This window comes from Lampropedia aestuarii (assembly GCF_004803635.1).
GTDB classification, from domain to species: domain Bacteria; phylum Pseudomonadota; class Gammaproteobacteria; order Burkholderiales; family Burkholderiaceae_C; genus Lampropedia; species Lampropedia aestuarii.
The window spans coordinates 1-57,671 of record NZ_SSWX01000003.1 but is presented as its reverse complement, the minus strand read 5'-3'; the positions used below and the strand labels follow the sequence as shown (position 1 = coordinate 57,671).

Sequence of the window (57,671 nt, the reverse complement as noted above, 5' to 3'; positions counted from 1 at the left end):
TAATCGAAAGTACCTGGATTGCGCAGCCCACTGGGCTGGCGCAAGCGCAGGCTCAAACGCCAGCGATCCCCAGCGCGCACCGGCTCGGCCGCGGCACCAGAGCGGCCATCGTCGCCCTCACCAAGATGGGCCACAGCGGTTGCGGCAGGATCCAGGGCTTGCGCTGATTTGCTGTTTGACGCATACCAAGCGACATCCATCAGCTGCTGCAGGTCAATCGCTTGCCCGCCCTGCACCGCCATTGCAGCCTCAGGTTCAAAGCGAAAGCGCACCACCCCCTCTTGCAGCCGCGGCAAACTGGCTACCACGCCAGTCACCTGCACATCCAGGCCATGCCATTGGGCAGGCAAAGCCGATGCGTTAAACCATGCCGCACGCCAGCCAGCCCATGCAAACGCCATACAGGCAATCAGCAATAGCACCACACCCTGCGATGCCGCCGCAGGCACAGCCCAACTTGGCTGGCGCGCGCGCCAGACCAACACCGCCAAGCCTGCCAAAGCTGACAACAACAAACCCGAATAAACAGCTTGAGGCCACAATTGCGGCTGCTGCAACTGCAAGGCAAAACCAGTCGCAAGCGCCAACACACACCAACGTGCACTCAGTGGCAGCCGCCGCCACAAGCTTGGCTCAGCGGCCTTGTGCACTGAAACTTCTGCCATCTTGCTCATGCATGCACCCCTCATGCCTACAAGCCCCAAGCGCTATGCGCCTGACATCACCACACCATCAATCAACACACGCACCATGGCTGCCTTGTCGTATGATGGCCCTGACGGCGCGGCGGCTTCAACGGCTAGGCTGCGCTTGTGTTCTTCACCCCGTCCACCCTGCAGACCGGCTGCCTATTGCAGCCAGACTGCAGCAACACAACCTGAGCCAGAGAATCTCACCATGGGAATTTACGAAAAACTCCAAGCCCTGAACATTGAATTGCCTCCTGCAGCCAAGCCAGTAGCCGCGTATTCGATGTACAGCCAGACTGGCAATTTGATTTTCCTCAGTGGCCATATTGCTAAAAAAGACGGCGCCGCATGGGTTGGCCAACTCGGCAAAGACCTGACCACCGGCGAAGGCAAACTGGCCGCACGCGCCGTAGGCATTGACCTGCTGGCCACACTGCAATCGGCTGCAGGCGGCGACCTCGAGCGCATCAAACGCATTGTTAAAGTGCTCAGCCTGGTCAACTCAACCCCCAACTACACCGAGCACCACCTGGTCACCAATGGCGTCAGTGAGTTTTTGGTTGAGGTCATGGGCGACAAGGGCGTGCATGCCCGCAGCGCTTTTGGTGTGGCCCAACTGCCCATGGGCGCTTGCGTTGAGATCGAGTTGATTGCCGAGTTGAGCGACTAAGAAACAGCACTCGCAGAATGTACTGAAGTGCTATTGGCACATTGACAACAATGTCTGTCATGCACTCAGTACAGACTGGATTTAATAAAAATCTTTCAAAAGCTTGCGCTGCGTGCGATAATCTGCTGTTTTCTGCGCTAAGTGCTTGAGCAATGGGTGTTCAATGTGGCTGGCGCGAGGTTCTTGCCCTTGTCCCCAATTAGCAAGAGAAAAGTCTAAGAGATACGCCATGAAAGAAGGCATTCACCCTAATTACCGCGAAGTGTTGTTCGTTGACCTGTCTAACGGCTTCAAATTCGTAACTCGCTCTTGCGTTCCAACCAAAGAAACTGGCACGACTGACGACGGCCGCGAGCTGCCGTTGTTCAAGCTGGATACTTCCAGCGAATCGCACCCTTTCTACACTGGTACACAAAAATCGGTGGACAACATGGGCGGCCGCGTCGAGAAATTCCGCAACCGCTTCGGCAAGATTGGCGCCACCAAATAAGCTGGCCTCCAGTTTATTGGCCCTGCCAATACAAGCAGCGCAGCGCAAGCTACGCTGCTTTTTTTATGCGCAATGGCAGCACGGGCTTTGTCTCTGCCGTAGGCGCACTGTTTGTATTTACTAACAGGCACTGCTTAGCCTGGCTATTATTGCGGCACAATCTGCCTTTCATCGTGCGCGAGCCAGCAGCCAGCCCATGGCATGCAACAGATTTGGGCATCTGGGGCATCCCCAGCAGCATGGCCGAGTTCAAGCGCACAGCCCCATTTCGATTTCCTTCACACCTCGCGTGAATACCAAGCTCCCTACTCCAGCCATCGTGACCCAGGCCGCCGTCCGCACGCTTCCGCGCATGTGGTTATGGCTGCTGTGCCTGGTCTACACATGCGCCGGCTTTGTTGGCCGCCATCCCTGGAAAAATGAAGACATGGCGGCATATGGCTATATGCAAGCGCTGGCCCAAGGGCATACCCCATGGCTCAAACCCGTCTTGGTTGGCCTGCCGCTGGAGCCTGCCGCGCAATTACTGCCCGTCTGGCTGGGCGCGATCGCCTTGCACATGAGTCCGTCATGGATTGACCCTGAAATGGCAGTGCGCCTGCCGTTCATGCTGCTGCTCTTGCTGTGTTTTGCCTGCGTCTGGCGTGCCACTTATTACCTGGCACAACGCAACGAAGCCCAGCCCGTGCCATTTGCCTTTGGCGGCGAGGCGCGCCCCATTGCATACGCACGTGCGATCGCAGATGGCAGTGTGCTGGCCCTGATCGCCTGCTTCGGACTGGTGCAGTTCTCACATGAAACCAGCGCAACGCTGGTGCAGCTGTTTGGTGCCAGCTTGCTGTTTTTGGCCTTTGCTCAACCACCTGGCCACGCGCTGCGCACTTGGCTGTTGACGGCGCTGGCATTTTTCGTCTTGATATTCAGTGGCGCATTTGCTTGGGGCTATGTGGTCTGGGCGTTGACGATTGTGGGTCTGGCGCGCTCGATGCTGACACACAAAAAACCACTGCTGGGCACGATTGCGGTCTATGCCAGCGCAGGCCTGCTGGTCAGTGTGATCGCACGCGGGTTGCTGGATCAACCATTCTGGCAATGGCCCTACCAATGGGAGCTGCACCAAGCTTCACAGTGGCTGAGTTTTTTCAAGCTGCTGATCTGGTTTGGCTGGCCCGCCTGGCCGCTGGCCTGCTGGGCGATCTACCGTTGGCGTGCCCATATTTTCAAGCGCCAACCCAGCTACCACGTCTTCTTGCCGCTGTGCTTTATTGTCGTGACCGTGGTGCTGGCCGCAAGCTCCGGAGGCTCTGGGCGAGATCGCACACTGTTTCTGAGCTTGCCCATGGCTGCGACCTTGGCTGCATTTGCGCTGCCGACCATGCGCCGCAGCGTCTCGTCGCTGATCGACTGGTTCACGATGTTGTTCTTCACCATCTCGGGAGTGGCGATTTGGGTCATCTGGACTGCCACACAAACGGGGTTTCCAGCCAAACCTGCAGCCAATGTCGCCAAGCTTGCGCCCGACTATGTGCCGGTATTTTCCTTGCTCAGCCTGGTGTTGGCCTTGCTGGCCACGCTGGTCTGGTTGGCTGTGGTGGTCTGGCGCACAGGCCGCCACCAGGCCGCTTTATGGAAGAGCCTGGTGCTACCAGCCGGTGGCGCGACCTGGTGCGTGATACTGGCCATGACCCTGTGGCTGCCCATGCTCGATTACGGTCGCAGCTTTGCACCACAGATTGAGAAAATCCGCCCGCATATTCCCGCCGACGTCCAGTGCATTTGGGCCTACGGCCTCAATGCCGCGCAGCGCGCGGCTTTCTCGACACAAGCACAATGGCCACTGCAGGCGCCTAGCGAAGGCAGCAACTGCGAGCTCAGCATGGTCGACGCCGTGCAACTCAAACATTACGAGCCACTACTCAAAGCGGCCGGCTGGACCCAGCTCAAACGCATCGAACGCCCCACCAGTGACGAAGCGATTGTGCTGTTCACTTATCGCCATGGCGCAAACAGCGGCCCGGCGCTGATGGACGTCAGCCACCTGCGAGGGCGCAGCCGCCACTGACGTGGCCCCAGCACTAGCAACTGCGCCAATCAGCAGGTCTGGCGCCAGGCAAGCACAGCGCCACCAGCACACCACTGGTGGCGTTTCTTTTGCTGCACAGTATTGCCAACAACGCGCATCCAGCCTGCCTGGCTGCCAGGTGGATGGCTGGATGGCTGGATGGCTGGCATTACGCACACACAAATCCCTGCACTATTGGCACAAGCCACTATTGGCAAATACGCGACGCGCCAATAGACTCATTTGGCGCACAATGGATTGCACGCGCTATGCATGGCATTTCCCGCCGCGCATGGGCCTGTCACCATCACCCAGCTGATACGGCCATGCGCATGCGATGCCTCCGATCTATTCGGCAAGCAGCGTGTGTAGCAGCAGACTTGGCAATGGGTCGCTATTGGCCATCACAATCAAAAAACGAAGGAAGACATATGTTAGGTTTAATGCAGCATCAGCCACTTCTGATTTCTGCCATGATTGAACATGCAGCACGCCATCACCACGATGGCGAAATCGTCTCGCGCAGGGTTGAAGGCGACATCCACCGCTACACCTATACCGAGCTGGCTGAACGCTCACGCCAAGTAGCCAATGCGCTGGATGCCTCCAGCATCGCGCAAGGCGACCGTGTGGCCACGTTGGCCTGGAATGGTTACCGCCACATGGAGCTGTATTTTGGTGTGAGCGGCTCTGGCCGCGTGCTGCACACGATCAACCCACGCCTGCACCCTGAGCAAATCGCCTGGATCATCAACCACGCCGAGGATGTAGTGCTATGTTTTGACACAAGCTTCTTGCCACTCATCGAAGCGGTGCACGCCAAGTGCCCTGGCGTCAAACATTGGGTGGCGCTGTGCGATGCAGACAAGCTGCCGGCTGACACCAGCATCCCCAATCTGCTCAGCTACGAAGCCTGGATTGGCCCACATTCGACCCAATACCAGTGGCCTGTTCTGGATGAAAACACCGCCTCCAGCATGTGCTATACCAGTGGCACAACCGGCAACCCGAAGGCGGCACTCTACAGCCACCGCTCAACCGCCTTGCATGCCTACGGCGCAGCCATGCCCGATGTGATGTGCTTGTCGGCCACCGATGCGGTACTGCCGGTGGTGCCCATGTTCCACGTGAACGCTTGGGGCCTGCCCTATGCCGCCGCGATTACCGGCGCCAAAGTTGTATTCCCAGGCCCAGCCATGGATGGCAAATCGATTTATGAGCTGGTTGAAGCCGAAGGCGTGACCATGGCTGCAGGTGTGCCCACCATTTGGCAAATGCTGCTGGGCTATATGCTGCCCAATAACCTGCGCTTTAGCACCCTGAACCGCACGGTCATTGGTGGTGCGGCCTGCCCACCGGCGATGATCAAAACCTTTGAAGACGTGCTCAAGGTCAAGGTGCTGCATGCCTGGGGCATGACCGAGATGAGCCCGCTGGGCACCTTGGGCAAACTCAAGAACAAACAACTCAAACTCAGTGAGGCTGAGCAGCAGAAAATCCTCGAAAAACAAGGCCGTACCGTCTATGGCGTGGACATGAAAATTGTCGACGAGCAAGGCAAGGAACTGCCCTGGGATGGCAAAACCTATGGTGATTTGCTGGTGCATGGTCCCTGGACCATTGCCAAATACTACAAACAAGAAGGCAAGGATCCGCTGGTCTACGACGCGCAAGGCATTGGCTGGTTCCCAACGGGTGATGTCGCCACCATCGACAGCGATGGCTTCATGCAAATCACCGATCGCAGTAAGGATGTGATCAAGTCCGGCGGCGAATGGATCAGCTCGATTGACATCGAAAACATCGCCATGGCCCATCCATCAGTGGCCTTGGCTGCCTCGATTGGGGTGCCGCATCCAAAATGGGATGAACGCCCGATTGTGGTGGTGGCACTCAAGCCAGAGCAGCTCCTAACACGTGAAGAGCTGCTTGCCTTCTATGAAGGCAAACTGGCGAAATGGCAAATCCCCGATGACGTGGTGTTTGTTGACAGCATTCCACTGGGCGCGACAGGCAAGCTGCTCAAAACCAGAGTGCGCGAAATGCTCAGCGATTACAAGCTGCCAACAGCCTAAGCGATGCACCAACAGCGCTAGCCGCACACCGGCAAGCACGGCTTTGATTGGTGCAACCACCATTCAAAGCCATCAAAAAAACACCAGGCTTGTCGCTTGGTGTTTTTTTCGCTCAGCGGCAAAGCCGTGTAGCCATGGCTTTGCCTTGCACCACTGCTGCCGTGGCAGCTTACTCTGCGGCTAAGCCCTCTTCTTCGGTCAGCAGGCGCACATCCACCCGCTCGATACGGCGCTCTTCTACGGCCGTGATCTCAAAGCGCAGACCGTGGTAGATCAGGACCTGGCCGACTTCGGGCAATTGCTGCAGCTGATGCAAGATCAGGCCAGCGACAGTGTTGTACTCCTCGTCTTCATCAGCCAAATCTTCTATGCCAATGGCATGCTCCAACGCATGCAGGTCAATCAGGCCTTCGACGCTCCAATGGCCTTCACCCAGAGGCTGCACCGACAACTGCTCGCCCACATCCGGGAACTCACCGGCAATCGCCTCCAAAATATCCATTGGGGTGACGATGCCCAAAATCGTGCCGTACTCGTCGCCCACAAAGGCAATTTGGCGGCGCGAGTGGCGCAGCATTTCCGTCAGGCGAATCACCGTGATCGACTCCGGCACGATCAACGGCGCACGCAAACTTTTCTCTTGGTCAATCTGACCGGTTTGCACTACATCGAGCAGCAAGTCCTTGGCACGCGCCACACCGATCACGTTGTCCAAGCCATTGCGGTCACACACTGGCAGCAAACTATGGGCGTTGTCGGTCAGCATCGCATAAATGCGGTCTTTGTCATCGGTAATGTCCAGCCACTGGACATCGCTGCGCGGCGTCATGATCGACAGCACCGAACGCTCGGCCAAGGTCAGCACACCGCTGACCATTTTGCGCTCTTCAGCACCAAAAGCGGGTGGCAAGGCATTGGCCACCAGCTCTTCACGGGTGGTGTCATTTTGCTCCAATCCATGGCGATCGCCCAGCATGCGCAAGATGGTTTTGGCCGTGCGGTCACGAATCGGCATCGTCGCCTCGTGCTTGAGCAGATTGCGCTGGCGCCATTGGTTGAACACCTCAATCATGATCGAGAAACCAATAGCGGCATACAAATAGCCTTTAGGCAAATGAAAGCCAAAGCCCTCAAGCACCAAACTAAAGCCGATCATCAGCAAGAAGCTCAAGCACAATACCACCACCGTAGGGTGCCTGTTCACAAACTGCGTCAGTGGTTTGGAAGCAATCAGCATCACCACCATCGCAATAATCACGGCAGCCATCATCACCGGCAGATGCTCAACCATGCCGATCGCAGTGATGATGGAGTCCAGCGAGAACACCGCATCCAGCACCACGATTTGCAGCAGCACAAATGCGAAGCTGGCATAACCTTTGCGCGAAGGACCAGAGTGCTGCACGCCTTCGAGGCGTTCATGCAACTCGGTCGTGGCTTTCCATAACAGGAAGACACCGCCCAACAGCAAAATAATGTCGCGCCATGAAAAAGTAAAAATCCAAGCGCTAAATAGTGGCTCGGTCAGGCGCATGATATGCGCCATCACACTGAGCAAAATCAAACGGAAAACAAGCGCAATGCCAAGGCCTAACACCCGCGCCTTATCGCGCTGATGAGGCGGCAGCTTGTCGGCCAAAATAGCAATAAAAACGAGGTTATCAATGCCTAGAACAATCTCCAGGACGATCAGTGTCGCCAATCCAATCCAAACCGCCGGGTCAGATAACCATTCCATGTCAAAAAGCGCTGCCCGCATTGGTTTGCGGCAACGTCACAGTTAGTAAAAAGTAAAAGAAAGGGAGAAAAATCAAACACCCCGCGCCCGATGGCACAGCCAATTGAGGGGGGTGTGATAAGACACAAGCAGGCATTGAATGCGCCTGCTGAGTAGGAAAGATGGGGCGCGTTCGCGCAGAGGGGGGCTCCATGATTGATGACATTCTAATAGCAAACTGCACAATTGATGCCATGCGATCTCAAGCACCGTGCCTGGCTACAGAAAAAATCACAGTTGCAGCCAGGCCAGTACTCAGCGCAGCGCATACAGCCAAGTGCTTCGCCGCAGCTTCAGTCTGTAGCGTTATGCCAACAACCAATGGTTCGCCGGCCATTTCAGCACAGCATCCATAAAAAAACAATTTGATGGGTCAACCGTTGGCTGCCGGTTAAATCGGCTGGCTGTGCGAGCTGGGAGGTCAACGCAATGCCCATTATCTGGAGCGCAGCTGCGCAAGACACAAAAGGCGCGGAAGGCGCCTTGCATCATTTTGTGCTTCGACACGGCAGCGTGGAGCTAATGAGCAAGCTCTTAGCGCGTACCGCCCGCTGGCGGGTACGGCTGCAACGCAAGACCAGCTCTCACAGCGCACAGAACAATAGCGACTTGTTTGCACAGACTTGGACTCTGGCTGGTCTTTTTGTATGCTGTACGTGGGCAAAGTTGCTCACATTTCTGTCTGCAATGATCCTGAAAGGGGTTTTATGGAAACGCAAAAGCTGCATCGTGGTCGTCTGATCGACCACATCCAATTGGTTGTGCAGGACCTCGCTGCCAGCCACAATTTTTACGCTGCGATTCTCAGCGCGCTGCACGTGCCGCTGGGTGGCACGGGTGATGGCTACTTTTGGGCCGACGAGTTGTTTGTGACTTCAGCCACAAGCCCGGCTGCCTTGGGTGTGTTGACAGGGCGCCACCACCTCGCCTTTCAAGCCAAGGACCGGGCGATGGTGGAGCATTTTTACCAAGTCGCGCTGGCGCACGGCGGCCAGGACAACGGCGCGCCGGGGGAGCGGCCATACCACCCAGGCTACTACGCGGCCTTTGTGCTCGATCCGGATGGCAATAATATTGAGGCTGTCTTTCACGGTGATGCCCAACGCAGCGCGGACTCCGTCGTGATCTCGTTTTAGGCAGCCTTCAGCTCAATTCCATGCGGCTTGCGCAGTGCGGGAGTCTTTTTGCAAGCACAGCCAAACAGCCAAGCCATGAAAAAGGCAACTCATTGAGCCGCCTTATGGTTTAAGAATTCAACACTATCACACGACGCGTGTCACCGAATTGGGCTTGAAGCCGAAATCAGCCTTCTTGCCCTTTTGGGCGCGCTTGCCCATGGCGTTGTTGAGGCTGCGAATCTCCAGCGTTTCCTCGCGCTCTTTACCACCACGGCCCAGACCAGCGATACAGACGCTGCGGGTGTAAGCGGTCACCCCTGCCAGGCTGTCTTTGTCTTCCAAGTCCAGCAGCACCACACCCCGACCACCATTGGTGAGCGTTTTCACCTCGTCAATCGAGAAGGTCAGAATGCGCCCGCCATTGGAGACTGCGCACACATGGGTGGCGGCAATCAGCTCTTGCGAGGCCGTGCTGCCTGCAATATGCGCCGGCATGCAAACAACTTCGCCATCGCCAACGGTGATAAAGGCTTTACCGGCTTTTTGGCGCGAGACCATATTCGCCAACTGCGCAACAAAACCGTAGCCACCGCTGCTGGCCAGCAGCAATTTGGCTTCGGCTGGGCCGGCAAAGAAATGCAGCAGGTCCGTGCCCTTTTCCAGCTCGATCAAGGTGGTCAATGGCTGGCCGTCACCGCGTGCACCAGGCAAACTGGCGACCGCCACCGAGTACACCCGGCCGTTGCTGCCAAAGGCCAGCAACGTATCGACGGTGCGGCACTCAAAGGTGTTGTAGAGCACATCACCGGCCTTGAAGTTAAAGCCTTGCGGGTCATGGCCGTGGCCGGTGCGTGCGCGCACCCAGCCCTTTTGCGAGACCACGACGGTGACTGGCTCGTCCAGCACTTTGACTTCGGCCACTGCACGTTTTTCTTCTTGGATCAGCGTGCGACGTGGGTCGCCAAACTCTTTGGCGTCGGCCTCGATTTCCTTGACCATCAAGCGCTTGAGGCTGCTGGGATTGGCCAGAATATCTTCGAGCTTGGCCTGCTCGGCGCGCAGATCGGAGAGCTCCTGCTCGATCTTGATGGCTTCCAGACGGGCCAACTGGCGCAGTCGAATTTCCAGAATGTCTTCGGCCTGGCGCTCGCTCAGCGCAAAGCGCTCCATCAACGCAGCCTTGGGCTCGTCGCTGGCGCGGATGATGGCAATCACCTCATCGATATTGAGCAAGACCAGCTGGCGGCCTTCCAAGATATGGATGCGATCGAGCACTTTTTCCAGGCGGTGCTGGCTGCGGCGGGTAATGGTGGCTTGGCGGAACTCAATCCACTCGAGCAGGATTTGCCGCAGCGATTTCTGCATCGGCCGGCCATCGATACCGACCATGGTCATATTGATCGATGACGAAGTCTCCAGGCTGGTGTGGGCCAGCAAGGCAGCAATCAAATCCTGCGGATCGGTGCGGCTGGATTTGGGCTCGATCACCAGGCGCACTGGCGCGTCTTTGTTGGATTCATCGCGCACCCCGTCAAGCACTGCTTGCACCGTGGCTTTGAGCAATGATTGGTCTTGCGTCAAGGCTTTTTTACCGGCCTTGATTTTGGGGTTCATGACCTCTTCGATTTCTTCGAGAATCTTGCGCGAGCTGACATTGGGCGGCAACTGCGTCACGACCATTTGCCATTGGCCACGCGCCAACTCTTCCATCTCCCAACGCGCACGCACTTTGAGCGAGCCGCGGCCACTGCTGTAGGCAGAGGCAATCTCCTGGCTGCTACTGATGATTTGGCCGCCCCCCGGAAAGTCTGGGCCAGGAATCAGCGCAAACAGCTCTGCATCGGCCAGCTTGGGGTTCTTGACCAAGGCGACTGCGGCATCGGCGACTTCGCGCAGGTTGTGGCTAGGAATTTCCGTGGCCATGCCCACGGCAATGCCGCTGGCGCCATTGAGCAAGGTGAATGGCAGCCGTGCAGGCAACTGCGCAGGCTCTTGGAACGAGCCGTCGTAATTGGGCACAAAATCGACCGTACCCTGGTCAATTTCCTGCAGCAGCAAGCGGGTGATTTTGGCTAAGCGCGCCTCGGTGTAACGCATCGCGGCCGCGCCATCGCCATCGCGGCTGCCAAAGTTGCCCTGGCCGTCCACCAACGGGTAACGCTGTGAGAAGTCCTGCGCCATGCGCACCATGGCCTCATACGCAGCACTGTCACCATGCGGGTGGTATTTGCCCAGCACATCCCCCACCACACGGGCACTTTTGACGGGTTTGGCGCCGGTATTGCCAGTAAAGCCCAGGCCCATTTGGTCCATGGTGAACAGAATGCGGCGCTGCACCGGCTTTTGTCCATCGACCACATCGGGTAAGGCACGGCCTTTGACGACCGACAGCGCATATTCCAGATACGCACGTTGGGCAAAAGCTGCCAGCGATGAGCCATCGTCATCACTGATCGCAGGTGCGGCTGCAGGAGGTTCCTCTGGCGGCAAGTCAGCCAGCGGCAATTCGTCAGGAGTAAACAAGTCGGATTCTTCGTTCATGGCGCAATTCTAAGGGCCGCGCACCTGAACGCAGACAATGCGTTGTGCAGTGCGCAAACCGTGGCAGATATGTCTAAGATCGTAAACACGTTCTAAAAAACCAACACAGATCGGCTCGCACCCCACCAGCCATCACAGCCGATCGCCAGCGTGGTCTGTCGCCATCAGCGCCCATTGCCCGGCCAGTGCATCGGCCATCGCATCCAAGGCGCCGCGGTGCGCATGGGCAAAATGCTGCGCTTGCTGCTGCATGCTGTGCAGGCGCGGCGTATCGTGTGCCAAGGCCACAGCCGCTTGCACCGCTTCGGCCACATCGGCCACGCGCAACGCCGCCTGCTGGGCCAGCGCATCTTGCGCTGCATGGGTGAAGTTGAAGGTGTGCGGCCCCATGATAACTGGGCAGGCACAGGCACAGGCCTCAATCAGGTTTTGGCCGCCCAGTGCTTCAAACGATGCGCCCAGCAAAGCCACTTGCGCGATGCTGTAGTACAGCGCCATCTCGCCCATGCTGTCGCCCAGCCAAATATCAGCGGCAGGTGTTGGCCCTGGGCTGTGGCCATTCAAGTCGGTCCAGCGACTGCGCCGCTGCAACGACAAGCCGCGCTCAAGCACCAGTTGGGCCACAGCCTCGAACCGCTGCGGATGGCGCGGCACGACCAGCCACTGCACGGCATGCAAGGCGGGGCTAGCGGCAATTGCATCCAGCCAAGCCGCTTCTTCGCCTTCGCGTGAACTGGCCAGCACGACCACTGGCTTGCCGCTATGGGCGGTCCAGGCCGCGCGCAGTTGCAAGCCCGTCTCGACCTGCTGGGGGTTGGGCCGGGCATCAAACTTGATATTACCAGTCACCCCCTGCACCGGCGCGCCAACCGATTGCAGGCGTTCGGCATCCATGTCGGTTTGCGCCAGCACGCCCGCCAAATGGCGATAGGCCGGCCCCATCAGCACCTGGGCTTTGTGGATACCGGCCAGTGAGCGCTCATTCAAGCGTGCATTCACCAGCCACAAGGGCATGCCTTGTTGGGCGCAGGCCTGCACCATGCTGGGCCAGACCTCGGTTTCCATCAGCAAGCCCAGCGAGGGCTTGAAGTGCGCCAAAAAACGCTTGACGGCACCCGGCGTATCCCAAGGAAACCAGGCTTGCAAATCCCCTTCTCGCAAGAGCTGCTGGCCTTCGGCACGGCCAGTTGCCGTGCCATGGGTGAGCAAGATGCGCAGGCCGGGAATGCGTTGGCGCAGGGCTTCAATCAACAGGCCGGCCGTGCGGCTCTCGCCCAAGGACACGGCATGCACCCACAGCAAAGCGCCACCGGCCTCTGGTTTGCTCTCGTAATAACCGAAACGCTCTGGCACGGCCTGGGCGTAACCAGGCTCTTGCACCGCGCGTTTGCGCAGTTTGCGACGCAGCAATGGCGACGCAGCCGTGATGGCCACGCCGTATAAGGCCAGCGCAAGCCGCTCAGACCAGCGCAAGCTGGGGGCAACAGGCGTGTAAGAGATAGGCGAGCGACTCAAAGGCCAGCCTCAATGCGCGGCAGCGCCAATCTGCGCATCGGGCTTGACGCTCAACACCAGCTCGGTAAATACGGCGCGAATGCGCTCCAGGGCTTGAGGATTCTGGCCTTCAAAGCGCAACACCAGGACCGGTGTGGTGTTGGAGGCACGCACCAGGCCAAAGCCATCGGCCCAGTCGACCCGCAAACCATCAATCGTGCTGACAACTGCGGGGGCATCAAACTGGGCCTTGGCGACCATTTCGGCCACCAGCTGGTGCGGCTCACCTTCGGCGCAAGCAATGTTCAATTCAGGCGTTGAATGGCTGATTGGCAAGGCATTGAGCAAAGCCGATGGGTCTTGGCTGCGGCTGACAATCTCCAGCAAGCGGCAGCCAGCGTAGGTGCCATCGTCAAAACCGTACCAGCGCTCTTTGAAGAAGATATGGCCGCTCATCTCACCCCCCAGCGGCGCATTGCTCTCGCGCATGCGGGCTTTGATCAGCGAGTGGCCGGTTTTGAACATCACCGGCACGCCGCCGGCTTGCTGCACAAATGGTGCCAGCTGCTGCGTGCATTTGACGTCGTAGACAATTTCCCCACCTGGCACGCGCGCGAGCACATCTTGCGCAAACAGCATGATTTGGCGGTCAGGGAAAATATTCTGACCATCCTTGGTCACAATGCCCAGGCGGTCCCCATCGCCATCAAATGCCAGTCCCAGCTCGGCATCGCTGGTTTGCAACGCGGCAATCAAATCACGCAGGTTTTCTGGCTTGCTCGGATCGGGGTGGTGGTTGGGGAAGTCGCCATCGACCTCGGTGAACATTTCCACGACCTCGCAGCCAATCGCGCGCAGCACAGCTGGTGCAGTCGCACCTGCAATGCCATTGCCTGCGTCAACAATGACCTTGATCGGGCGCGCCAGACGGATGTCAGACGCAATACGGGCAATGTATTCAGGCACAACATCGTGCACACGCACCTGGCCTTTGCTGGAGAGGTCCCACACGTCTGCTTCAATCAGCTGGCGCAGCGACTGGATGTCGTCGCCATAAATGGCTTTGCCCGCCAAGACCATTTTGAAGCCGTTGTAGTCCTTGGGATTATGGCTGCCAGTGATCTGAATGCCGCTGCGTGTATGGGTGGCAGCGGCAAAATACAAGATCGGCGTGGTGACCATGCCAACATCGAACACATGCACGCCCACATCGGTCAAGCCCTCGACCAGGGCGTCGCGCAGTGCTGGGCCGCTCAAGCGGCCATCGCGGCCCACGGCCACCTCCAGCTCGCCAGCGGCTTTGGCGACGGTGCCAAACGCGCGGCCAATGCTGCGGGCCACGTCAGGATTCAATGTGGTGGGCACCACACCGCGGATGTCATAGGCTTTAAAAATGGCTGGGGACACTGGCACAAAAGGCTCCACGTTATCAGTCAAGATGGCGCCGATTGTAGGGCCAGGCTTGTCATTTGCGCATGTAAGATCCTATTGAATATCTCCATGCAGTGGACATGGCACTCAAAGAAACAATGTGTGCCGGCCTGTAACAGGCCCTAAACTGCGCGTGCACAGTCCGCAGGACCACCTGGGCGTGCACAATGGCATAGAATGAATGCGAATAATTTCCAATACCAAAGCGCCAGCCCACGCGCGGCCTATTGGCGGTTACTCAACTCCTTTTGACTCACTGCTTTTGACCATGACACAGACCAACACACGCGTAGAAAAAGACACTTTTGGCCCCATCGAAGTCCCGGCAGACAAGCTGTGGGGAGCGCAAACGCAGCGTTCCTTGCAAAACTTCGATATCTCTGGTGAAAAGCAGCCCAAGGAAATCATCAAGGCCCTGGCCCAGGTCAAACGCGCCTCAGCCGCCGTCAACCATGCGCTGGGCTTGCTCGATGAGAAAAAAACCCAGGCCATTGTGGCCGCTGCGCAAGAAGTCATCGAAGGCAAACACCCTGACGAATTCCCCCTGGTGGTTTGGCAAACCGGCTCAGGCACGCAAAGCAATATGAACCTCAACGAGGTCATTGCCAACCGCGCCAGCGAGTTGCTTGGTGGCGAGCGCGGCGAAGCCCGCGTCGTGCACCCCAATGACGATGTGAACAAAAGCCAGTCGTCCAACGACGTATTTCCGACAGCGGCCCACGTCGCCGCGGTGGACGCACTGACAAACAAACTGCTGCCCGCCATTGACGTGTTGAAAAATACGCTGGCTGACAAAGCCAAAGCCTTTGACGACATCGTCAAAATTGGCCGCACCCACTTGCAAGACGCCACGCCCTTGACCCTGGGCCAGGAAATCTCCGGCTGGGTTGCGCAACTCGAACACGGCAAAAAACACGTGCAAGACGCACTGCCCCATTTGTACGAGCTGGCCTTGGGCGGCACCGCCGTGGGTACTGGTTTGAACGCCCCTAAAGGCTATGCCGAAGGCGTCGCCAAAGAGCTGGCCAGCATCACAGGCCTGCCCTTTGTCACGTCGCCCAACAAATTTGAGTCACTGGCTTCGCAGGACGCATTGGTCCACGCGCACGGTGCACTCAAGACATTGGCAGCCAGCCTGACCAAAATAGCCAACGACGTGCGCTGGTTGGCCAGCGGCCCACGCAGCGGCATTGGCGAGATCAGCATTCCTGAAAACGAGCCTGGCTCGTCAATCATGCCGGGCAAGGTCAACCCTACCCAAAGCGAAGCCATCACAATGCTGACTGCACAGGTGTTTGGCAACGATGTGGCGATCAACATTGGCGGAGCTTCGGGCAATTTTGAACTGAACGTGTTCCGCCCAGTCGTGGCGCACAACTTCCTGCAAAGCGTGCGCCTGCTGGCCGACGGCATGATCAGCTTCAACAACAACTGTGCAGTGGGCATTGAGCCCAACCGCGCGCGCATCACCGAGCTGGTGCAAAACTCGCTGATGCTGGTGACCGCACTGAACCCGCACATTGGCTACGACAAAGCCGCATTCATTGCCAAGAAAGCGCACAAAGAAGGCTCCAGCCTGCGCGATGCCGCTGTGGCATCGGGCTTTTTGACGGCGGAGCAATTTGACCAGTGGGTGGTGCCTGAGAATATGGTGGGCCGTTAAACGGACGCACCAGCCAAGTACCCGTTCAATGGCCTAGAACAATGCAATGGCGTTCCGCCAGCCAAAAAACGCAAGCCCTGTGCTTGCGTTTTTTACTCGCATGGCAACAAGTACTTGGCCACGGCCAAGCTGCACAGCAGCTTATTCGCAAGCAGTTGCTGCAATAAGAGCCTGTGTTGGATTAGGCAACACAGGATGTTTCAGCTTCAGCGGCACAGCCATTGGTTGTCGCATGACTTGTATGAATTATTTTAACCCCATGTCCTCCACTCCCTCGGAATTACCCCAACCCAGCGCACCTGAACCGCTGCGAGGTCGCAGCAGCCGGCGCAACAGCCGCAGTTTGGCGCAGCAGTTGTTCGACCAGTTCTCCACCCAAATTCGTGATGGCGACTGGATCGCGGGCGAAAAACTGCCGACCGAGTCGGAGCTGGTACGTCGCTTTGACGTCAGCCGCACGGTCGTCAGAGAGGCGATCTCGAAACTCCAAACAGCCGCGCTAGTAGAAACACGGCACGGCATTGGCACCTTTGTACTGAAAGCCGCCGCGCCTACTGCGGCTCTGCGCAGTCCATTGGAATGGAGCGAGCCCATCAATGTCCTGGCCCTACTCGAATTGCGCACCAGCCTAGAGACCGAAGCTGCAGGCCTGGCGGCAAGCCGACGCTCGCCCCAGCAGCTCGATGCCATACGCCGGGCGTTCGATGCCTTCAACGCCAGCCACAGTGCAGGCTTGGATACCGCAGGCCATGACCTGGCGTTTCACCTAGCAATTGCAGCAGCCACAAGTAACCGCTATTTTGAAGAGGTGCTGGGACATTTTGGCGTGCAGCTGATTCCGCCCACCCACCACGACATGATCCATGTGCCCGAGCGTGATCCAGAGGATTTGCCGCGCGTGAGACGCGAGCACGAAGAAATTTTGCTTGCGATTGAGCGCCAGGACCCCGACAGTGCCAAAGCAGCGATGCGCTTGCATTTGAACAATTCGCGTGAGCGCTTGCGCAAAGCCCAGGCACAATATGGATAGCAAATACACAACGCGCTGTATTTTCTGGGCAGCGCTGCCACCTCGCTCTTGAACTTGGAACCCCCAAGTCCTGCACCAGTCACTCCAATACCCGGCCTTTGCAACGTGCCAACAGCATTTGCGCCGCACACTTGTCAATCGCGGATCATCGATCCTTGACCCCGCTCAAACTCGGCTGCCAATGGGCGAGACGCTGTTGCACAACGAAATGCAGACGTTTGGCTTGCATGATGCGCTGACTCACTGCGCCATTTGGCGCACGACCTCAATGGACACGTTGCATGGCACAACACAGCGGATGCATAACGATCGCTTGTACGGGTACACTGCCGCCTGTTTTCGCCGATACAAGACCTTTTCATGCCATCTACTCAGTCTCTTTCGATAGAACCCCTGTCTGCCGCCGCATTTGCACCCTATGGGCACATGCTGGGTGATGCAATGCAATGGAGCGAACCTGCCGCTGTTTTTAGCAATCCCGCGACTGATTTCTGGCGCACACACCTGTTCCAGCCGGGAGCTGCGGGCGACACTGAAATTCTGTGGGTCAACTACCGCAGCCGCGATCTGGTGGTGAGTACACTGGAAGTACACCACCTGACCCAGCAAGCCATCGTGCCACTCACTGGTGCCGTGGTGCATGTGGTGGCGTGCAGTAACGCCCAGGGGCTGCCTGACCTAGACACACTCAAAGCATTCCTGATTCCGCAAGGCTTGGGTATTTGCATGCAGCCCGGTTGCTGGCACGCCAGCCGTGTCCTGGGCGAGCAAGTCACTTGCCTGATGCTGACCCGCCGCTCGACCACCTTGGATTTGGTCGCGCATTTGAATGGCACAAGCGCAGCACAAGAGAGTGCATTCAGTAACATCTCTGCCTTGATTGTCACTGGCTGATCAGCGACAAGCCCCGCTACGGCGGGAGCTGGCGCCCCCTCCATGCAGTTAAGCAGGCTTGCTCGAGCGAGCACGCAAAAAGGTCGCAGCCAACCCACTGAAAATAATCAAAGCCATGCCCATCCAGCTCCAGATCGACAGGTCCTCGGCAAACAGCAGCACACTGTAAATAGCACCGAACACAATGCCCGAATACTGCAAACTGGCCACCACCAAGGTGTTGCGCGGCCCAGCCGCAGTCGAATAGGCCTTGGTCATGCACAACTGGCCCAGCGCCGCAAGCACGCCAATCGGCAGTAGCCACCAGGCTTGCGCTGTGTTCAGGCTGTGCACATCGGTAAAGCACATCACGATGCCGCCAGCAATCGTGCCTGCCGTCGCAAAATAAAAGACCACGCGGGTCTCGGGCTCGCCAATACGCGCAAGTACCACCACCTGCATGAAGGCCAACGCAGCAAACATACCAGACAGCAGACCGACCACAGCCGGCACGCTTTGATCGGCCTGGAAGCTCGGCTGCAGCATCATGATCACGCCGACAAAGCCCAGCAAAATAGCCAACAGCAAACCACCATGCAGTGGTGGTTTGTCATCCTTGCCTTTGGGGCGCCAGTACAGCAGTGCACTGGTCACCATGAAAAGGCCAATCCAGACGCTGCTCATGTAGTTCAGCGTCATCGCAGTGGCCAATGGCAGTTTGCCAATCGCATAAAACCACGCGCCCAATGACAGCACGCCAATAAAGCTGCGCCAAGCATGCATGCCGGGGTGTTTGGTGGCCAAACCAACACCTTGGTAACGTGCCAGCGCGGCCAGCATCACCATACCGATGATGCCGCGGTAGAACACCAGCTCAGCGGCATTGAAACTCTCAGATGCGAGCTTGACGCAGACCCCCATTGAGGCAAACAGAAAAGCGCCCAAAACCATCCACAACGCATGCATGCCGCCACACTCCAATTCGCAAAAAGAAACCCTGCGCACTGGCTGTGTGAGGGAGGCCTAGATTGTATTTTGAATCGATGCCGAGTCCTGTCGCAAATAACGATGGCGTGCACTAAGAACCTGTTCACAATCTCCGCGCAATCGCGCAACGCCAGGCATTGCAAGCAAACACAGCAATGTTGTCGGCATCCGGGTAAGATTGCGCCACTTGTGGCCAGGCGGGTCACAAGTCCCAACGCCCCACTATGTCTTATTCAGCCGATATCCAGCACTACATGCGCCCTGGCATTCTCCAGCTCAAGGAATTGCCACCTCTGTCGCTCTACATCCATTTGCCCTGGTGCATCCGCAAATGCCCGTATTGCGACTTCAATTCGCACGCGATGCCCGCGCCACAAGCCAGCGATGGGCAAGCGCGCATGCAGCGCTACCTGGATGCCGTCATTGCCGATCTGGATGCCGCCCTGCCCCTAGTCTGGGGCCGCAGCGTGATCAGCATTTTCATTGGTGGTGGCACACCCAGCCTGTTCTCGGCCGAGCAAATCGACCATTTGCTGGCACAGGTACGCGCACGCCTGCGTTTGGTCGCTGGCTGCGAGATCACCCTGGAGGCCAACCCCGGCACATTCGAGACCGACCGTTTTGCTGCCTACCGCGCAGCCGGTGTGACGCGCCTGTCAGTTGGCGTGCAAAGCTTCAACGACGAGCATTTGAAACAGCTCGGTCGCGTGCACAACCGCGACCAGGCCTTGGCCGCTTTGCACGAAGCCAAAGCAGCGTTTGATACCTTCAACTTGGATTTGATGTATGCATTGCCGGGCCAAAGCCTGGAGATGCTGCAGCAAGACCTGGAGACGGCGATGTCTGTCAGGCCGCCGCATGTATCGGTCTACCATTTGACCATTGAGCCCAATACGTTTTTTGCCAAGTTCCCACCGGCCTTGCCCGATGACGATGTGGCCTACGACATGCTCGACCTGATCACCGAGGCGACCGGACAGCAAGGCCTTGAGCGCTATGAAATCTCGGCCTATGCACAAACAGGCCACCAGTGCCAGCACAACCAGAATTACTGGCAGTTTGGCGACTACCTGGGCATTGGTGCGGGCGCGCACAGCAAGCTCAGCTTTGCCCACCGCGTGATTCGGCAAATCCGCATCCGCGACCCGCAGCGCTATATGGATGGCGCGCTGCAAGGTGCTGCCATCGCGCAGGACAACGAAGTCGGCCGCAAGGACCTGCCGTTTGAGTACATGCTCAATGCGCTGCGTCTGCGCTCGGGCTTCATGCTCGAAGACTACCAAAACCGCACTGGCATGCCGCTGTCCAGCATCGAAGGCGCATTGGAGCAAGGCGTGGACAAGGGCTTGCTGGAGCTGGTCGCGCCTGGCCATATCCGCCCGACCACGCGTGGCTATGACTTCCTCAGCGATTTGCAAGAGCTGTTTATTCCCTGATCATAGCTGCGGCAGCCTTTGCGCCAATCTGGTCACACTGGCGGCATGAATACGCCTGCGCATCTGCCCTTGCACAGCCGGCTCCCTATAATCATTTGTGCAGTCCAGCCCATGGCAGCGGCCATCGGTTGGCAGCCCAATCACTACTGGAGACACTATGCAAATCAAAGACAATGTATTCATCATCACAGGCGCGGCCTCAGGCTTGGGTGAAGGCACGGCCCGCATGCTGGCCAGCAAGGGCGCCAAAGTCGTCATTGCCGACTTGCAGGCCGAGCGTGGCGAAGCCATCGCCAAAGAAATTGGCGGGCGCTTTGTCAAAACCGATGTGACCTCCGAAGCCGACGGTGAAGCCGCAGTGGCCGCTGCACTGGAGCTGGGCAGACTGGGCGGCTTGATCAATTGCGCAGGCGTCGCACCAGCGCAAAAAACTGCGGGTAAAAAAGGCCCACACGATCTGGCTTTTTTCAACAAGACGATCCAAATCAATTTGATTGGCAGCTTCAATATGATTCGGCTGGCCGCCAATGCGATGCTGGCCAATGAGCCTGAAGCCACGGGCGAGCGCGGCGTGCTGATCTCCACGGCCAGCGTAGCGGCGTTTGACGGCCAGATTGGTCAGGCGGCCTACAGCGCCTCCAAAGGCGCGATTGCCAGCATGACCCTGCCCATTGCTCGCGATCTGGCCCGCGACGGCATTCGCAACATGACGATTGCCCCTGGCATTTTTGGCACGCCGATGCTGTTTGGTATGCCGCAAGAGGTGCAGGACGCACTGGCTGCCAGCGTGCCATTCCCAAGCCGCCTGGGCACACCCGAAGACTATGCGAAATTGGCCTGCCACATCATTGAAAACGACATGCTCAACGGCGAGGTCATTCGCCTCGACGGAGCGATTCGCATGGGCCCAAAATAATCCAACGGCCAGCCAGCACCCGCGCTGCTGGCCTTCAGTCTTCGGCGCAGCACGGGAAATAGGCTGCGTTGATGACGGGGCAATGAAAACCTGATTGTCAAAGGAATTTCCCCCTGCGCGCATGGCGATGTGCCTGCGAATCAGGTAGCATTGCCCTTTTCAACTTTTTGCAATCGCCTTGGCTGGCTGGTTACCAACCAGCAACAAGCCTTGGATCTCACGGTCGCGCCCCCTTTTTCCATGGAACCTCCCAGTTGTTATTTCAACACCGGCAATGCTGGCCGCCCAGCGTGTAACCACACTGGCGCAGCGCAGCTAGCAATCGCCTCTTGGCTGGCCAGCTTTGGCCGCATCGCACGCCACGTGCGCATCGGAGGCTGAATCCATGGAATTTCTGTTTCTACTGGGCTTGGTGCTGCTCAATGGCATTTTTGCGATGTCTGAAATTGCGTTGGTCACTGCACGGCGTGCGCGTTTGCAAGCGCGCGCTGACGCAGGCGACAAGGGCGCGGCCAGCGCATTGAAATTGGGCGAAGACCCGACCCGCTTCCTGTCCACCGTGCAAATCGGCATCACCTCCATTGGCTTGCTCAGCGGCATCGTTGGTGAGGCCGTTTTGGCCGGGCCTTTGGGGCTGTGGATGGAATCGATCGGCATTCCAGCCGGTACGGCCAATATCGCCTCTACTGTCGTGGTGGTCATTGGTGTCACCTATATCTCGATCGTGGTCGGTGAGCTGGTGCCCAAACGCCTGGGACAAATCGCCCCAGAAGCGATTGCACGCCTGGTCTCGCGACCGATTGTGCTGCTGTCGCTGATCACTCGGCCGTTTGTCTGGTTGCTGGCTTTTTCAACCAACGCTTTGCTGAAACTGCTGGGCGTCAAACAGACATCTGAAGAAGGCGTGACCGAAGAAGAGATTCGCGCGATGCTGGCCGAAGGCTCGCAGTCAGGCGTGATCGAGCAAAACGAGCACGAGATTGTGCGCAACGTATTTCGCCTCGATGACCGCGAAGTTGGCTCCTTGATGACGCCACGCACCGACATCGTCTTCATTGATTTGAACGCCAGCGATACAGAGAATTTGGCCCGCATCATCGAATCGGGTCACACCCGTTTTCCGGTCTGCAATGGCGACCTGGACCAGGTGCTGGGCTATATCCACGCCAAGCAAGTACTGGCTCGCGTGCACAGCGGCCAAGGCCCTGATTTCGCCAAAGACTTGCACACCAGCCTGTATGTGCCAGAAACCTTGTCTGGCCTGTCGCTGCTGGGCCAATTCAAGGCCAATAGCCTGCAGCTGGCCTTTGTTGTCGACGAGTACGGCGAGATAGGCGGCATTGTGACTTTGCAGGACGTGACCGAGGCCTTGACCGGCGAATTCGCCTCACGCAATGCCGATGATGCCTGGGCGCGCCAGCTCGACGATGGCTCCTGGCTGCTGTACGGCACGATTCCAAATGTCGAGCTCAAGGACCGCCTGAACATCAGCAGCGTGCCTGAAGAGGAACGCGGCCACTACCACACGCTCAGTGGCATGTTCATGCTGCAGTTAGAGCGCATTCCACAAGTGGGCGACCATTTCGAATGGGAGGGCTGGCGCTTTGAAGTGCTGGAGATGGACGGCAAGATGGTCGAGCGCGTGCAAGCCAAACGCCTGGATTTGCCAGCCGCTGGCTCCATGGATGCCGAGTTGGGCCACTAAAGAGCCGTGTTCACCCTCTCGACGCAATCGCGCAAGGCACCAACAACGCATTGCTGCTCGTTGTGGTGCTGGGGCGAGCCCCAAAGGCATGCTGCTGCATTAAAAATCCTCACCAAGCAAATAGCACGATGGCAAATTGTGCCGCGCAACTTTTCCGTTTGGGCCACAGTGCGGTCTGCATCGATACGTTGAACAGGCTCAAGGGCAAACCTGCTTTTACGGTGCACTTTAAACATGCATGACAAAGCATCCACGGGGGCATGCACGCGCATGCTATAAAGCGTTGATGCGCCGCGCAGGCATGCTTTTTTTGCCTGCAGCGCAGTCTTTTCAACCTTGATGCTGACGCCACGCTTTGACTGCTTCAACCTCCCCCCAAGCCCCCTCAGACGACTCGTTTGAGCCAGAGCACCTGCGCATTGCGACCTACAACATCCACAAAGGCGTACAAGGCCTGGGCCCACTGAGCCGATTGGAAATTGGCAATCTGGGCTTGGCGATCGAGCAGCTCGATGCCGACCTCGTATGCCTGCAAGAAGTGCGCAATGGCAATCTGCGCGAGCAAGAACGTTTTGCCGACTGGCCCGAGTTGCCGCAGGCGCAATTTCTCGCCCCCGAAGGCTATGAGGCGGTCTACTACACCAACGCCGTGACCCGCTATGGCGAACATGGCAATGCATTGCTCAGCCGCTGGCCAGTGATCGAGTCGCGACAAAAAGACATCTCCGACCACCGGCTGGAGCAGCGCGGCATTTTGCACGCGCAAATCAATGTCGCAGGCCATGTGGTGCACACCCTGGTCGTGCATTTGGGCCTGATCCACATCAGCCGCCTGCGCCAAGTGGCCTTGATACGGGAATTTGTGCTCGATCAAATACCGCCCGACCAGGCCGTGGTGATTGCCGGCGACTTCAATGACTGGGGCGACCAAACCGGGCTGTTGCTGCGCGAGAGTGGCTTTAGCGAATACACGGAGCGTGCCAACACCTACCCGTCGCTGCTGCCTGTGGTGCAGCTCGACCGGATTTTTGTGCGGCACCTGGTGCCAATGTCGGTGTTTGTGCCCAGAGGGCGGATTTGGCGGCGCATGTCCGACCATTTGCCCTTGGTCGGCGATTTCACCTTCGCCCCCAATTACCACCGTGTGCGCAGCGCGTAAACCACCGCAATTGCGCGGCGAGCAGCGCCATCCAGCAGCCCACTTAGAACGTGTTTACGTTCTTAGAGCGTTTTTACACCACGGTCAGCTTGGCCACAGCCAGCAGCAGCAGCTTCGTGCCATGGCGGCCAAAATTGACCTTGGCTTTGGCATCCGCGCCCTTGCCTTCTATCGACAGCACATCGCCCTCGCCAAATTTGGCGTGGAAGACTTTTTGGCCCGTGCGAATGCCATGGGTGGCGACACCATCCGAGGCTTGCGGCGGCACGCTGCCAGCGCCATAGCTGATTTGCTTACTGCCAAAGCCGCTGTAGCGGCCTGATTCACGGTAAGACACATCTTCGGCGCCGCCACTGCTGCCGTAGCTGCTGCGCTCATAACCGCCTTGCCGTTGCCCACCTGCACTGCTGCCGCTCCAGCGGCCTGCGCCTGCAGCGCCAAAGCTGCCACCAGCGCCCTGCGCGCCTGCCTGGCGCTTGGGCGTGAGCCAGCGCACCGACTCTTCTGGCAATTCGTCTAAAAACCGGCTTTGCACGTTGTACTGGGTTTGGCCGTTGAGCATGCGCTCTTGCGCCAAGCTCAAATACAAGCGTTTGCGCGCCCGGGTGATGGCCACATACATCAGGCGGCGCTCTTCTTCGACGCCATCCTGGTCGGTCATGCTGTTGTAGTGCGGAAACAAGCCCTCTTCCAGACCGGCGATGAAGACTGCATCAAACTCCAACCCTTTGGAGGCGTGCACGGTCATCAGCTGAATCGCTTCCTGGCCGGCCTGGGCCTGGTTGTCGCCCGCCTCCAGCGCCGCATGGGTCAAGAAGGCGGCCAAGGGGGTCAAGGTCTCGCCGGTGTCGACATCAACAAACAGCGACTGGTTGGCATCCAAGGCCGCATATTGGGGCGCTGGTGCATGCGAAGGCAATTGCTGGACCGCGGCCCCATTCCATGGCACATCCATGTCCACGCCCTGGCTGGCCAGGCTTTGGCTGATGGGCTGGCCGTGTTCGTCCATCGGCAAACTGGTGACATCGACGGCGTAGCCTTCTTGCGTGACGAAGTTTTCGGCCGCATTGACCAATTCCTCCAGGTTTTCCACACGATCGAGGCCATCTTTTTCAGCCCTGAAGTGCTCCAACAAACCGCTGTGCTCAAGCGTCAGGCCAATCACATCGCGCAGAGTCTGGCCCATGCTGGCTTGGCGCAACTGCTCAATGAGCGTAACAAATCCCCGCAATTTGTCCCCTGCACGCCCCTCCATGCCAGCCACAGCGGCATACAACGATTGCTGGTTGGCCCCAGCCAGGTCTTGCAAGGCTTCAATGCTGCGCGCACCTATGCCGCGCGTAGGGAAGTTCACGACCCGCAAGAAACTGGTGTCATCGCTGGGATTTTCCAGCAAACGCAAATAGGCGAGCGCGTGCTTGATCTCAGCGCGTTCAAAAAAGCGCAAGCCGCCATAGATGCGGTAGGGCAATTTGGCCGCAATCAAGGCCGACTCCAACGAGCGGCTTTGGGCGTTGCTGCGGTAGAGCACGGCGATTTCATTGTGCGCAAAACCATCGGCTTGCATCAGCTGGCGCACCTCGTCGACAATCCAGCGCGCTTCCGCCAGGTCATTGACCGATTCGTGTATGCGCAAGGCCTCGCCTGCGCCCTGGTCAGTGCGCAGGGTTTTGCCAAGGCGCTGGCTGTTGTGGGCAATCAGTGCATTGGCGCTGTCCAAAATATGGCTGTAGGAGCGGTAGTTTTGCTCAAGCTTGATCGGGTTTTGCACGCCAAATTCACGCACAAAATCGGCCATATTGCCCACGCGCGCGCCACGAAAAGCGTAAATGCTCTGATCGTCATCGCCAACGGCCACCACACTGGCACCACCGGCGATCAGTTTGAGCCACTGGTATTGCAGGCGGTTGGTGTCCTGGAACTCGTCCACAAGCACATGCTGAAAGCGGCCTTGGTAGTGCTGGCGCACCGCAGCGTTGTCCCGCAACAGCTCATAGCTGCGCAGCATCAGTTCGCCAAAGTCGACCACGCCTTCTTTTTGGCATTGCTGCTCGTAGATTTGGTAGAGCTCAACCCGCTGGCGGGTTTCGGCATCGCGCATAGGCACATCGCCAGGACGCATGCCCTCTTCCTTGCAGCTGTTGATGAACGACTGCAGCTTTTTAGGCGGCAGCATTTCGCTGTCAATATTGTGGGCTTTGAGAATGCGCTTGACCGCTGAGAGCTGGTCTTGCATGTCCAGAATCTGAAACTGCTTGGGCAGGCCGACGGTTTGCGCATGCGCGCGCAGCATGCGGTTGCACAGGCCGTGGAAAGTGCCAATCCACATGCCACGCACGGACACAGGCACCATCGCGCTCAAACGCGTGACCATCTCACGTGCTGCCTTGTTGGTGAAGGTCACCGCCAGGATGCCCCCTGGCGAGGCCTGGCCAGTTTGCAACAACCATGCAATGCGGGTCGTCAGCACCCGGGTTTTGCCCGAACCGGCACCAGCCAAAATCAAGGTATTACCACCGGCAAAGCTGACTGCTGCAGCCTGCTCAGGATTGAGGCCGACCAGCAAAGGATTGTCTTGCCGCGCCCCTGGATTAGAAGAAACATTCATGCGAGCGATTGTATGACGCTTCTCTGTTTGCGCCTTCGGATCGGCGCATCAACAGGGCCTTGCAGCCGCCCTGCTCACCCGGCGCATCAAACGCCGTGCACGGCTTTGACCAAGGCGACGTACTCGTCCACCGGAATTTCTTCGGCCCTGCGCTGCACGTCAAAATCGCCATTAAAGCCTTTTTCATCCAGCCATTTGCCCAGCGTATGGCGCACCAGTTTGCGTTTCTGGCTGAATGCGACCTTGACCAACTCTTCCAGCAATGGCTGCGGCACCTGGACCCATTCGGTCAGGGGCACCATGCGCACGACCGAGCTCATGACCTTGGGTGGCGGATCAAAGGCCTCAGGGGGCACATCCAGCATCCGCTCCATCGCATAACGCCACTGCATCATCACCGAAATGCGGCCAAACGCCGAGGTCGCAGGCTTGGCCAGCAAACGGTCAATGACCTCTTTTTGCAGCATGAAGTGGTGGTCTTGCACCACATCGATCGCATCCAACAAATGGAACAACAGGGGCGAGGAGATGTTGTAGGGCAAGTTGCCGACAACGCGCAGGCGCTGCCCACCCAAGCTGGCTGACAGCTGCCTGAAATCAACGTTGAGCACATCGCTGGCAATCACATTGAGTTTGGGGTTCGCCTGCAGGCGCACGACCAGATCACGGTCGAGCTCAATCACGGTCAAACGGTCCAAGTGCTCAAGCAACGGCTTGGTCAAGGCCGCCATGCCAGGGCCAATCTCTACGACCGGTTCGCCCTGCTTGGGGTTAATGGCCGCGACAATGTCGTGAATGACCGAGCCATCGACCAGAAAGTTCTGGCCGAAGCGTTTACGAGGAATATGACGCACGAAACTGTCCTGTTAAAAGCCCATAGATACCGGTAGACACACGCTCAAAAGCCTTACTGGCCATTCGGGTCACGCATTTCAATGAAGGCGCGCGCGCGCAGGCCTTCAAGCCATTTGGTGTATTCTGCTTCCACTTTGGCTTCACGGGCTTCATTGCGCACCAGCTCACGCTGCTCGCGCTGGGTCATTTTGTGCTGTCTGCGGTCCAGCAATTGGATCAGGTGCAAGCCAAAGCGCGAGACCACTGGCTGGCTCACATCGCCCGGCTGCAGCTCATCGAGTGCTTCCTGGAACTCAGGCACGAACATGCCTGGACCGGCCCACCCCAAGTCACCACCGTCTTTGGCGCTGCCATCTTGCGAGTACTGGCGAGCCAGCTCGGCAAAATCCTCTCCACCGCGCACCACACGGTCACGGATCTCCAGCAGCATATTGCCTGCTTCCTGCGCCGAGCGACCTGATGCGCCAGAAATCAAGATATGGCGTGCATGGTTTTGCACCACCATACCGGCACCACCCTCTTGGCGCTCCAGCACTTTCAAAATATGGTAGCCCGCACCCGAGCGCACCGGCCCGACCACTTCACCAACGGCCTTGCCCTGGACCGAGCTGAGGAACAGCTCCGGGTATTGGCTCTCAGGGCGCAAGCCCAGCTCACCGCCACGGCTGGCTTCGTTGGCTTGCGAGTATTTTCTGGCCACTTCCGCAAAATCTGCACCGGCTGCCAGCTCCTGCGCTGCCGCATCAATACGCGCTTTCAACTGCGCTTGCTCTTCAGACGATGCGTTTTCAGGCACGATCACCAGGACATGGCCAAGATTGAGCGCTTCAGGAACCACCTGACCTTGGTCGATCGGGTGCTCACGCAAATAGCGGTCGAGTTCCTGGTCTGACACGCGCACCTGGGCTTCCACCGCTCGCTCACGAATGCGCATCAGCGTCAGCTGGTTGCGCATTTGGCGGCGAAACTGCTCACGACTGACCCCCGAAGCGGCCAACTCTTGGTACATGGTGCCGATGCTGACGTTGTTGCGTTCTGCCACATTGGCCTCAGCCTGGTCGAGCGTGAAGTCATCGATCGTCTGATTCATCTCTTTGGCTTCGATCAATTGCAGGCGCTCGGCAATCAGCACATCCAACACCTCTTGGCGCAAGCGCTGCTCGCTGATCGACTGGCCTTGCTGCGCAAAATATTCGCGCGCTGGCACCATGCGGTTTTGCAATTCCACATTGGTAATCGGCTCTGAATTGACCAGCGCCACAATGAAGTCGGCTTGCCGAGAGCTGCCTTGGCCCAACGAAGATGCCGTGGCGTTCGTGACCGCATCTTGCAAATTATTCGGATAGCTGCCCGAGCTGCTGCCAGTTGAGCCCGACAGACCTCCGCCGCTGGTGCCCGGCAAACGCAAACCTTGCGCATGTGCAGCCAAGGGCAGCAACACCACTGCAGAGCTCAGACAAGCCATGGCAATCAAACGCTTGCTGTGTGTAGAGGATTTTTTGAAAAAAGAGGTCATTTTGGGACGAAGGATAAACACAGTCGAGCCAGGCTCGACGCATAGATCTCACAATATACAACTTGCACGATACTAGCGGGCCAGCTTCGGCGCCAGCCGCAAGCACACATTGTGCACTGACTGACTGCCAGCCAGGTTTTGAGAATACCTGATAGAGCCAGCTTGGTCGCTAGGGATTAATCATACTGATTGAAGCGGCTTGAAGGCTCCGGCACGGCCGGGCTGATTTCCTGGTAATAAGGCACGTTGGTGCGCAACGTATTCAAAGGGTTAGAGCCCACATTGATACTGGAGAGTCCGGTCAGCTCGAGCTGGAACAAAATACGGGTATTGGAGCTGTTCCAACTGTTTTGCAAGCGCTCCAGGACCACGCGCCCAGTCCAGCAGCAGGCACTGTACTCAACACCGATGATGGTGTCGACCAGCTTTTTGTCTTGCATGCTGTAGTTCAAGCGGCCCACGCTGTACCAACGGTTGGCGCCATTGCTGCTTGGGCTGGCCTGCCACAGATCAGAAATGGGCCACTGCCAACCCATTTCGACCTGTTTGCTGGCATCGCGTTTCATGCGGTAGCCGGCACTGAGCACTTTGAAGTCACCGGGCTTGTAGTGGCCATTCAAGGTATAGCGCACCGTGCGTCGCTGGTCATGGTCGTACTGGACCACACCGCTGGTTGCCCATCGCTGCGTCCAGTTGACCGAGCCGCCGAGCAAAATATCGGACAGCCCTTTGTCCAGCGGCTCGACACCAGGTGCGGTCACACGCTGGTCATTGAAGCGCAGCCGTTGGGCAATCGAGGCCCTGGCCAGCTCAGCGCCGTTGTCGGCACTAATCAAGCGACTGGTCAAGCCCAAGGTCAACAGGTTGTTGTCGGCGATGCGGTCCTGGCCCACGTATGAATTGGGCGAATAAATGCTGGCAAAGGTAAAGTCCAGCTCACCGGTGTCATACATCGGCAGCATGCTTTGGTTTTTGTACGGCGTATAAGTGTAGAACGCCCTGGGCTCCAGCGTTTGCTGCAGGTTGCGGCCCAGCAAGTTCGTATCCCGCTCAAACACCAGACCAGAGTCTAGGCTGAAGGTAGGCAGCACACGTGAGTAGGTCTTGTATCCATCAGTCAACCTGCTGGAGCTGAAGTTGTAGTAACTGGCATGCAACTCGACGGCTGGCGTCAGAAAACCTTGCGGCGCAAGCATAGGCCTGCTCAGCTTGGCCAATGCATAGGAGCGCGTGCCATCAGTGAGCAAATTGGCAAACTCGCTATCGGCCCGGAAACTGGTGGTATCCATTTCAAAACTGAAATCGAAGCCGCCTTTGACATTCCAGGGCGTGTAGCTGGCGTGCAGCTGAGGCAACATGTCATAGGGCGGCAAGATGATCGAGTCAACGTCCTGCAGTGTCTGCCACTTCAGCGCACGCATGTACACTGTCCAATCATCCTGACCCCAGCTGGCATTGAGGTTGCTGGGCAGCAATCGGTCGGCCAGACCGTAGGAGCTGCGAGGGAAATCACGCCAGTAGTTGTTATCGCCCACACGATTGATGCTGGCATCCCAATTGATCGCCCCCACCGGTGTCTGCGAGATTTGGCGGTGGCGCAAAGCGGCGCTCCAGCGGTCTTTCTTGCGCAAGCTGTCACTGGGCATATAACGGCCCATCACCTCACCGCTGTAGTTTTCCTCCAGGTAGCGGAACTTGCCATCCAGATCAATGCCGCGGCGCGCCATCAAGGTGGGGGTGATGGTCGCATCGCGGTTGGGCGCAATGCTCCAGTAATACGGCTGCGAATACTGAAAGCCTGAGACGCTGTCAAGACCAATGGTGGGCGGCAAAAAGCCGGATTTGCGGGCATCTGACAATGGAAAGCTCAAATACGGCACGGGAAATACCGGGATGCCCATGAACTCCAGCGCGCCATTGCGTGCCACGCCCACATCAGCGACACGGTCAATCGTCATCTCTTTGGCACGAATACGCCATGCGGGGGTCCAGTTCGGGTCGCTGTCGACTCGTTGGCAGGTGGTGTAGTCGCCCTCGTGCACGATGTAGCGGTTGCGGTCGAGGAAGTCAACACGCTCGGCCTCGCCATGCGCACGGGTGGCGCCCAGCATGTATTTCACTTGCTCAAACGTGCCTTTATAGGTATCGATATTGAGCTGCAATTGCTGGCCACGGTACTGGTCGGCATCGCTGTGGATGATGACATTGCCAGTGGCTTGCGCCTCGCTGGTTTGCGGCTCGTACGTCAACTCGTCCGCGCGGATCGCCGTAGCAGCGCGGCGCAGACGGGCATCGCCCCTGACACGCACGCGCGTGTCTTGCTGCCCATCCATCTCATCGCCGCTGAGGTAGATCGGGCTTTGCTCGGCTTGAGCAGCCGGAATCTGCTCTTGCAGTGCACTGCTGGACTGCAGCACCAAAGGGCCATTCCAGTCGGCCGCTGCCGCTGTGCTTTGGGCCCACAGTGGCTGGGATGCTGCAGAAGCCATCAAACACAGCATGGCCGATTGCGCTATTTGCGACAAACGCTGCGACGCAAAGGCTCGGGGTCGTTTCACAAAATCCATGTTCTTTTCATCAAAATCTGCCGTCCAGCAATGGCTGCACCGCAAACATACAGTATGGTGTTGACGCTACAGGCGCTATTGGCAAGCCTGCCCATGCCGCCTGCGCTCATATTGGCATGTATGTGCCTGTCTGAGTACGCCAGCGATTGGGCATGTGCCGCCAATTGGTCTGCGCCTTGGCACGCAGCTGCCATCTCTTGCGAAGCCGCTGACCCCCACTGGCATGCCCCAATCATTTATTCAATCGGCGCATATTATCAGGTTCGCCTTTGCCATCATTTGTAAAATGAGGCCAAAACACCGGCCCGACCTCCATTGCCTGCCTTAGAACACGTACTCCAGGCTTCACTTTTCCGTTTCTTGCTCTCACATTTCTATGACAACCATCCAATGGGCCGAGCCTGCGCGCCAAGTCCTTTTTGAGCAATGGCTCACTGCCATTGCAGGCGACCAGCAACTGGCCACCAGCAGCTTGCAGCTGGCCTCCTCTGATGCCAGCTTTAGACGCTACTTTCGCATCCAAACCACGACAGGCCAGTCGCGCATCATCATGGATGCACCGCCCGAGAAAGAGCCCCTTGGCCCGTTCATGCATGTCGCACAACTGCTGCATGAAGCCGGCATTCCCACCCCCAGGCTGCTGCAAAGCGATGTGGACAATGGTTTTTTACTGATGGACGATTTGGGCCAGCAGACCGTGCTGCAATACTTGGCACCCGAATACAGCACCAAAGAAGCCTATCCGCTGATGCTGCAAAGCGTGGATTGGCTGGTTCAAATGCAAATGCGCACCCGCGCCGATGTGCCAGCCTATGACCATGCGGTGCTGATGCGTGAGATGCAGTTATTCCCAGAGTGGTACTTGGGCCGCTACCGCCAAGCCACACTCAGCGACAGCCAGCAACAGACCTTACACAAGACTTTTGAGTTGATCGCGGCCAACAACCTTGCCGCGCCACAGGTGTTTGTGCACCGCGACTACATGCTGCGCAATCTGATGGTGACACCAGCTGACGCGGCAGGCGCTGCCCAGATCAGTGGCGTACTGGATTTCCAAGACGCGTTGCACGGCCCCATCACCTACGACCTGGCCAGCCTGTTGCGTGACGCCTTCCACAGCTGGGAAGAAGATTTTCTGCTGGATATTGCCGTGCGCTATTGGGAAAAGGCCCGCAAAGCCGGCCTGCTGGCCAGCGCGCCAGAGCTAGAGGCAGACTTTGGTGAGTTTTACCGCGCCGTTGAATGGATGGGCTTGCAGCGCCACCTCAAAGTAGCCGGTATTTTTGCGCGCTTGACGCTGCGCGATGGCAAGGCCAAATATTTGGAAGACACGCCTAGATTCCTGCACTATATTCGCAGCACCGCCAGCCGCTACCGCGAACTGTTCCCGATGCTGCGCCTGATTGACGCGCTGGAGAACACCCAAAAAACCGAAGCTTTCTCGTTCGGTAGACTCTGAGTCTCTGTGCTGCAGCGGCCTGATCAACTGGCCAGCTGCACTGCACACATTCAGCCACAATGGATTTTTTGAGCCCCGCTTGTTTATGGCCCTTGCGCGCATCCACTTCCCCCACCCCTTAAGCCTGGGTTGTGAAATCGACCTGCCTGCGGCTGCCAGCCGACACATTCAGGTGCTGCGCATGCAGCCTGGTGAAAGCGTCTGCCTGTTTCCTGGCGGCGAAACGCACACCAACTGCGAATGGCAAGCAGAAATTCTTGCAATGGGCCGCCAAATCGTGCGCGTGCGCATTACCGACGTACAAACCCATAACCGCGAAATCGAAACACGCGTGCACTTGGTGGTGGCCATGCCCACCAATGAGCGCATGGACTGGCTGGTGGAGAAAGTCACCGAACTGGGTGTCTACAGCATCAGCCCGGTCATGACCGAGCGCAGTGTGCTGCGCCTCAAAGGTGAACGCGCGGACAAAAAGCGCGAGCATTGGCAGGCCATTGCCGCAGCAGCGTGCGAACAATCGGGCCGCAACACCTTGCCATTGGTGCATCCGGTGCGCACGCTGACAGACTTCCTCAAAGCCAAGGCATACCAAACGCTGATTCCTGCCAACGCCCAGCCAAGCAGCCTGCCTGCACTCCAATGCGTCCTGAGCCTGAGCAGCGGCACACAGACACTGCGCAATAGGCTACAGGGCGCAGTTGGCACCCGCGATGTCTGCTTTGCCTCAGGACCTGAAGGCGGTCTGGCCCAGGCAGAAGAACAAGCCTTGATGGAGCACGGCTTTGCGCCCACCACGCTAGGCCGCCGTGTGCTGCGGGCCGAAACCGCCCCTTTGGCGGCATTGGCGCATATTGCGCTGTCAGAGTCCTGACGCGCCGCCACCAACGCCCCACTTGACAGGTGCTGCATTGATCCCTCCCCGCCCTCCGCTAATCCTAACGCGCCCGCCTGCCCAGGCCTTGCACTGGGCCCAGGCGCTGGACGAGTTAGGCGTACCCACTCTGGCCCTGCCATTGATGGCGATTGAAGCCAAGTGCGACCCAGCCACCTTGCAAGCGAAAGAGGCCATCGTTGCGCGATTGGCGCACTACCACGCCATCATGCATGTCAGCCCCAATGCCGTGCAGTATTTCTGGGACCTTACAGCCCAACGGGCATGGCAAGAAGCCAGCGCAGCAGGCCAGGCACCACGGCTGTGGTCGCCCGGGCCAGGCACCACGCGCAGTCTGCTGGCACTGGGCTTTGCCCAAGACACCATTGACCAGCCTGACCTTGCACGCAGCAGCCAGTTTGACTCCGAAGCGCTGTGGCACACGGTGCACACGCAAATCAGCGGCGGCGCGCGCGTGCTGATCGTGCGTGGCAGCACGCACGGCGCCCTCCCAAACGCCGTGCAATCACCAGATGCAGGCCTCGAAGGCAACGGCCGCCTATGGCTGAGCCGCACACTGCAACAGCACGGTGCCGTGGTCGAGCTGTTGTCCGTCTATGAACGCAGAGCGCCGGCGTGGCAGACCTCACACCTCACAATAGTCGACCTGGCTGCACAAGGCGCGTGCATCTGGCTGTTCAATAGCTCGGAAGCGGTCGAGCAACTCACCGAGCGCTTTCCAAAGCACAACTGGCGCTCACACAGCGCAATTGCCACACACCCGCGCATTGGCCAGACCCTGCTCGACAAAGGCTTTGCCAAGGTGTTGCACTGCCTGCCCACGCCTGAAGCGCTGGCACAAACATGGACGGCGGCCATCCAATCGCTATGAGCGTTTTTACAATCTTTTTACAGACAGCCTTAAAACGCCTCTTTTTTGCACCTAGCGCGACGGCGAAAAGATCGAAAACAGGTTCTACGTCCAGGCTTTTGGCTGCTGCGCAACACAGCATAGCGCTTGATGCGGCTCTCTCTGCCTATTCACAGCCGATGGGCGGCGCTGGGCCGCAATACATGCCACAATAAGCCCACATCAGCCTCATTCGCGCTAACACCGCACAGCCATAACGCCTTCCAAGCCAACTGCGTGCTTGGCGCTTCACCAGCCATTAAGACGCTTTGACGTGACTCCTGAAGAAAGTCCTCCACCTCAACCGCTGCACCAAATCATCGCCAATTGGCGCCGCCCCATGCTGTTTCCGATTTGGGGTGCCTGGTTGCTGGTGGCCATTGCCGTGCTTGGCTTTTTGCTGGCCTATTCGCAATGGCAGCGACTCAACAACATCCAAACGCAGTTGATCACCCAGACTGCCGCCATTCAGGCTCAGGCCATTGAGGCCAAAACCCAATCCGCGCAGGCGCATGACCTTGCCCGTGATGCGGTCACCCGCTCCAGCCTGAGTGAGGCACGCGTGAATGAATACACCCTGCAGCGCTCACACATTGAACAAATGGCTTTCGAGCTCTCACGCACGCGTGATGAAACCATGCTGATCGACATGGAGGCCTCGCTGCGACTGGCCCAGCAGCAAGCCCAGCTGACCGGTTTGGCTGGCCCGCTGATTGCAGCGCTGCGCAACGCATCGCAACGCATTGATCGCACTGAGCAACCGCGCCTGAACCCCATTGTCAACGCAATTGAGAAAGACCTGTCTCGCCTGACCAGTAACGCCGTGACGGACACAGCAGGACTGCTGGGACGCATTGACACCCTGCTGCTGCAGCTCGATCAAATCCCCCTGGCCAATGCGGTCGGACTCGACAGCGCAACAGGGCTGCCATTCAGCGCCGTGCAACAGCCCCAGAGTGCCCCCGTTGATGACACCAACATAGCCACTGCCGCCCAGCAAGAGCCGGGCCTAGTCCCTACGCCAGCAAGCGCAGACGCGCCTTCCAGCACTTTCGACCTTGAGCAAGAAGCGAGCGAAGACGCCAGCATCTCTAAAGGCTGGTTCAGCGCCTTGTTTGACAATATGGCCGGCCTGGTGCGCGTGCAACGCATCGACTACCCCGAAGCCGCACTGCTGAGCGCTGAGCAGGCATTTTTCCTGCGCGAAAACATGCGCTTGCAGCTGATGAATGCGCGCATGGGCCTGTTGGCGCGCCAATCGGCGTCGGCCCGCACGGACTTGGCCGCAGCCCAGGGATTGCTCAGAAAGTACTTTGATGTCTCTTCACCGCGCACGCAACATGCGCTGCGTACGCTGAACCAACTGCAAAACCATATTTTGGTGGTAGAGGCTCCTGCCATTACTGAGACGCTCAATGCCATCGCCGCCAGCCGCGCGCCACGTACACCGAGCAACCGGCCGCTGCCTGAGGCCAGCGCAGCCCTCGACGGCAACGAGCCCCTGACCACGGACACCCCCCACCAGGAGCAACCGTGATATGCGCAGTGCGTTGTGGATTCTCATTCTGTTTGCTGCAGCGGTAGCTGCCGCCTTATTCCTCAATAGCAACCGGGCGACCATCACCCTGTTTTGGCAGCCCTATCGCATGGACATGTCACTGAACCTGTTTTTGCTTCTCCTGGTGACTGCCTTTGCGGCTTGCGCGCTGGTCATTTATGCACTGACCAGCGTCTGGCGCATGCCGACTGAGGCCAAAATCTGGCGTGAATACCGCCACGACGTGGCCGCGCACCAAAGCCTGGTGCGAACTGTTGAAGCGCTCTCACAAGGCGATTGGCAAGAGGCTGAAGAAGAGGCACTGCGGCTGCAGCAATTGAGCCAAACCGCCTTATCGCAAGAGCACCACCCAGCCCATGCACACACGGCCAAAGAAACGCAAGAACACCAGCGCCTATTGGCCTTGTCGTATTGGTTAGAAAAAGAATCCAGGCGTGCCAAGCGCGAATCGCGACTCGACATCGACTCTGAATCACTTAGCTAAGCCATTGACAGTGTTGGTATTTCCTCTCAATCACAGGGCTGCCATGGTGCGCTTGCACCAAGCCTGTGAAACCCCGTAAGCAACAACATATCGCATTCTTGGGCTCTGGTATCGCACAAGCGCTCCAACACGCTCTAAAATGCGAGGTTGATCTGGAGCCGGATGGGGCAGTTTGCCCAATGACTGGCTTACAGCTCAGCACAAGACTTCAGCCAAACCGCAAGCTAGGGGCTGTTTGCAAATCAAAAGCTGCGCCCGAGTCAGATCGGGCCAGGGCTTTGATTCACAGACACGGACACCCAGCCCCAGGAGAATACGATGACATTGCCTTTGAACCGTTTGCAAGATTTCCCCCATCCAGAAGATGTTGCCCGCTTCAATATGATTGAGCAGCAAATTCGCCCATGGAATGTAGACGACAGCGTCGTGCTCTCCACCTTGGCACGCGTCAAACGTGAGCATTTTGTGCCCGAAGCCTACAAAAGTCTGGCTTTCACGGACGTGGAAATTCCATTGGTCGCTGAGCACGAACTCCTGAGCCGCCCAGATGCCTATATGGTGTCGCCAAAAATCGAGGCACGCACACTCAATGACCTCAAAGTCCAAGCCCATGAACGGGTGCTGGAAATTGGCGCTGGCTCAGGCTACATGGCCGCACTGCTTGGCGCTTTGGGCAAAGAAGTCGTGTCTCTGGAAATTGCCCCTGACCTGGCCAAGCTGGCCCAAGCCAACCTGAGCCGCGCATCGGTGCGCAATGTCTCTGTCGTCCAAGCCAATGGCGCCACCGACATTCCCACAGGCGGCTTTGATGTGATTGTGCTCAGCGGCTCAGTCGTTGAAGTACCCCCCGCTTTGCTGGCTGCCCTGAACGAAGGCGGTCGTTTGATGGCCTGTGTCGGCCAAGAGCCTGTGATGCGCATGACCCTGATCAAGAAGGTCCAAGGTAAATTCCAAGTCACCACACCTTGGGACTTCAATTTGCCACGGCTGCAAGGCTTCCCTGAACCTAGCGCGTTTGAGTTTTAAACTCCAGACACACGGGCGGTGCTTTCAACAAAAGCCCCAGCCCTGCAACGCACAATCAACTCAACAAAAAAACTGCAATAGGTGCACATGCACCAACTTGCAGTTTTTTTGTTATCTGCCAGCAAGCCAACGGCTCACCAACAGCCCTTAAAGACTTGTTTGACATCTTCGTGCAATCGCGCAAGGCACAAAAAAAGAGGCGCTACAAGGCGCCTGTTGCGGCTCAGACAGCAATATGCGTATTACGTGCAAGGCCGCGCAATGCGCTTTGTGGGGCCTTGCCTTTAGGGCTGCAACGCGTCTGCGTGGAGATGATGAACAGACTCTTAAAAACTGCTGGCTACTTGCAGTTGCGATTTTTCCTGGGCCAAAGCCAACAAGCCATCAAATATCAGGCTGTCAACCAACTCAAAAGGCCGGGTCATGCTGGGCGCCATCTTCCAGCCAGCGCCGCCAGTCATGATGCATGCTGGTGCCTGACCGGTGCGCTGCTGCAAATGCTGAATCATGCGTTCAACGGCCCCAGCAATCGCATAAGTGCCGCCGCTGGTGAGCGCATCGCTGGTATTGGTGGGAAATGGCTTGACCTCACCAGTTGGCACATGCAGACCAGCGGTGCCCGACTCCAGCGCCCTGAGCATAATGCCGTGGCCAGGCAAAATCAGCCCTCCCAGAAAATTGCCATCCGCATCTATGGCCTCGACGGTCACCGCAGTGCCCACCATCACCACAATCAAGGGCCTGCGATCACCTTTGGCCAATAAGCGGTTTCTTGCTCCAATCATCGCCACCCAGCGGTCTGAGCCAAGGCGGCCGGGATAGTCATACCCATTAGTCAGGCCTGCCGCTTGCCGAGCCGAGCTGACCCACAAGGGTTCAACATCCCATATTTCCAATTGCTCAACCACCCTATTGCGCACGGCATCGGCCGCGACTGCACAACCCAGCATCATGCTGGGTGCAGGCAAGCCAGCCCAATGGTTTTCAGACAAGCGGTCGATATGGTCTAAAAACTCCACACCCTGAGCAATCAAGCGCGCATTCCAGCGAGGCTGGCTGTACAGCGCCCACTTCAAACGGGTATTGCCAATATCAATAGCAAGAAAAGTCATCTGAGGATTTTGATCTCTTATATCCAGCATCACTTGATGCTTTTTACTGCCACATGCAGCTACACTTAGCCTCGGGCAGCGCCATCTCGGGGCTGCATTGTCACTCACAAGGAGCTAAATATGGGTCTCTTCAGTTTCATCAAGGACGCCGGCGAAAAACTTTTTGGCGGTAAAGCAGCCGAGGCCGCTGAAAACACAGCGGCAGCTCCCCAACAAGAAGCACTGGATGCGACAGCAGCCAAAGCCATTGCTGCCTACATTGCCACGCAGGGGCTCAATGTAAGTGATATTGAGGTACTCTTCAATGGCACGACAGGCACCGTAACAGTCAAAGGGGTTGCCAATACGCAGCAAGATCTGGAAAAAGTCACACTGTGCTGCGGCAACGTCGCCAATGTCAATGCCGTGGACAACCAGATGAGCGTGACCAATCCAGAGCCAGAAGCCCAATACCACGACGTGGTGCGCGGCGACACTCTCTCGGCCATTGCCAAAAAATACTACGGCGATGCCAACAAATACCCAGTCATTTTTGAGGCCAACAAGCCAATGCTCTCACATCCGGACAAAATTTATCCAGGTCAGAAGTTGCGCATTCCTGTGCTGTAAGTCAGCGTACAGCGGTACTGCACTGCAAAAAGGCATTCTAAGAGCATATTCTCAGAATGCCTTTTTGCCATTTGAAACCTGTATTCTCTTCCAGGGCATGGGATCGTTCGCCAAGCTGCCCGACAGGGACTCAACTCTGTCGCCAGGGCAGGCCGTGCTTGCGCCAACCACCTAGCTGGCCTCGGTGCCCGTTCTGGTCTGCATCGCCTTCAAACCCTTCGAGAATGTTGTAAGCCTCAAGCCCCAGTTCATGGGCACGCACGGCCGCAATGACCGAGCGCACGCCGCTGCGGCACAAAAACAGCAGCTTCTTGCCCGGCTTGGCCTGGGCCAAGGCCTGCAGTTGCACATCAAAATCGGGGTTTAAGGCCATCGTGGGCCACTGCTTCAGAGCAATCACCACAGCCCCAGGCACTTCACCGACCCAGGCCCGTTCGGCATCGGTGCGCACATCCACCACCACCGCATCACCAGCCTCAACCCATTGCCAGGCCAATGGCGGCAAGACATCGCCTGCGTAAGTTTTTGTGTTTACATCATTCATACCCATGCGCTCCAGTGCATACACCACCAAAGCGCAGCGGGCTCGCCTTGCTGATGCAATCATGAAAAATTCGCACCATCTTACAGAGACTGGCTGCGGCGTGTGCAGTTCTGCGCCAAGCCCACGCAGTTATTTGGCCTGATTCAAGCGGTTTTGCAGATTTTGCACACGCTTTTCAGACGGTGGGTGCGAGCTCAGCAGTGACTCAACTGTGCTTGACTTGCCGCTCAAATCCGCCATTTTCTGAAAGCCTGTGACCAAGCCTTTGCGCTCGAGCTTGAGTCGGGTAAGCAAATCAAACGAGTAGTTATCAGCGGCCGTCTCTTGGCTTTGCGAGAACTGGGCATTGATAAAAGCCTCGCCCAACTCGCCCGCAGCCGAATTAGACAGGGTTGCAGCCGCCGCATTGCCACTGGCAGCGGCCGCTTGGCGCACCGCCGATGACGCATAGGTAGTGCGCATCGAAGCAGTCGAGTGGCCCAGCGCTACGTGGCCCAACTCATGGCCGATCACACCACGCACTTCATCGTCGTTCATCAAGTCCATCAAACCCGAATACACGCGCACACAGCCGTTGTCCATCGCCCAGGCATTCACGTCCTTGGTCAAATACACTTTGTAGCTGATTGGCTGGCCATCAACCTCTTTAGGCAAAGGCGCGATGATTTTGGCCAGTCGTGTGGCGTAAGGGCTATTGCTGGCGGCCACACGGTTTTGCCCATCCAGAGCCTGGCACGATTGACCCGACATTTGTACCACATCCGCCTTGGTCAAAGTCGCGGCCTTCAAAGCTGAGCTGCCTGCGCCCAGCATGCTCTCATTGAACTCACAACCTGCCAATAAGCCAACAGCGGCACAGGTAGCTGTCAACACCATTAAGCGTGCATTCATTTTCTTCATTGCGATCCTCTCCATCTGGTAATCAATAATAGTTGCAAGGCGGCCCACGCTACTCCCGCACTGACAGTGCGATCGTACGGGCCAAGGCTGCATCCTCCATGCAACCTTGCCCAGCGCCGTTGGACAGTGTAAAAACTCGCAACGCAGGCAGGCAAGTCAAAAATGAAACAAACGTGAACAATGAATAAGGGTTTGGGTCCAGGCAGGCCAACAGATGTGCATGAACAGGCAGAAAAAAACCGCTGATCTCAGCGGTTTAAAATCTGTTATCGACAGGCAGCTAGCTGCCATGAACTCACCGTATCGGCTGGTTCAGCGTCCTGTTGTCAAAGAGCGCTTGACACGAATTTCTTCAAATTTCATGCCGCCAATCGTGGCGGTCTTGGCGCTGCTGATCTCGCGCTCAAAACCTGCCGTTTCATGGAACTTCAACGCACGTTCATTTTGCACAGGCACCCAGGCAGTGACATTGGTGCAACCTTCTTCATGCAGACCTTCACGTGCCGCATCCCATAAGGCCGCGCCTACGCCTTTATTCCAGTGGTTGGGCGCAATATAAATTGCCCAGATTTCGCCGGTGGTAGGACGTGTTTTTTCGTCACGTGAGCGATCAAAGCCAACAAAGCCCACAATTTTGTCTTGCTCAATCGCGACTTTGACTTGTGGCTCACAAAATTCAATGGCTTCGCGCCAGTAGGCCACACGCTTTTCGACACTGACTGACTTCAGGTGTTCATCAGGCACCAGGCCTTTGTAGGCGGCCTGGACAGCGGAAGTATGAATTTGGGCGATGGCTTTGGCGTCACGCAAAGTAGCAGCACGAACCTGAATAGTCGACATAATGATAACTAGGGGAAACGATGAATTTGAAAAACGGCGTATTCTGCACCCAAGCTGGGGTAAATATCAAGGGGTAGTAAGGCTTGACAGACGAAACTAAACGTCATTATTCATCGCGACTTGCGCAGTTTCTTTTTTTGAGCAAGCCTTGTGCACAGATACACATTCGCATTCGCTGACAAAGCAGATGGCCCAAAACCGAGACAAAACCGCTAAACTGCTCGGCTTTGCGCGCTGACACAATCGCCACTGTTTGGACCGTCCTTTCAGCGCCTGGTGGCCAAAGTGCCAAACTGAGCTTGCTGGACTGCGATGCAAGCACTATTGGCATGGCCATGCGCAGCAAACGCTTTTTCACCAACAAGCTCAACACAAAGCCCACTGCGTTTGTCGCCGCCCTGCTCCAAATAAAAAACGCCCTTGCTGTGCGAGGGCAGCTAGCAACATGAAACAACTTTCATCAGATATTGCCGTACTGATTCGCATGCGGGCCTTGTTAGTCGTGCTGACGCGGCGTGAACTCAATGCCCGTTTTGCTGGCTCCATCGGGGGCATTATTTGGGCCTGGATTCAACCGGCGCTGACGATTGCCAGCTATTACGTGGTGTTCGACCTGGTGTTTGCGATGCGCTTGGGCGAGCATGCCCCAGCCGAGCGCGTGGGCACCTTTTTGATTGTGGGCATGATTGCGTGGATGGCGTTCGCCGAGATGACACAACGCGGCATGAATAGCCTGGTCGATGTGGGCGGCTTACTGCAAAAAAACCCCTTGCCACCGGCCTTGTTTCCGGCGCGCTCAATTCTTGCTACAGCCACCGTGTTCTTTCCACTGTTTATCCTGGTGACCGTGGCCTATTGGCCGATGCACCACGGCTCACTGGCGATTGTCGCCATGCTGCCGCTGTTATTGCTGCAAACCATGACCGCCTGGTTGCTCGCGTATTTGCTGGCCATCTTGATGGCTGCGCTCAGGGATGTGGCACAAATTGTCGCCTTTGTGTTTTCAGTGGGGGTGTTTGCTGCGCCTATCCTGTTTCCTTTGACAATGTTCCCCGAACGCTGGCGCTGGGTACTCTGGCTCAATCCAATCACCCCCTACGTGCTGAGCTACCAAAACATCTTGCTCAATGGACAGTGGCCCAGCCCCTCAAGCTGGCTTGCCATCGCCTGCACGATGGCAGTCATTGCCGTCATTTTGAATATTGTCATCGGCCGCAGCCGTGACCAACTGGTGGACTGGCTATGAGCGACGCATCTACAGACACCACAGTGCCCAACCCCGCAGCCTGCCAGACCGCGCTGCATGCGCAAGAAGTCGTGCTGCGCGCAGACGCAATGGGCAAGGAATACAAGCTCTATGGCTCTTCAGGACAACGCTTCAAAGCCCTGCTGACAGGGCGCAACTACCACCGCAGCCACTGGGCTTTGCGCGATGTGACATTCGAGCTGCGCCGCGGCCAGTGCATTGGCGTCATTGGCGACAACGGCGCAGGCAAAAGCACCTTGTTGAAGTTGCTGGCAGGCACTCTACAGCCTTCAGTCGGCCGCCTGCATCGGGTTGGCCGCGTGACGGCTATTTTGGAGCTTGGAGCAGGTTTTCACCCCGACTTCACCGGCCGTGAAAATCTGTATTTTGCTGGCAATATGATTGGTATCCAGAGCGCGCAGATGGCGGAGCTGGAGGACGAGATTGTGGCGTTTGCCGGCCTTGGCGATGCGATGAACCGCGCGGTCAAGACATACTCCTCGGGCATGGTGGTGCGCCTGGCGTTTGCCTTGATGACGGCGATTCAACCGGATGTACTGATTGTTGACGAAGCCTTGGCCGTCGGCGATCAGCCGTTCCAGAAAAAATGTGTGGAGCGCATCACGGCATTCAAGGAAAACGGCTGCACCATTTTGTTCTGCTCACACAGCCCCTACCACATCCGAACACTGTGTGACAGCGCTATGTGGTTGCACAAAGGCCAGATTGAAGAATTTGGCGATACCGAACAAGTCTTGGGAGCCTACCTGACTCACACCCGGATTTTGCTGCAAGAGCAAGAGCAGCAAGCCTTGGGCGAGGCCGAGCAGGAGCTGCAAGATGCCAAGCAGATCGACACGGCCAAAGAGTCTGCATTTACTGCTGCGTCTGCTGCTGCGCCAGCGAGCCAAACAAACCGCGAGGCCGACACCGCCCACATCATCAGTGTAGAAGTCGCCAATTTGGTGCACGACAAAGAGGACCAGCCTCCGCTGCTCGACAGCCGCGACCTGGTAGTCACCATCACCGCACGCGGCAATGGCCTGGAGCGCCCCAATATCGGCTTCATGATCGAGCAATCCAAAGGCGTGGGCATTACCTCCTTGGCAACCCATGAAGAAAATACGGGCCCGACGCAGTTGGAAGACGGCTCCTGGCAGTCGGTGCTGACTTTTGCGGATTTTTCTCTGCATAGTGGTCAGTACGTGATCAGCGCCTTCTTATTCGACGAAAGCGGTCTGGTCGTCTATGACGAATGGCTGCGCTTTAAGCACCTGCGCTTTCTCAACCCCACACTCATGCCCGGTCTGGTCAAACTACCGCACACATGGGCTTAGAACGTGTTTACGATCTTTTCACAGTCGCGCAAGGCACAAAAAAGAGGCAGTGCAAGGCGCCTGTTGCAGCTCATACGTCTGTATGAGCAAAACGGGCAACGCCGCAATGCGCTTTTTTGTGCCTTGCCCTTCGGGTTGGAGCCCAAAAGGCGCACCGCTTTGTTAAAAATCCTCGCCGGGCAGATAGCCCGACTGCGGTTTTTGCCGCGCGTTGCCTCCTTTTGGGCTCCAACGCGGTCTGCGAAAAAATCGTAAACACGTTCTTAAACACATTCCTGACACCTCTCCCTGACCATGACCACATCGACCCAAGCCACCACCTTGCTGACCCAAGCACAAGAGCTTCTCAACGCCGGCGATCTTGGTGCTGCAGCACCTTTGCTGCTCCAAGCACGTCAAGAGCCGCAAACCCGTTTAACGGCGCACAACTTAATTGAGCGCCACCAGCTCAACGGCTGCTTCCAAGACATGATGGGCTTGAACTGCGAAATTTCAGCGCAAGACGATATCTTTCATTTTTTTGCTGGCCACCCCACCTCAATTAACCCATTGCGTGATTACTTCGCCGATGGTTGGCGCACACTGGCCGAGCTGATGCTGATGCTGGAAAAAGTCAACAAGCCATTAAGCCAAGTACAGCGTTTTTTAGAGTTTGCCAGCGGCCACGGACGCTTTACCCGCCATCTGGTCAAAGCCATTGGCGCGCAAGCGGTGACCGTCTCGGACGTGGTCCAAGATGCGGTAGATTTTTCAACCCAGACATTTGGTGTGCGTGGGTTTGTCTCGACTACGCAGCCAGAGCAGCTTGCTTGGCCTGCGCGCTATGAGGTAGCGTTTGTGCTGTCGCTGTTCACGCACCTGCCGTTGAGCAGCTGGAGCCGCTGGCTCAGCCACCTCTACGAAAGCGTGCAACCGGGCGGCGTACTGGTCTTTACCACGCACGGCGAGCAAGCCCAGCGCAGCCAAAACGTCACGATGAATGAAGAAGGCTTTCGCTTCTTTGCCTCCAGCGAATCCAATGCAATCGAAGCCCAAGAATACGGTACCACTTTCACGAGTGATGCTTTTGTGCGTGCGCAAATTGCGAACACGATGGGTTTAGAGCAACTGCAATTATTCGCGCCAGCGTCTTTTTGGAATTACCAAGATACCTATATCATCGCCAAGCCAGCATAAGCTCAGCCACGCGAAGTCGACCGCCATGGCGGCTTTTTGACACTCTGAGCGTATTACTTGAAGCTGCCCATGTCCCCACCGTCTCTCCCCTGTGCCCTCTCGCTGATTGTGACCATGTGGTCTCAGTGGCAGTTGTTGTTCACAAGACTGCGTGCCCTGGCAACAGCGCTGCTGCTGGCATGTGTGAGTCTGCTGTGGGTGCCACTCGCACTGGCGCAAGCGAGCGCCACCACCAATCCGATCTCAGCAGGCCAAGGGGTACTGGAGTCAGCCACCGTCAACCCAGACCGCAGTATCAGCTTGCTGGGCTGGGCCGTCTCCAACCGCCCTGACGTTTTTGTCACCTACGCCAGGGTTTGGCTAGGTGATACGCTGATCTACGAAGGACGCTTGGGCTACGCCACCTACCGCACAGATGTGGCCCAATCCCTGGGCAATCCGCTATGGGAGATCAGTGGTTTTAACTTGCCCATGCATGTGCCCGACAGCGTGCCTGCTGGAGAGCACCGCGTACGCATGGAAGTCATGCTCGGCGATCAAAGCCGCTTTGAAGTGCAGCCGCTGCCAGGCAAGGATGTAATTGACTTGCCTGCCGCACCAGCCAGTCCCAGCATGCGCGCTAAAGCACTGTTTTGGCTCGCCCTGGCCCTGCCCTTGCTCGTGTGGTTAATCAGTCCGTGGCGCAGCAATACCAGCAATGCCAACCAGTCGCACTTTGGACTTGGCACTGAGCCAGCCCGCCAAGACTCGCCGTGGCTTGTTACTTTTGCACTGGCCTGCCTGGCTTCTTTTGTACTGCTGGTCACAGGCGGCTGGACTGGCTCCTCCCTGCCAAGGCTGCTCAACCACACACCGCTGCTGGAGCACAATGCCTCGGTCTGGTTGGGCCAAGCGCAAGATGTGCGCTCCGATGAATGGCAGGTGGTCACACCCTTGGCCATTAGCCAAACCTACGGACCGAATCCGTTTCCCAGCATCAATCCGCTACACGGCCAGCCAGGGCAAAACATGAACGTGGTTGGTATGACGGGCACGCCCATTGCCAATGCCGCCGCAATTGCCAAACCCGCCACTTGGGGCTTTTTCTTTTTGGATTTACGCCGCGCACTGGCCTGGGACTGGTGGCTGCCGTTTTTTGCCTGCTTTGGTGCACTGCTAGCCCTGCTGCAGCGTTGGTTCTCACCGGCCTGGAAGCTCAATGCAGTGCTAGCTGCCAGTGTGGCTTTTTCAGGCTACTCAGTCAGCTGGTCTGGCTGGCCTGCCTACGCGACTTTTTTCCCCGTTGCTGCAGTATTGGCCGCAGACTGTCTATTGCGGGCGCAGCGCTGGCTCGGCGCGCTAAGTGCTAGCGTGCTACTAGGCTGGGCCAGCGCCGGCTTTGTCTTCGTGCTCTACCCAGGCTGGCAAATCCCACTGGGCTATTTGATGGGCTTTTTGGCGCTGGCGGCAGCCTGGCAATTTCGGCATGCCTACCACTTTCGTGCGCCCCAGATCGTCGGTGCAGTCCTAGCCTGCGCCATTGCCGCATTGTTGCTGGCAGCCTGGTGGCTGGATGCCAGCGACGCCATTCGCACAGTGAGCAACACCATCTACCCCGGCCAGCGCAGCTTGGACCTGGGTGGTTACGCCGACCCATGGCATATGAGCAAAGGACTGACCAATGCCGTCACGCTGTACAGCGCCTCGCAATGGTCGATTGCCAGTGATGCAGGCAACTTCATCTATGTGCTCGCCCCGCTGCTCATGGCGACTGTAATAGCCTGGGCCATTCAGCGCCGCATCGACGCCATCTCGCTGGTGCTCTGGGCGTTTATCGCTTTTGTTTGCTGCTATTTGTTCTGGGGCTTACCCGCTTGGCTGGCGCGCCCTTCGCTGTGGAGCATGGTTCCGGCCTTCAGATTGGATGTCGCACTAGGCCTGGCCCAAACCTTTTTGCTGGCCTGGCTGCTGCTGCAGTGGCAGCGCATCAAAGCCCATGCACACTCGGCGCTCAACGGCACCACCACCCCTGCAATACTGCTTCTCAATGCAGCAGGCGCGCTTGGCGCAATGTACTTTGTGTATTCAACTGCGGTACAGTTCAGCAGCATGCTTGCGCCCTTGCAAGCGTGGCTGAGCCCTGGGCTGATCGGCATGATTTATGCCGGCTGCGCCGCGCTGGCCTACTTGCTTATTACCGGCAGAATACAAGCAGCTATCTTGCTGTATGGCGGCTGGACCTTGGCAACGGCCTTGCCATTCAATCCGCTGGGCCAGGCGCCCAGCAGCATCACCACGATTGCCGCGGTGGCTCAAGCCATACAACCCCAGCCGCATGGTCAGGTCGCGGTAGTGGGTCAAAAAGAATGGACAAATGCCCTGACCAGCGCCGGCGTTTCCGTGCTCAACAGCACGTTTTATGAGCCGCCACTGGCATTCTGGGCACAACTAGACCCAGAGAGCACCTACGCTGACCAATACAATCGCTACCAGCATCTGGACATCAATCTGTCTGAAGACTCCTCCTCGCTCAACCCACGCCATTTCTCAGTGGGTGCGCCAAGGATGGATCGCGTTGAATTGCGACTGCATCCAACACAATTTGATTTCAATCACTTGAACGTAGAATTCGTCGTGACCAATGCGGCCCATGCCAAGGCTTTAGAACATAACCCCAGCCTGCAACGTATTGCGGGCGAGCCACAGTCATGGGCTTTGTTCCAAGTGGTCCCCCCGCGCCAACACCCAGAGCCAGCAGATGCGATAACGCAGACTGCCCAGCCATTGCATTAACCCATCACACTGCGCTTGACTTAGTTACATGCCGAATTTTTTTGACCGTGTCATCGAGGCCGTGCGCGGCCCCGCCAGCTTTGACGACAGCCAGATCTCCAATGAGTGGTTCAAGGCCCATTTCTTTTATGCCACCGATTTAATCCATGACTGGATGGGCAAAGAACTGAATCTTTCGCAGGCGAAACTGCTGAATTTTGGCTGTGGCGATGGCATCAGCGATTTGGCCCTGATGTTGCGCTACGGTGCCAAACGCATTCATGGCATCGATGTACGCCAAGAATACAAAAAACTACCCACCATTGCCAAAGAACAGCTCAAGCTGCAGCGCTTGCCAAGTGGCCTGACGTTTGAAACCATCAAGCCCTCACAGCCACTGGCTGGCAAGCACCAGGTGGATGGCATCATGAGCTGGTCGACCTTCGAGCATGTACAGCGCGACCAAGTGCTACCGATTGCCAAAGACCTGCTGAACTGCCTGCGTCCAGGCGGACTGTTCTTTTTACAAATTGAGCCATTGTACTATTCAGCCTGGGGGGCGCATTTGCGCCGCTACATCGATGTACCCTGGGTGCACCTGCTGATCTCTGAGGATGAACTGTGGCAGCGCATTCAAGCCTATGAAGGCGAGCTGGACATGGGCGAGGTTGATTATGGCTTTGATGACTTTGGCGTTGATGGCTATAAGCGCTTTGTCTTCAAGGAGTACCAGCACCTGAACCGTTTGACGGCCGATGAGCTCATCGCCATCATGCGAGAAGCTGGTTTTGAAGTAGTGCGCGAGCAAAAAAACCACATGCAGGATGAGCCGCCGGCGCAGTTGCTCACGCAATACCCGCGCGAAATTTTGACCAACAACGAAATCTTGCTGCTGCTGAGAAAGCCAGCGGCCTGATCAAGCTCACAAGTCCAAAATATATGTTGGCCTCAGCGCATGGCGAAAGAGCCATGCGCATAGCTCGCTCACACCAGCCGCACAGCTTCCAGCTCTTTCTTCAGGTAAGCGTAGAACAAGGGTGCTGCCACCAGACCGGCCGGCCCAAAAATCGCTTCGCTGACAAACATCACAGCCAGCAGCTCCCACACAGCAATATGGGTTTTTTGCCCAACAACTTTGGCATTGATGAAATATTCCGCTTTGTGGATCAAAATCAAAAAGGCCAAGCACACCAAAGCAGTCACGGGAGAGACTGACAGACCAACAATCGTGATCACTACATTACACAGCAAATTGCCCACAATCGGGATCAAACCTGCAAAAAATGTGAGCGAAATCAATACCGGCGTATACGGCAGGCGCAAATCAAAAGCGGGGAGAACAACCAATAAAAACAGGGCTGTCAAAACCGTATTGAAGCTGGCAATCCAAAACTGCGCGGTGACAATTTGGCGAAAGGCATCCCCAAAGCGGGCTACGCGGAGCTTGAGCGCATCGGACAGCGGTGCATGCATTTTCTTATGCACGCGAATGGCCCCCAATGCCCCAATCAACAAGCCTACGTAGGCATACAAAATACCCAGCAGCCAAATTTTTCCGGCATTGGCCAATGCGGCAGCCTTCGAGAGCAGGTAAACCGCGACGGTGCGCTGAAAGTCCTCAGCCTCTTTGGGCAACATTGCAGCAATATCTTCAGGCAAATTGTCTTTGAAGTCCAAAATTGTCCGTGCGACATAATCCGTCAATTCACTGAACTGGTGCGGCGCAGCAAGGAAAAAGCCGCGGTAGTGGCTAAGTGCAAAGAACATCACCACCAAAGGCCCGACAATCACCAAAGTCGCGGCGATCGTGGATAGCCAGCCCAAGAGTTTGGCTGATGGATGGTGGCAGCCTTTGCGCACCAAAAACAACAGCCAGGAATTGATCCAGCGGGTCAGCAAAAAGCCCAGACAAGCGGCCAGAAGGCCTGGCAACAACCCCACAAACATGACCAGTAACAGCGTGGCTGCCATGAGCACATAGCTGGCCATGCGCACCGGCATGGCCACGTGGCTGTCCAACTGACCACGTCCCAGCTCAGCAGAACGCGCCGCTGCAACCACGGCGCCTCCCGCAGAGGGCTGGTCTGAAGTTGATTCCATCAAGTCTCTCCCTCATTACAACAATGGGGATCGCTTGCGGCTCCCCATTTGAATCAGATACGCATGTGCGAAGGCAGGCCCGCAAAGGCAGGCCGGCCAGTACTTAGAGCACCGTCACCGCAGCTTGATCGCCACGCGGCTCAATGGTGCCGATGGTGAAGACTTGTTCGCCATGCGCACGCAAAGTCGCGCTCACGGCATCTGCTTCAGCGGCACTGACCACCAGCACCATGCCAATACCATTGTTGAAGGTACGGTTCATCTCGAAGGAGTCAATCCCTGCAGTACTCTGCAACCACGCGAACAACTCGCTTTGTGGCCAGCTACCGGCCTTGAGGCGGGCGCCCAAGTCCTGCGGCAAGATCCGAGGAATATTCTCCAGCAGGCCACCACCGGTGATGTGCGCCAGGCCTTTGACCTGGTGCTGCTTCAATGCCGCCAGGACGCTTTTGACATACAAGCGTGTCGGCGCCATGATGGCTTCGCGAAATGGTTTGCCATCCAAGGTCGATGGCAGCTGGCTGCCAGCGCGCTCAATGCATTTGCGCACCAAGGAAAAGCCATTGGAGTGCACACCGTGGCTGGCCAAACCGAGCACCACATCGCCTTGGGCGATTTGCTTGCCATCCAAAATCAGCGATTTCTCTACTGCGCCCACTGCAAAGCCGGCCAGGTCGTACTCGCCATCAGGGTACATGCCTGGCATCTCTGCGGTCTCGCCACCGATCAAGGCACAGCCCGACTCCTCGCAGCCAGCGGCAATGCCGCCGACAACTGCAGCGGCTGTATCCACGTGCAGCTTGCCGCAGGCAAAGTAATCCAAGAAAAACAGCGGCTCTGCGCCTTGCACCAGCACGTCATTGACGCTCATGGCGACCAGGTCAATGCCGACGGTGTCGTGCATGTTCCATTCAAAAGCCAGCTTGAGTTTGGTGCCCACGCCGTCCGTGCCTGCAACCAAGACTGGTTCTTTGTAGCGCTTGGGCACTTCAAACAAAGCACCAAAACCACCGATGCCTCCCAAAACGCCTTCACGCAGGGTTTTGCGAGCCAAAGGCTTGATACGATCAACCAAGGCATCACCAGCGTCGATATCGACACCGGCGTCTTTGTATGTGATCGGAGTTTGAGAGGAAGAAGAAGAGGAGCTCATGGACAAATAGATCAATTAGGCAAGTGAATGCCGAAAACAAGCCGAAACAGCAACAGCCGCCTGAACGGGCCTGCAAGACAGATGCAATGGTCGATGGCGAACACAGCAGTGACTCTCAGCGGCGCTAAAATGCAGCCATTTTAAGGCCGACCGCTTCACTCTTGGCTTTTATCCTCGCCTCAATGAGGCATTTTTGAAAGATTTGCGACTGCTCATGCAACAACTGGCTCTGGATATTGGCATAGCTCCGGTGCCGAGCTTTGAGCGCTTTATCCCCCTTGGCAATGAAGCCGCACTGCAAGCACTGCAAGAGGGTGTGGACAATTGCGTGCGCTTGGCCAAGCTCAACACCAATTGGCCCCCCCCTGCACTGACGCCTGTGCCGATCTATTTATGGGGCGCTTCAGGCACGGGCAAGACCCACCTGCTCACGGCCATTGCAATGACACTGCAATCACATGGCCTGAGTGTTGGCTGGCTGCAACCAGGCATTTATGCAGGCAGACCCAATGCGCGCGAGTTCTCTGCGCAATGGAGCGCCGTAGTCATTGACGATTGTGACCAGCTGAGCAAAGCCGAACAACAGCGTGCCTTCAATTGGTTCATCAACGCCACCTACCCCAGTGATGGCGCACCTTGCTGGGTCATCACCACGGGCAGCGTGCCCGCAGTTGACTTGAATATGCGCGATGATCTACGCTCTCGCTTGGGCTCGGGTCTAGCTTTTGAGCTGCACCCGCTCACTGACATGGGCCGCCAGCAAGTATTGCAGCGCCAAGCGCGCGAGCGCGGCCTGCATTTGAGCGATGAAGTGACCCTGTATCTGCTTGGCCGGTTTGCCCGGGATCTCTCCAGCCTCAGCGACGTGCTAGCGCGTTTGGACATCCTCGCAATGCGCAAACAAAGAGCCATCACCATCCCGTTGCTGCGAGAAGTGTTGCAAGACACAGACCCTGCAGCCCACTCCAATTAACCACAACAGGGCAAGGGCCGCTTGTGCGCCAACCAAGCAAAGCTTGAGCACAGACAGCTAATGCATACCGCAAACCGTGTAAATCTGCGAAAATAGCGTGTTTTTGACTCGCGCAAGGCTAAGCAGTCCTTTGATCGGCTGTCGACAGGCCCTCGTTTTTGCACCGCCCTTGCCTTGGCCTGACCTTGCAATTGGCATTCTTTCAGCCATTGCGAACCTGATTTTTCACTCTACTTTGATGCGTCGCTGCAATGGCCCGGCAATGGCTGGCACCGAGCTGCTATGCGGGCCACACTTGGCCCCTCCCCAATGCGTCGCAACCCTCTCTACAACGGCATGACTTCAACGACCAACGACCAACGCCCTCGCCTTGCTTTGTTTGATCTCGATCACACATTGCTGCCTCTCGACTCTGATTACGAATGGGGGCAATTCACGGCACGCAAAGGTCTGGTGCACAGTGCAGCATTTGCCCAGCGCAATGCCGAGTTTTTTGAACAGTACCGCGCTGGCACTTTGGATTTGAACGAGTACATGCTGTTTGCCACCGAAGCCATGCGCAAACTGGGCCCGGAGGCCAGCCACGCAGCCCACCAGATGTTCATGGCCGAGGTGATTGAGCCGGCGATCACAGCACAAGCGCTGGCCTTGATTGCCAAACACCGCGACGCAGGCGACACGATTGCCATCGTGACGGCCACCAATGAATTTGTCACCACCCCCATTGCCAAGGCCTTGCAGATCGAGCATTTGCTGGCCGTTAACTTAGCGCGGGACAGCAGCGGCTGGTACAGCGGGCATATTGACGGCGTGCCCACCTCGCGAGAAGGCAAAGTCACCCGCATGGCGCAGTGGCTGGCTGCACGCAACTGGGATTGGGACACGGTCCACACCACTTTTTACAGCGACTCCATGAATGACATCGCCTTGCTCGAACGCGTCAACGTGCCTGTAGCCACCAACCCAGACGCCACCCTGCGCCAGCTCGCTGCGCAACGTGGCTGGGCCATTTTGGACTTATTTCCGCACGCCTGAGGACGCCGCAGAGACTTTTATGATCAAGCAATTCATCGACAAAATTTTAGGCAAACGCGTCAAAAAAGACGCCAGCAGCCCCGCGCCCAAGGCCCCCACCAAATCCAGCACAGCCAAGCTGAGCGTTAAAACCTTTGGCAAACGCAATGAAGTGCCAGCCAGCGTCCACGGCATCGACCCGCAGTTTGTCGATCGCCGCGCGATCGACGTGGTCAAAACCTTGCAGGACAAGGGCTACGAGGCTTATATCGTCGGCGGTGCGGTGCGCGATCTGCTGCTGGGCCTGAAGCCCAAAGATTTTGACGTTGCCACCAACGCCACGCCCGAGCAGGTCAAAAGTCTGTTTCGCCGCGCCTTCATCATTGGCCGGCGTTTTCGCATCGTCCATGTGGTGTTTGGCCGGGGCCGCGAGAACGAGGTGATCGAGGTCACCACCTTCCGCGCCTACCTGGACAACCAGGCGGCCGAAAAAATCAGCGGCAACGAAAAGACCAGCCGCCAGGCACTGGCAGGCGTTGAGCATGCAGTCGATGCCAGCGGCCGCGTGCTGCGTGACAACGTCTGGGGCAGCATGCAAGAAGATGCAGCAAGGCGCGACTTCAGCATCAACGCGATGTACTACGATCCGCGCTCGCAAATCGTCGTCGACTACCACCACGGCATCGAAGACGCTCACAAGCACATGATCCGCATGATTGGCGACCCGACCTCACGCTACCGCGAGGACCCGGTGCGCATGCTGCGCGCGATTCGTTTCTCCGCCAAACTCAACCGCCTAGGCTTTAAGCTGGGCACCAAAACCGCCCAGCCCCTGATCGAGCTACGCGGCTTGCTCGAAGACATTCCGCCCAGCCGCATGTTTGACGAAATGCTCAAACTGCTGCAAACCGGCCATGCGATTGCCTCAGTTGAGCAACTCAAAGCCCTGCATCTGGACAAAGGCGTTTACCCTTTGCTGGACTTGGTGGTCGAGCGCGCTGATTGGCCGCTGGTCAAACTGGCCCTGCAAGACACTGACCGGCGCGTGGCCGAAGGCAAATCGGTTGCGCCCAGCTTTTTACTGGCCTGTGTGCTGTGGGAAGACGTGCTGCGTGTCTGGGAACAAGAGCAGGCACGTGGCGAACACGCCAGCCCTGCGCTGTCCAATGCCATCAGCGAAGTGTTTGAGCGCCGCGTCGGCGACGTATCAGGGCGCGGCAAACTGGCCGCTGACATGCGCGAAATCTGGATGCTCCAGCCCCGTTTCGAACGCCGCACAGGCAAAGCCCCAAGCGCCATGGTCGAGCAGCCGCGCTTTCGTGCAGGCCTGGACTTTCTGCGCCTGCGTGGTCGCTCTGGCGAAGCCATTGAAGAGCTGGCCGAGTGGTGGGAGCGCTTTAGCCTGGCCATGGACGAAGAGCGCCAGCAGATGCTCGACGGCATCCGCAATCAAGCACAGCAAAACTGCAAAACCAATCCGGCCCGCAAAACCAGAAAACCTCGCAAACCCAAAGTCAGCAATGCCGGCACTGGCACGACCGCGTTGCAGCAAGAGCCGAGCAATACGGCGGCAAGCGCGCACGATGCCGCACAACCCGATAGCCAAGCCCAGCACCATGACACAGGCGCAGCCGCCGATGCAGGTGCTGCGCCTGCAAAAAAACGCCGTAGACGCCGCAAGAAAAACACCGATGGCAGCGCCAGTGCTGAAGGCGGCCATGTTTCGCCACAGACCAATGACTTCGATGAATAAGCTACCGGCTGCTGCCTCAATCAATGCAACTGGCAGCTTTGATCTGCCTGCGATTGCCTGGATCGGCTTGGGCGCAAACCTGGGCGATGCCCGGCAAACCCTCAGTGATGCGGCCTGCGCCATCGATGCCTGGCCGCACAGCCGCATTGAAGCGGCCTCGGCACTCTACCGCTCGACACCGATCGACGCCGATGGACCAGATTACACCAATGCCGTCATTCGGATCAGCACCGCGCTGGACCCACTGCAGCTGCTGCACGCTCTCCAAGCCCTGGAGCTGGCCGCTGGCCGCTTGCGCCCTTACCGCAACGCCCCACGCAGCCTGGACTTGGATGTGCTGTGCTACGAAGCCGCAGGCCAGGCGGTTGCGCTGGACACGCCCGAGTTGAGCTTGCCACACCCGCGTATGCATGAGCGGGCATTTGTACTGCGTCCGATGCACAGCATTGACCCTGCAAAAGTCCCGCCTGAGCAGTTGCAGGCAACACAAGCGCAATTTCTGGAGCCACTGCCCAGCAATGAACAATGGCGCTGGCTGCCAGTTGGTGCCTAAATCACATTTTTGTTAACCACAACCCGCTCTTTGCGCAGACAATAGTTGCGATCCGTCCCCCTTGCGCCAAGCCTATACACACATCGGCAGCCTGCTGGCCTAGGCTATACTCAGCCCTTTTTGGTTTTGCGCTGGGCAAAATTCCCTTAAATCGATAACAAAATGGTCGAATCTTTTTCATACGAACAACTGATCGCTTCTGGTGAAGGCCGCCTCTTTGGTGCTGACAGCGGCAAACTGCCCTTGCCACCGATGCTGATGTTTGATCGCATCACCCACATCGACGACGAAAGCGGCTCCCATGGCCTCGGCCGCATCGTGGCAGAACTCGACATCAAACCTGATCTGTGGTTTTTCGACTGCCACTTCCGCGGTGACCCAGTCATGCCTGGCTGTCTGGGCCTGGATGCGATGTGGCAGTTGATTGGCTTTTACCTGACCTGGTTGCGCCTGCCTGGCAAAGGGCGCGCTTTGGGTGCTGGCGAAGTCAAATTCAGCGGCGAAGTCAAGCCACAGGTGAAATTGGTGACCTACGAAATCGACATCAAGCGCGTGATCAAACGCAAATTGAACATGGCGATTGCTGACGCCCGTTTGTTGGCCGATGGCCAGGAAATCTACGTCGCCAATGACCTGCGCGTAGGCCTGTTCGAAACCAGCAAATAATGCCCCTGGCTGTAGGCGCAGCAAACCCAAAGCAGCGATGCGATAGGTCTGCCCCTTTACAGCCACCGCACATATTGTCGACTGACACACTCCTGCCAGCCACAATAGGCTCCAGCGAAATGCCATGGACTTGTAGCAAAGCATGGCGTTTGCACGACTGACCCAAAGAGCGGGCATCCAAGGCACGCTGGTGCTGCGATTTCAACCTGGCGGCTCTATGGATCGCAGCGAAGTGCACCAAGTGCGCCAAGCCAGGTGCAATGCGCGCGAAGAACAACTGGCCAACCATCGCTCGAAGCGCAGCTTAGAACCACCCCGTACGCCCCAACCTCTTCACGCCTATGAACGAGCCCCAACACACGCAGCCTTTCACTGTCGATCTCTGGCTGGATGCGGAGGTATCAGACAAGCAGCGCCTGCGCGCAACCGAGCTCTTTACCATCACCTTGATCGAACATCTCGGTGATGCCTCTTTGGTATGGCCCAGCTACCAGGCATTTTTGCGCATTCTCCAAACACAAGGCTCGGGCAGCGCAGAGACCATCGATGTTGAGAACCTCAGCGATGCCGAGCGCCATTTGTTTGAGAGCTGGCGCCTGGCCGAGACCGCCGCATTGGAGTGCGTGTTTGGCCCACACCGCCATATGGGCGAAGGACTCTACGAGATCAAAGCACGCTGGTAGCATATTCCCCAATAGGCGTCCCTGCCACGCCAACCCCGTCCTGGACCATGCCCTAGCTCAATACCATCACCTGCATGGAAGACCTGCGCCAAGTGGCCAAACGCCGTGTACCGTGCATATTTTACGACTACATCGATTCGGGCTCCTACACTGAAAGCACCTACCGAGCCAACGCAGTCGTTTTTCAAAAAATCCTGTTTCGCCAGCGCGTTGCCGTTGATATGCCCAACCGCAGCACCCGCACGACCATGCTGGGACGCAGGGTAATCCCCCCGCAAAACCATCATTTTG

The 57,671-nt window shown here is 57.4% G+C and carries 47 protein-coding genes (1 of these 47 running past the window's edge); 31 read left to right on the top strand and 16 right to left on the bottom strand.

The annotated features are described in order from the left end of the window. A protein-coding gene (locus E8K88_RS03000) for a DNA internalization-related competence protein ComEC/Rec2 (protein WP_136405175.1) crosses the window boundary here: on the bottom strand, window positions 1–665 show its 5' end (the start). It extends 2,056 nt beyond the left edge of the window; 665 of the gene's 2,721 nt are visible here — the first part of the coding sequence; the start codon lies at window positions 663–665; the stop codon falls past the left edge of the window. A 232-nt stretch (window positions 666–897) separates the two neighbouring features. Between E8K88_RS03000 and E8K88_RS02995 the strand changes: the two genes are divergently transcribed. From E8K88_RS02995 to E8K88_RS02980, 4 genes are all read left to right on the top strand, one after another. Continuing rightward, a complete protein-coding gene (locus tag E8K88_RS02995) occupies window positions 898–1,359 on the top strand; it encodes a RidA family protein (protein ID WP_136405174.1) in 462 nt (153 codons plus the stop codon). Window positions 1,360–1,588: 229 nt separating this feature from the next. Then, complete coding sequence (locus E8K88_RS02990; protein WP_136405173.1) at window positions 1,589–1,849, top strand: type B 50S ribosomal protein L31; 261 nt, start codon at window positions 1,589–1,591, stop codon at window positions 1,847–1,849. A 289-nt stretch (window positions 1,850–2,138) separates the two neighbouring features. After that, on the top strand, window positions 2,139–3,911 hold the full coding sequence (locus tag E8K88_RS02985) for a hypothetical protein (RefSeq protein ID WP_205880010.1): 1,773 nt from the start codon (window positions 2,139–2,141) through the stop codon (window positions 3,909–3,911). 431 nt (window positions 3,912–4,342) lie between these two features. Next, window positions 4,343–5,986: a 3-(methylthio)propionyl-CoA ligase gene (locus E8K88_RS02980; RefSeq protein WP_136405172.1), complete on the top strand. Its 1,644-nt coding sequence runs from the start codon at window positions 4,343–4,345 to the stop codon at window positions 5,984–5,986. A 169-nt stretch (window positions 5,987–6,155) separates the two neighbouring features. Here the strand turns inward: E8K88_RS02980 and E8K88_RS02975 are convergent, their stop codons facing one another. Then, complete coding sequence (locus tag E8K88_RS02975) at window positions 6,156–7,724, bottom strand: TerC family protein (protein ID WP_136405171.1); 1,569 nt, start codon at window positions 7,722–7,724, stop codon at window positions 6,156–6,158. Between the two features lie 746 nt (window positions 7,725–8,470). Here E8K88_RS02975 and E8K88_RS02970 point away from each other — a divergent pair. Beyond that, complete coding sequence (locus tag E8K88_RS02970; RefSeq protein WP_136405170.1) at window positions 8,471–8,899, top strand: VOC family protein; 429 nt, start codon at window positions 8,471–8,473, stop codon at window positions 8,897–8,899. Window positions 8,900–9,025: 126 nt separating this feature from the next. On the opposite strand, the gene parC is transcribed toward E8K88_RS02970, so the two are convergent. The 3 genes from parC to E8K88_RS02955 form a co-directional block, all read right to left on the bottom strand. Continuing rightward, a complete protein-coding gene (gene parC / locus E8K88_RS02965; protein ID WP_136405169.1) occupies window positions 9,026–11,422 on the bottom strand; it encodes a DNA topoisomerase IV subunit A in 2,397 nt (798 codons plus the stop codon). 132 nt (window positions 11,423–11,554) lie between these two features. After that, window positions 11,555–12,895 carry a 3-deoxy-D-manno-octulosonic acid transferase gene (locus E8K88_RS02960; protein ID WP_420813556.1) on the bottom strand — a complete coding sequence of 447 codons (1,341 nt, stop codon included), beginning with the start codon at window positions 12,893–12,895 and terminating at the stop codon, window positions 11,555–11,557. A 51-nt stretch (window positions 12,896–12,946) separates the two neighbouring features. Then, a complete protein-coding gene (locus E8K88_RS02955) occupies window positions 12,947–14,329 on the bottom strand; it encodes a phosphomannomutase/phosphoglucomutase (RefSeq protein WP_136405168.1) in 1,383 nt (460 codons plus the stop codon). Between the two features lie 286 nt (window positions 14,330–14,615). Here E8K88_RS02955 and fumC point away from each other — a divergent pair, with 286 nt between their 5' ends. The 3 genes from fumC (at window position 14,616) to E8K88_RS02940 (ending at window position 17,934) form a co-directional block, all read left to right on the top strand. After that, window positions 14,616–16,010 (top strand): class II fumarate hydratase, encoded by a 1,395-nt coding sequence (gene fumC, locus E8K88_RS02950; protein WP_136405167.1) that lies wholly within the window; start codon window positions 14,616–14,618, stop codon window positions 16,008–16,010. A 259-nt stretch (window positions 16,011–16,269) separates the two neighbouring features. Continuing rightward, window positions 16,270–17,040, top strand: a complete 771-nt coding sequence (locus E8K88_RS02945) for a FadR/GntR family transcriptional regulator (RefSeq protein ID WP_136405344.1) — start codon at window positions 16,270–16,272, stop codon at window positions 17,038–17,040. A gap of 360 nt (window positions 17,041–17,400) precedes the next feature. Continuing rightward, window positions 17,401–17,934: an ureidoglycolate lyase gene (locus E8K88_RS02940; RefSeq protein ID WP_136405166.1), complete on the top strand. Its 534-nt coding sequence runs from the start codon at window positions 17,401–17,403 to the stop codon at window positions 17,932–17,934. A 48-nt stretch (window positions 17,935–17,982) separates the two neighbouring features. Here E8K88_RS02940 and E8K88_RS02935 read toward each other — a convergent pair whose 3' ends face one another. Beyond that, complete coding sequence (locus tag E8K88_RS02935; RefSeq protein ID WP_136405165.1) at window positions 17,983–18,879, bottom strand: DMT family transporter; 897 nt, start codon at window positions 18,877–18,879, stop codon at window positions 17,983–17,985. A gap of 245 nt (window positions 18,880–19,124) precedes the next feature. Between E8K88_RS02935 and hemW the strand changes: the two genes are divergently transcribed. From hemW to E8K88_RS02915, 4 genes are all read left to right on the top strand, one after another. Then, window positions 19,125–20,336 carry a radical SAM family heme chaperone HemW gene (gene hemW / locus E8K88_RS02930; RefSeq protein ID WP_136405164.1) on the top strand — a complete coding sequence of 404 codons (1,212 nt, stop codon included), beginning with the start codon at window positions 19,125–19,127 and terminating at the stop codon, window positions 20,334–20,336. Between the two features lie 157 nt (window positions 20,337–20,493). After that, window positions 20,494–21,252, top strand: a complete 759-nt coding sequence (locus tag E8K88_RS02925) for a 3-hydroxyacyl-CoA dehydrogenase (RefSeq protein ID WP_136405163.1) — start codon at window positions 20,494–20,496, stop codon at window positions 21,250–21,252. A gap of 385 nt (window positions 21,253–21,637) precedes the next feature. Beyond that, window positions 21,638–22,957 carry a hemolysin family protein gene (locus E8K88_RS02920; protein WP_136405162.1) on the top strand — a complete coding sequence of 440 codons (1,320 nt, stop codon included), beginning with the start codon at window positions 21,638–21,640 and terminating at the stop codon, window positions 22,955–22,957. 355 nt (window positions 22,958–23,312) lie between these two features. Then, entirely contained in the window at window positions 23,313–24,116 is an 804-nt protein-coding gene (locus tag E8K88_RS02915; RefSeq protein ID WP_136405161.1) for an endonuclease/exonuclease/phosphatase family protein, read from the top strand. A gap of 73 nt (window positions 24,117–24,189) precedes the next feature. Here the strand turns inward: E8K88_RS02915 and E8K88_RS02910 are convergent, their stop codons facing one another. From E8K88_RS02910 to E8K88_RS02895, 4 genes are all read right to left on the bottom strand, one after another. After that, complete coding sequence (locus tag E8K88_RS02910; RefSeq protein WP_136405160.1) at window positions 24,190–26,724, bottom strand: ATP-dependent helicase; 2,535 nt, start codon at window positions 26,722–26,724, stop codon at window positions 24,190–24,192. 86 nt (window positions 26,725–26,810) lie between these two features. Beyond that, the gene (rsmA, locus tag E8K88_RS02905; RefSeq protein ID WP_136405159.1) at window positions 26,811–27,578 is read right to left on the bottom strand and encodes a 16S rRNA (adenine(1518)-N(6)/adenine(1519)-N(6))-dimethyltransferase RsmA; all 768 of its coding nucleotides are present in this window, start codon (window positions 27,576–27,578) and stop codon (window positions 26,811–26,813) included. Window positions 27,579–27,631: 53 nt separating this feature from the next. Beyond that, a complete protein-coding gene (locus tag E8K88_RS02900; RefSeq protein ID WP_136405158.1) occupies window positions 27,632–29,095 on the bottom strand; it encodes a peptidylprolyl isomerase in 1,464 nt (487 codons plus the stop codon). Between the two features lie 176 nt (window positions 29,096–29,271). Then, window positions 29,272–31,662: an LPS-assembly protein LptD gene (locus E8K88_RS02895; protein WP_136405157.1), complete on the bottom strand. Its 2,391-nt coding sequence runs from the start codon at window positions 31,660–31,662 to the stop codon at window positions 29,272–29,274. A 376-nt stretch (window positions 31,663–32,038) separates the two neighbouring features. Between E8K88_RS02895 and E8K88_RS02890 the strand changes: the two genes are divergently transcribed. The 6 genes from E8K88_RS02890 (at window position 32,039) to E8K88_RS02865 (ending at window position 37,970) form a co-directional block, all read left to right on the top strand. Next, window positions 32,039–33,121 (top strand): aminoglycoside phosphotransferase family protein, encoded by a 1,083-nt coding sequence (locus tag E8K88_RS02890; protein WP_136405156.1) that lies wholly within the window; start codon window positions 32,039–32,041, stop codon window positions 33,119–33,121. A gap of 85 nt (window positions 33,122–33,206) precedes the next feature. Beyond that, complete coding sequence (locus E8K88_RS02885) at window positions 33,207–33,992, top strand: 16S rRNA (uracil(1498)-N(3))-methyltransferase (protein WP_136405343.1); 786 nt, start codon at window positions 33,207–33,209, stop codon at window positions 33,990–33,992. A gap of 37 nt (window positions 33,993–34,029) precedes the next feature. Further along, a complete protein-coding gene (locus E8K88_RS02880; protein ID WP_168797230.1) occupies window positions 34,030–34,884 on the top strand; it encodes a uroporphyrinogen-III synthase in 855 nt (284 codons plus the stop codon). 358 nt (window positions 34,885–35,242) lie between these two features. Further along, a complete protein-coding gene (locus E8K88_RS02875; protein ID WP_136405154.1) occupies window positions 35,243–36,439 on the top strand; it encodes a uroporphyrinogen-III C-methyltransferase in 1,197 nt (398 codons plus the stop codon). Window position 36,440: 1 nt separating this feature from the next. Next, window positions 36,441–36,944, top strand: a complete 504-nt coding sequence (locus tag E8K88_RS02870; protein WP_136405153.1) for a heme biosynthesis HemY N-terminal domain-containing protein — start codon at window positions 36,441–36,443, stop codon at window positions 36,942–36,944. Between the two features lie 318 nt (window positions 36,945–37,262). After that, the gene (locus E8K88_RS02865; RefSeq protein WP_136405152.1) at window positions 37,263–37,970 is read left to right on the top strand and encodes a protein-L-isoaspartate O-methyltransferase family protein; all 708 of its coding nucleotides are present in this window, start codon (window positions 37,263–37,265) and stop codon (window positions 37,968–37,970) included. Between the two features lie 326 nt (window positions 37,971–38,296). Here the strand turns inward: E8K88_RS02865 and E8K88_RS02860 are convergent, their stop codons facing one another. Then, on the bottom strand, window positions 38,297–39,082 hold the full coding sequence (locus E8K88_RS02860; protein ID WP_136405151.1) for a type III pantothenate kinase: 786 nt from the start codon (window positions 39,080–39,082) through the stop codon (window positions 38,297–38,299). A gap of 120 nt (window positions 39,083–39,202) precedes the next feature. On the opposite strand from E8K88_RS02860, the gene lysM reads away from it, so the two are divergent. After that, window positions 39,203–39,691 carry a peptidoglycan-binding protein LysM gene (gene lysM, locus E8K88_RS02855; RefSeq protein ID WP_136405150.1) on the top strand — a complete coding sequence of 163 codons (489 nt, stop codon included), beginning with the start codon at window positions 39,203–39,205 and terminating at the stop codon, window positions 39,689–39,691. Window positions 39,692–39,821: 130 nt separating this feature from the next. Here the strand turns inward: lysM and E8K88_RS02850 are convergent, their stop codons facing one another. From E8K88_RS02850 to E8K88_RS02840, 3 genes are all read right to left on the bottom strand, one after another. Next, a complete protein-coding gene (locus E8K88_RS02850; RefSeq protein WP_136405149.1) occupies window positions 39,822–40,235 on the bottom strand; it encodes a rhodanese-like domain-containing protein in 414 nt (137 codons plus the stop codon). 129 nt (window positions 40,236–40,364) lie between these two features. Beyond that, window positions 40,365–41,126 carry a M48 family metalloprotease gene (locus E8K88_RS02845; protein ID WP_136405342.1) on the bottom strand — a complete coding sequence of 254 codons (762 nt, stop codon included), beginning with the start codon at window positions 41,124–41,126 and terminating at the stop codon, window positions 40,365–40,367. Between the two features lie 321 nt (window positions 41,127–41,447). Continuing rightward, window positions 41,448–41,975: a GNAT family N-acetyltransferase gene (locus E8K88_RS02840; RefSeq protein WP_136405148.1), complete on the bottom strand. Its 528-nt coding sequence runs from the start codon at window positions 41,973–41,975 to the stop codon at window positions 41,448–41,450. Between the two features lie 445 nt (window positions 41,976–42,420). Between E8K88_RS02840 and E8K88_RS02835 the strand changes: the two genes are divergently transcribed. The 5 genes from E8K88_RS02835 to E8K88_RS02815 all read left to right on the top strand — a co-directional run bounded on the left by E8K88_RS02835 (window position 42,421) and on the right by E8K88_RS02815 (window position 49,401). Next, window positions 42,421–43,221: an ABC transporter permease gene (locus E8K88_RS02835; RefSeq protein WP_136405147.1), complete on the top strand. Its 801-nt coding sequence runs from the start codon at window positions 42,421–42,423 to the stop codon at window positions 43,219–43,221. Between the two features lie 89 nt (window positions 43,222–43,310). Continuing rightward, window positions 43,311–44,558, top strand: a complete 1,248-nt coding sequence (locus E8K88_RS02830) for an ABC transporter ATP-binding protein (RefSeq protein WP_240754303.1) — start codon at window positions 43,311–43,313, stop codon at window positions 44,556–44,558. A gap of 294 nt (window positions 44,559–44,852) precedes the next feature. Beyond that, window positions 44,853–45,734 carry an SAM-dependent methyltransferase gene (locus tag E8K88_RS02825; protein ID WP_136405145.1) on the top strand — a complete coding sequence of 294 codons (882 nt, stop codon included), beginning with the start codon at window positions 44,853–44,855 and terminating at the stop codon, window positions 45,732–45,734. A gap of 69 nt (window positions 45,735–45,803) precedes the next feature. Further along, window positions 45,804–48,506: a DUF7657 domain-containing protein gene (locus tag E8K88_RS02820; RefSeq protein ID WP_136405144.1), complete on the top strand. Its 2,703-nt coding sequence runs from the start codon at window positions 45,804–45,806 to the stop codon at window positions 48,504–48,506. 28 nt (window positions 48,507–48,534) lie between these two features. After that, window positions 48,535–49,401 carry an SAM-dependent methyltransferase gene (locus E8K88_RS02815; RefSeq protein ID WP_136405143.1) on the top strand — a complete coding sequence of 289 codons (867 nt, stop codon included), beginning with the start codon at window positions 48,535–48,537 and terminating at the stop codon, window positions 49,399–49,401. Between the two features lie 68 nt (window positions 49,402–49,469). Here the strand turns inward: E8K88_RS02815 and E8K88_RS02810 are convergent, their stop codons facing one another. Together E8K88_RS02810 and purM are read right to left on the bottom strand one after the other, a co-directional pair. Beyond that, window positions 49,470–50,486: an AI-2E family transporter gene (locus tag E8K88_RS02810; RefSeq protein ID WP_240754301.1), complete on the bottom strand. Its 1,017-nt coding sequence runs from the start codon at window positions 50,484–50,486 to the stop codon at window positions 49,470–49,472. A gap of 202 nt (window positions 50,487–50,688) precedes the next feature. After that, window positions 50,689–51,738 carry a phosphoribosylformylglycinamidine cyclo-ligase gene (gene purM, locus E8K88_RS02805; protein ID WP_136405142.1) on the bottom strand — a complete coding sequence of 350 codons (1,050 nt, stop codon included), beginning with the start codon at window positions 51,736–51,738 and terminating at the stop codon, window positions 50,689–50,691. A gap of 214 nt (window positions 51,739–51,952) precedes the next feature. Between purM and E8K88_RS02800 the strand changes: the two genes are divergently transcribed. From E8K88_RS02800 to E8K88_RS02770, 7 genes are all read left to right on the top strand, one after another. Beyond that, a complete protein-coding gene (locus E8K88_RS02800) occupies window positions 51,953–52,711 on the top strand; it encodes an HdaA/DnaA family protein (protein ID WP_136405141.1) in 759 nt (252 codons plus the stop codon). Window positions 52,712–53,020: 309 nt separating this feature from the next. Further along, the gene (locus tag E8K88_RS02795) at window positions 53,021–53,746 is read left to right on the top strand and encodes an HAD family hydrolase (RefSeq protein WP_240754287.1); all 726 of its coding nucleotides are present in this window, start codon (window positions 53,021–53,023) and stop codon (window positions 53,744–53,746) included. Window positions 53,747–53,765: 19 nt separating this feature from the next. Next, window positions 53,766–55,478 carry a polynucleotide adenylyltransferase PcnB gene (gene pcnB / locus E8K88_RS02790; protein ID WP_136405140.1) on the top strand — a complete coding sequence of 571 codons (1,713 nt, stop codon included), beginning with the start codon at window positions 53,766–53,768 and terminating at the stop codon, window positions 55,476–55,478. Continuing rightward, the gene (gene folK / locus E8K88_RS02785) at window positions 55,471–56,031 is read left to right on the top strand and encodes a 2-amino-4-hydroxy-6-hydroxymethyldihydropteridine diphosphokinase (RefSeq protein ID WP_136405139.1); all 561 of its coding nucleotides are present in this window, start codon (window positions 55,471–55,473) and stop codon (window positions 56,029–56,031) included. The genes pcnB and folK overlap by 8 nt, the downstream gene beginning before the upstream one ends. A gap of 162 nt (window positions 56,032–56,193) precedes the next feature. Next, on the top strand, window positions 56,194–56,697 hold the full coding sequence (fabA, locus tag E8K88_RS02780) for a bifunctional 3-hydroxydecanoyl-ACP dehydratase/trans-2-decenoyl-ACP isomerase (protein ID WP_136405138.1): 504 nt from the start codon (window positions 56,194–56,196) through the stop codon (window positions 56,695–56,697). Between the two features lie 341 nt (window positions 56,698–57,038). Beyond that, window positions 57,039–57,380 (top strand): hypothetical protein, encoded by a 342-nt coding sequence (locus E8K88_RS02775; RefSeq protein ID WP_136405137.1) that lies wholly within the window; start codon window positions 57,039–57,041, stop codon window positions 57,378–57,380. Window positions 57,381–57,454: 74 nt separating this feature from the next. Next, window positions 57,455–57,671: alpha-hydroxy-acid oxidizing protein (locus E8K88_RS02770; protein ID WP_205880009.1), on the top strand; the 217-nt coding region annotated here is incomplete at its 3' end.

Coding starts and splice junctions, on each gene's coding strand:
- E8K88_RS02815 (WP_136405143.1), top strand. CDS start 48,535: ATGCCGAATTTTTTTGACCGTGTCATCGAGGCCGTGCGCGGCCCCGCC.
- pcnB (WP_136405140.1), top strand. CDS start 53,766: ATGATCAAGCAATTCATCGACAAAATTTTAGGCAAACGCGTCAAAAAA.
- E8K88_RS02865 (WP_136405152.1), top strand. CDS start 37,263: ATGACATTGCCTTTGAACCGTTTGCAAGATTTCCCCCATCCAGAAGAT.
- E8K88_RS02885 (WP_136405343.1), top strand. CDS start 33,207: ATGGCCCTTGCGCGCATCCACTTCCCCCACCCCTTAAGCCTGGGTTGT.
- E8K88_RS02925 (WP_136405163.1), top strand. CDS start 20,494: ATGCAAATCAAAGACAATGTATTCATCATCACAGGCGCGGCCTCAGGC.
- folK (WP_136405139.1), top strand. CDS start 55,471: ATGAATAAGCTACCGGCTGCTGCCTCAATCAATGCAACTGGCAGCTTT.
- E8K88_RS02975 (WP_136405171.1), bottom strand. CDS start 7,724: ATGGAATGGTTATCTGACCCGGCGGTTTGGATTGGATTGGCGACACTG.
- hemW (WP_136405164.1), top strand. CDS start 19,125: ATGTCTTATTCAGCCGATATCCAGCACTACATGCGCCCTGGCATTCTC.
- E8K88_RS02940 (WP_136405166.1), top strand. CDS start 17,401: ATGCCATCTACTCAGTCTCTTTCGATAGAACCCCTGTCTGCCGCCGCA.
- E8K88_RS02845 (WP_136405342.1), bottom strand. CDS start 41,126: ATGAATGCACGCTTAATGGTGTTGACAGCTACCTGTGCCGCTGTTGGC.
- purM (WP_136405142.1), bottom strand. CDS start 51,738: ATGAGCTCCTCTTCTTCTTCCTCTCAAACTCCGATCACATACAAAGAC.
- E8K88_RS02875 (WP_136405154.1), top strand. CDS start 35,243: ATGCTGTTTCCGATTTGGGGTGCCTGGTTGCTGGTGGCCATTGCCGTG.
- E8K88_RS02995 (WP_136405174.1), top strand. CDS start 898: ATGGGAATTTACGAAAAACTCCAAGCCCTGAACATTGAATTGCCTCCT.
- E8K88_RS02910 (WP_136405160.1), bottom strand. CDS start 26,724: ATGAATGTTTCTTCTAATCCAGGGGCGCGGCAAGACAATCCTTTGCTG.
- E8K88_RS02990 (WP_136405173.1), top strand. CDS start 1,589: ATGAAAGAAGGCATTCACCCTAATTACCGCGAAGTGTTGTTCGTTGAC.
- lysM (WP_136405150.1), top strand. CDS start 39,203: ATGGGTCTCTTCAGTTTCATCAAGGACGCCGGCGAAAAACTTTTTGGC.
- fumC (WP_136405167.1), top strand. CDS start 14,616: ATGACACAGACCAACACACGCGTAGAAAAAGACACTTTTGGCCCCATC.
- E8K88_RS02850 (WP_136405149.1), bottom strand. CDS start 40,235: ATGAATGATGTAAACACAAAAACTTACGCAGGCGATGTCTTGCCGCCA.
- E8K88_RS02830 (WP_240754303.1), top strand. CDS start 43,311: ATGGGCAAGGAATACAAGCTCTATGGCTCTTCAGGACAACGCTTCAAA.
- parC (WP_136405169.1), bottom strand. CDS start 11,422: ATGAACGAAGAATCCGACTTGTTTACTCCTGACGAATTGCCGCTGGCT.
- fabA (WP_136405138.1), top strand. CDS start 56,194: ATGGTCGAATCTTTTTCATACGAACAACTGATCGCTTCTGGTGAAGGC.
- E8K88_RS02900 (WP_136405158.1), bottom strand. CDS start 29,095: ATGACCTCTTTTTTCAAAAAATCCTCTACACACAGCAAGCGTTTGATT.
- E8K88_RS02795 (WP_240754287.1), top strand. CDS start 53,021: ATGCGTCGCAACCCTCTCTACAACGGCATGACTTCAACGACCAACGAC.
- E8K88_RS02980 (WP_136405172.1), top strand. CDS start 4,343: ATGTTAGGTTTAATGCAGCATCAGCCACTTCTGATTTCTGCCATGATT.
- E8K88_RS02825 (WP_136405145.1), top strand. CDS start 44,853: ATGACCACATCGACCCAAGCCACCACCTTGCTGACCCAAGCACAAGAG.
- E8K88_RS02870 (WP_136405153.1), top strand. CDS start 36,441: ATGCGCAGTGCGTTGTGGATTCTCATTCTGTTTGCTGCAGCGGTAGCT.
- E8K88_RS02835 (WP_136405147.1), top strand. CDS start 42,421: ATGAAACAACTTTCATCAGATATTGCCGTACTGATTCGCATGCGGGCC.
- E8K88_RS02920 (WP_136405162.1), top strand. CDS start 21,638: ATGGAATTTCTGTTTCTACTGGGCTTGGTGCTGCTCAATGGCATTTTT.
- E8K88_RS02935 (WP_136405165.1), bottom strand. CDS start 18,879: ATGCATGCGTTGTGGATGGTTTTGGGCGCTTTTCTGTTTGCCTCAATG.
- E8K88_RS02840 (WP_136405148.1), bottom strand. CDS start 41,975: ATGTCGACTATTCAGGTTCGTGCTGCTACTTTGCGTGACGCCAAAGCC.
- E8K88_RS02970 (WP_136405170.1), top strand. CDS start 8,471: ATGGAAACGCAAAAGCTGCATCGTGGTCGTCTGATCGACCACATCCAA.
- E8K88_RS02895 (WP_136405157.1), bottom strand. CDS start 31,662: ATGGATTTTGTGAAACGACCCCGAGCCTTTGCGTCGCAGCGTTTGTCG.
- E8K88_RS02860 (WP_136405151.1), bottom strand. CDS start 39,082: ATGACTTTTCTTGCTATTGATATTGGCAATACCCGTTTGAAGTGGGCG.
- E8K88_RS02810 (WP_240754301.1), bottom strand. CDS start 50,486: ATGCCGGTGCGCATGGCCAGCTATGTGCTCATGGCAGCCACGCTGTTA.
- E8K88_RS02820 (WP_136405144.1), top strand. CDS start 45,804: ATGTCCCCACCGTCTCTCCCCTGTGCCCTCTCGCTGATTGTGACCATG.
- E8K88_RS02945 (WP_136405344.1), top strand. CDS start 16,270: ATGTCCTCCACTCCCTCGGAATTACCCCAACCCAGCGCACCTGAACCG.
- E8K88_RS02775 (WP_136405137.1), top strand. CDS start 57,039: ATGAACGAGCCCCAACACACGCAGCCTTTCACTGTCGATCTCTGGCTG.
- E8K88_RS02800 (WP_136405141.1), top strand. CDS start 51,953: ATGCAACAACTGGCTCTGGATATTGGCATAGCTCCGGTGCCGAGCTTT.
- E8K88_RS02890 (WP_136405156.1), top strand. CDS start 32,039: ATGACAACCATCCAATGGGCCGAGCCTGCGCGCCAAGTCCTTTTTGAG.